Source organism: Cohnella sp. (genome assembly GCF_041640265.1).
In the GTDB taxonomy this organism is placed as follows: Bacteria; Bacillota; Bacilli; order Paenibacillales; family Paenibacillaceae; genus Cohnella.
In genome coordinates, this window is sequence record NZ_JBEQAP010000036.1 from 1 (window position 1) to 57,671 (window position 57,671).

42 protein-coding genes and 1 pseudogene (1 of these 43 running past the window's edge) are annotated in these 57,671 nt (G+C 46.5%); 37 read left to right on the forward strand and 6 right to left on the reverse strand.

Going from position 1 to position 57,671, the window contains the following annotated elements; all coding sequences use genetic code 11:
- Positions 1–193 precede the first annotated feature (193 nt).
- Positions 194–1,123: an ArsR/SmtB family transcription factor gene (locus tag ACESLK_RS21140; protein WP_373231693.1), complete on the reverse strand. Its 930-nt coding sequence runs from the start codon at positions 1,121–1,123 to the stop codon at positions 194–196.
- 354 nt (positions 1,124–1,477) lie between these two features.
- Between ACESLK_RS21140 and ACESLK_RS21145 the strand changes: the two genes are divergently transcribed.
- The 5 genes from ACESLK_RS21145 (at position 1,478) to ACESLK_RS21165 (ending at position 7,210) form a co-directional block, all read left to right on the forward strand.
- Positions 1,478–2,467 (forward strand): glycoside hydrolase family 43 protein, encoded by a 990-nt coding sequence (locus ACESLK_RS21145; RefSeq protein ID WP_373231694.1) that lies wholly within the window; start codon positions 1,478–1,480, stop codon positions 2,465–2,467.
- A gap of 98 nt (positions 2,468–2,565) precedes the next feature.
- The gene (locus tag ACESLK_RS21150; protein WP_373231695.1) at positions 2,566–3,951 is read left to right on the forward strand and encodes an ABC transporter substrate-binding protein; all 1,386 of its coding nucleotides are present in this window, start codon (positions 2,566–2,568) and stop codon (positions 3,949–3,951) included.
- Positions 3,952–4,047: 96 nt separating this feature from the next.
- Positions 4,048–4,935, forward strand: a complete 888-nt coding sequence (locus ACESLK_RS21155) for a carbohydrate ABC transporter permease (RefSeq protein WP_373231696.1) — start codon at positions 4,048–4,050, stop codon at positions 4,933–4,935.
- Between the two features lie 24 nt (positions 4,936–4,959).
- Positions 4,960–5,796, forward strand: coding sequence for a carbohydrate ABC transporter permease (locus ACESLK_RS21160; RefSeq protein ID WP_373231697.1), 837 nt, complete (start codon positions 4,960–4,962; stop codon positions 5,794–5,796).
- Between the two features lie 40 nt (positions 5,797–5,836).
- On the forward strand, positions 5,837–7,210 hold the full coding sequence (locus tag ACESLK_RS21165; RefSeq protein ID WP_373231735.1) for an arabinan endo-1,5-alpha-L-arabinosidase: 1,374 nt from the start codon (positions 5,837–5,839) through the stop codon (positions 7,208–7,210).
- A 68-nt stretch (positions 7,211–7,278) separates the two neighbouring features.
- Here the strand turns inward: ACESLK_RS21165 and ACESLK_RS21170 are convergent, their stop codons facing one another.
- The 3 genes from ACESLK_RS21170 to ACESLK_RS21180 all read right to left on the reverse strand — a co-directional run bounded on the left by ACESLK_RS21170 (position 7,279) and on the right by ACESLK_RS21180 (position 9,445).
- A complete protein-coding gene (locus ACESLK_RS21170; RefSeq protein ID WP_373231699.1) occupies positions 7,279–8,034 on the reverse strand; it encodes a winged helix-turn-helix transcriptional regulator in 756 nt (251 codons plus the stop codon).
- The gene (locus tag ACESLK_RS21175) at positions 8,004–8,408 is read right to left on the reverse strand and encodes a Fur family transcriptional regulator (protein WP_373231700.1); all 405 of its coding nucleotides are present in this window, start codon (positions 8,406–8,408) and stop codon (positions 8,004–8,006) included. Before ACESLK_RS21175 ends, ACESLK_RS21170 begins: the two co-directional genes overlap by 31 nt.
- A gap of 122 nt (positions 8,409–8,530) precedes the next feature.
- On the reverse strand, positions 8,531–9,445 hold the full coding sequence (locus tag ACESLK_RS21180) for an ArsR/SmtB family transcription factor (RefSeq protein WP_373231701.1): 915 nt from the start codon (positions 9,443–9,445) through the stop codon (positions 8,531–8,533).
- Between the two features lie 344 nt (positions 9,446–9,789).
- Between ACESLK_RS21180 and ACESLK_RS21185 the strand changes: the two genes are divergently transcribed.
- From ACESLK_RS21185 to ACESLK_RS21270, 18 genes and pseudogenes are all read left to right on the forward strand, one after another.
- Positions 9,790–11,118 carry an ABC transporter substrate-binding protein gene (locus ACESLK_RS21185; protein WP_373231702.1) on the forward strand — a complete coding sequence of 443 codons (1,329 nt, stop codon included), beginning with the start codon at positions 9,790–9,792 and terminating at the stop codon, positions 11,116–11,118.
- A 187-nt stretch (positions 11,119–11,305) separates the two neighbouring features.
- Positions 11,306–12,142: a carbohydrate ABC transporter permease gene (locus ACESLK_RS21190; protein WP_373231736.1), complete on the forward strand. Its 837-nt coding sequence runs from the start codon at positions 11,306–11,308 to the stop codon at positions 12,140–12,142.
- Positions 12,143–12,146: 4 nt separating this feature from the next.
- Entirely contained in the window at positions 12,147–12,992 is an 846-nt protein-coding gene (locus tag ACESLK_RS21195; RefSeq protein ID WP_373231703.1) for a carbohydrate ABC transporter permease, read from the forward strand.
- Between the two features lie 32 nt (positions 12,993–13,024).
- Positions 13,025–14,536, forward strand: coding sequence for an arabinosylfuranosidase ArfA (gene arfA, locus ACESLK_RS21200; protein WP_373231704.1), 1,512 nt, complete (start codon positions 13,025–13,027; stop codon positions 14,534–14,536).
- Positions 14,537–14,553: 17 nt separating this feature from the next.
- Positions 14,554–15,579 carry a glycoside hydrolase family 43 protein gene (locus tag ACESLK_RS21205; protein ID WP_373231737.1) on the forward strand — a complete coding sequence of 342 codons (1,026 nt, stop codon included), beginning with the start codon at positions 14,554–14,556 and terminating at the stop codon, positions 15,577–15,579.
- 156 nt (positions 15,580–15,735) lie between these two features.
- Entirely contained in the window at positions 15,736–17,409 is a 1,674-nt protein-coding gene (locus tag ACESLK_RS21210) for a glycoside hydrolase family 2 protein (protein WP_373231705.1), read from the forward strand.
- Between the two features lie 566 nt (positions 17,410–17,975).
- Complete coding sequence (locus ACESLK_RS21215; protein ID WP_373231706.1) at positions 17,976–19,085, forward strand: rhamnogalacturonan acetylesterase; 1,110 nt, start codon at positions 17,976–17,978, stop codon at positions 19,083–19,085.
- 68 nt (positions 19,086–19,153) lie between these two features.
- Positions 19,154–20,869: a sensor histidine kinase gene (locus ACESLK_RS21220; RefSeq protein WP_373231708.1), complete on the forward strand. Its 1,716-nt coding sequence runs from the start codon at positions 19,154–19,156 to the stop codon at positions 20,867–20,869.
- A gap of 3 nt (positions 20,870–20,872) precedes the next feature.
- Positions 20,873–22,426: a response regulator transcription factor gene (locus ACESLK_RS21225; RefSeq protein WP_373231709.1), complete on the forward strand. Its 1,554-nt coding sequence runs from the start codon at positions 20,873–20,875 to the stop codon at positions 22,424–22,426.
- 118 nt (positions 22,427–22,544) lie between these two features.
- Positions 22,545–23,900, forward strand: coding sequence for an ABC transporter substrate-binding protein (locus ACESLK_RS21230; protein ID WP_373231710.1), 1,356 nt, complete (start codon positions 22,545–22,547; stop codon positions 23,898–23,900).
- A 225-nt stretch (positions 23,901–24,125) separates the two neighbouring features.
- Entirely contained in the window at positions 24,126–25,025 is a 900-nt protein-coding gene (locus ACESLK_RS21235) for a carbohydrate ABC transporter permease (protein WP_373231711.1), read from the forward strand.
- A gap of 70 nt (positions 25,026–25,095) precedes the next feature.
- A complete protein-coding gene (locus ACESLK_RS21240) occupies positions 25,096–25,872 on the forward strand; it encodes a carbohydrate ABC transporter permease (protein WP_373231738.1) in 777 nt (258 codons plus the stop codon).
- Positions 25,873–25,901: 29 nt separating this feature from the next.
- Positions 25,902–26,933 carry a glycoside hydrolase family 88/105 protein gene (locus ACESLK_RS21245; RefSeq protein WP_373231712.1) on the forward strand — a complete coding sequence of 344 codons (1,032 nt, stop codon included), beginning with the start codon at positions 25,902–25,904 and terminating at the stop codon, positions 26,931–26,933.
- 65 nt (positions 26,934–26,998) lie between these two features.
- Positions 26,999–27,952 (forward strand): magnesium/cobalt transporter CorA, encoded by a 954-nt coding sequence (gene corA / locus ACESLK_RS21250; protein ID WP_373231713.1) that lies wholly within the window; start codon positions 26,999–27,001, stop codon positions 27,950–27,952.
- A gap of 172 nt (positions 27,953–28,124) precedes the next feature.
- Positions 28,125–29,540 (forward strand): allantoinase, encoded by a 1,416-nt coding sequence (locus ACESLK_RS21255; protein ID WP_373231714.1) that lies wholly within the window; start codon positions 28,125–28,127, stop codon positions 29,538–29,540.
- 201 nt (positions 29,541–29,741) lie between these two features.
- Positions 29,742–30,410 carry an HAD family hydrolase gene (locus ACESLK_RS21260; protein ID WP_373231715.1) on the forward strand — a complete coding sequence of 223 codons (669 nt, stop codon included), beginning with the start codon at positions 29,742–29,744 and terminating at the stop codon, positions 30,408–30,410.
- A 44-nt stretch (positions 30,411–30,454) separates the two neighbouring features.
- Entirely contained in the window at positions 30,455–31,108 is a 654-nt protein-coding gene (locus ACESLK_RS21265) for a LysE family translocator (protein WP_373231716.1), read from the forward strand.
- A 79-nt stretch (positions 31,109–31,187) separates the two neighbouring features.
- A pseudogene (locus ACESLK_RS21270) lies at positions 31,188–32,282 on the forward strand (substrate-binding domain-containing protein).
- 729 nt (positions 32,283–33,011) lie between these two features.
- Here ACESLK_RS21270 and ACESLK_RS21275 read toward each other — a convergent pair.
- Positions 33,012–33,938, reverse strand: coding sequence for a hypothetical protein (locus ACESLK_RS21275; protein WP_373231717.1), 927 nt, complete (start codon positions 33,936–33,938; stop codon positions 33,012–33,014).
- A gap of 179 nt (positions 33,939–34,117) precedes the next feature.
- Here ACESLK_RS21275 and ACESLK_RS21280 point away from each other — a divergent pair, with 179 nt between their 5' ends.
- From ACESLK_RS21280 to ACESLK_RS21335, 12 genes are all read left to right on the forward strand, one after another.
- On the forward strand, positions 34,118–35,149 hold the full coding sequence (locus ACESLK_RS21280) for a LacI family DNA-binding transcriptional regulator (protein ID WP_373231718.1): 1,032 nt from the start codon (positions 34,118–34,120) through the stop codon (positions 35,147–35,149).
- The gene (locus ACESLK_RS21285; protein WP_373231719.1) at positions 35,146–36,873 is read left to right on the forward strand and encodes a sensor histidine kinase; all 1,728 of its coding nucleotides are present in this window, start codon (positions 35,146–35,148) and stop codon (positions 36,871–36,873) included. Before ACESLK_RS21280 ends, ACESLK_RS21285 begins: the two co-directional genes overlap by 4 nt.
- Before the next feature lie 14 nt (positions 36,874–36,887).
- Positions 36,888–38,507: a response regulator transcription factor gene (locus ACESLK_RS21290; RefSeq protein WP_373231720.1), complete on the forward strand. Its 1,620-nt coding sequence runs from the start codon at positions 36,888–36,890 to the stop codon at positions 38,505–38,507.
- Positions 38,508–38,757: 250 nt separating this feature from the next.
- Positions 38,758–39,627 (forward strand): ABC transporter permease, encoded by an 870-nt coding sequence (locus ACESLK_RS21295; RefSeq protein ID WP_373231739.1) that lies wholly within the window; start codon positions 38,758–38,760, stop codon positions 39,625–39,627.
- Positions 39,628–39,643: 16 nt separating this feature from the next.
- Positions 39,644–40,531 carry a carbohydrate ABC transporter permease gene (locus ACESLK_RS21300; RefSeq protein WP_373231721.1) on the forward strand — a complete coding sequence of 296 codons (888 nt, stop codon included), beginning with the start codon at positions 39,644–39,646 and terminating at the stop codon, positions 40,529–40,531.
- A gap of 60 nt (positions 40,532–40,591) precedes the next feature.
- Positions 40,592–42,142: an ABC transporter substrate-binding protein gene (locus ACESLK_RS21305; protein WP_373231722.1), complete on the forward strand. Its 1,551-nt coding sequence runs from the start codon at positions 40,592–40,594 to the stop codon at positions 42,140–42,142.
- A 92-nt stretch (positions 42,143–42,234) separates the two neighbouring features.
- Positions 42,235–43,344 (forward strand): Gfo/Idh/MocA family protein, encoded by a 1,110-nt coding sequence (locus tag ACESLK_RS21310; protein ID WP_373231723.1) that lies wholly within the window; start codon positions 42,235–42,237, stop codon positions 43,342–43,344.
- 1 nt (position 43,345) lies between these two features.
- The gene (locus ACESLK_RS21315; protein WP_373231724.1) at positions 43,346–44,062 is read left to right on the forward strand and encodes a ThuA domain-containing protein; all 717 of its coding nucleotides are present in this window, start codon (positions 43,346–43,348) and stop codon (positions 44,060–44,062) included.
- Positions 44,063–44,374: 312 nt separating this feature from the next.
- On the forward strand, positions 44,375–45,295 hold the full coding sequence (locus ACESLK_RS21320) for a peptidylprolyl isomerase (protein ID WP_373231725.1): 921 nt from the start codon (positions 44,375–44,377) through the stop codon (positions 45,293–45,295).
- Positions 45,296–45,399: 104 nt separating this feature from the next.
- Positions 45,400–52,053 (forward strand): TIM-barrel domain-containing protein, encoded by a 6,654-nt coding sequence (locus ACESLK_RS21325; protein ID WP_373231726.1) that lies wholly within the window; start codon positions 45,400–45,402, stop codon positions 52,051–52,053.
- Positions 52,054–52,279: 226 nt separating this feature from the next.
- Complete coding sequence (locus ACESLK_RS21330) at positions 52,280–53,176, forward strand: alpha/beta hydrolase (protein ID WP_373231727.1); 897 nt, start codon at positions 52,280–52,282, stop codon at positions 53,174–53,176.
- Positions 53,177–53,332: 156 nt separating this feature from the next.
- Positions 53,333–54,109 carry a Cof-type HAD-IIB family hydrolase gene (locus tag ACESLK_RS21335; RefSeq protein WP_373231728.1) on the forward strand — a complete coding sequence of 259 codons (777 nt, stop codon included), beginning with the start codon at positions 53,333–53,335 and terminating at the stop codon, positions 54,107–54,109.
- A 173-nt stretch (positions 54,110–54,282) separates the two neighbouring features.
- Here the strand turns inward: ACESLK_RS21335 and ACESLK_RS21340 are convergent, their stop codons facing one another.
- A complete protein-coding gene (locus tag ACESLK_RS21340) occupies positions 54,283–55,419 on the reverse strand; it encodes a virulence factor (RefSeq protein WP_373231729.1) in 1,137 nt (378 codons plus the stop codon).
- A gap of 252 nt (positions 55,420–55,671) precedes the next feature.
- On the opposite strand from ACESLK_RS21340, the gene ACESLK_RS21345 reads away from it, so the two are divergent.
- On the forward strand, positions 55,672–56,625 hold the full coding sequence (locus ACESLK_RS21345) for an MBL fold metallo-hydrolase (RefSeq protein ID WP_373231730.1): 954 nt from the start codon (positions 55,672–55,674) through the stop codon (positions 56,623–56,625).
- 16 nt (positions 56,626–56,641) lie between these two features.
- A protein-coding gene (locus ACESLK_RS21350; RefSeq protein ID WP_373231731.1) for an ABC-F family ATP-binding cassette domain-containing protein crosses the window boundary here: on the forward strand, positions 56,642–57,671 show its 5' portion. Its footprint extends 596 nt past the window's final position; 1,030 of the gene's 1,626 nt are visible here — the first part of the coding sequence; its start codon is at positions 56,642–56,644; its stop codon lies beyond the right edge, outside the window.

Genomic DNA, 57,671 nt, shown 5'->3' on the forward strand with positions numbered 1-57,671 from the left:
CTAATGGTTTGAAGAGTTTAGTGGACAGATATAACTCACTACGGAATATTTCATGAACCGCCGTATACCGAACGGTACGTACGGTGGTGTGAGAGGTCGGGAGTTAATCACTCCCTCCTACTCGATTGCAAATAATCAGGGGGCGCCATTCAGACGCCCCCTTGATTTACGTCTAACGGCTCGTTCCCAACAGTTAGCTGTCTCCTCCGGTCGGTACGACTTTCTCGTAATACAAGCGAAACAGAATATCCTGCTTGTAGTTGCCAAATGCGCTTCCGAACAGCGTGATCCCGCCGACGTTGCGCGAGCCGTTCTCTACGGCGATCCGCAGCGTCCATTGTTTATCCCGTACGTTGACTTGGTCGAGCGTCACATCCGAGATGGGATTGCCGTCCATCCGGGTGCCATGGTTAGTTACCGTCAAATGCTTTAGCAAGCCGTACTGGTTAATGTCATCCGGCCACCAGGACGGATTGTATTTGCCCCGCTTGTCGCCGAAATCTCCGGGACTTGTCCAGGTGCCCAGCCGTATGTTGTTCAAGTAAAACGTAATGTCGGATGGCCAGTTGTTGTTGGTGAGCGGCGCTTCCGAACCGATCTCCATGGAGACGACGAGCTCCTTCGGATTCTCGGTCGAGAGCAGGAAGTTGGGGATTTTGTAGTCGATATACCCTTCGCTGAACCATAGGATTTTCGCTTGAAATCTCTCCGCGTCGAGGAAGGAGCGGGGATCGTCGACGATGCCGATGAATTTCTCGGCGGTCGCGAGGCCGCATGTCGGCTCGACCTCAAAATCGGTAAAGTGTCCGATCGAGATTTCGCTCTGGTGGTATTCCCGGATATGCTCCATTTTGTTCGGGAAAATGATTTCCGCTTGTTCCACCTGCAGCGAGCACATCTTCTGGACGCCTCCGCGGCTCGACTGCATCTCGGTGCGGATGATTCCGGCTTTATCCAGCTTTTTGATATGCATGGTCATGATGGCGCTGCTCAAGCCGACCGCCTCGGACAGTTCGCGGATATTCATCGGCTGCTTAGCCAACAGGTGGATGATCTTGTGACGGACGCTGCTGGCCAGTGCTTCATATACAGGTAACGATTTATCGGATATGTCGAGATTCAATGGATATCCTCCTGACCCGTTACGGGCCGCAATAGTGGATGTGTGCATGAATTAGATATATATATATTTTATATTTTTGTTAACAATTTCGCAAGGAAAGGATGAGACATAGGGAAGAAATGCGTATGATTCGCTCATAATTAATATAAACGTTAACGTAATAATAAATATATTTACGAATATGTTGACAATGTAACCGCTTTTATGATATCGTTAACATCAAGGTGAATATATTCATATAATTATTAATGTTTGAAGCGATCCGTACTCCAGCCGCGCGGGGGGGGAATGGTAGAATCTACTCGTTGCTTCAGGGCAAGAGAAAGTAGAAAATCAAGAATAGGAGCGTAAGGAATGAAGCAAATGAATGATCTCCGATGTGCTTATCAGAATCCTTTAGTCAGTCAGCGAGCCGATCCCTGGATCTACAAGCACACGGATGGAGCCTATTATTTTACGGGTTCCGTTCCCGAATACGATCGGATCGAAATCCGCAAATCTCCAACCCTGCAAGGTTTGGAAAATGAGGAGGCGGCCGTCGTCTGGAGGAAACGCTCGAATGGCGAGATGAGTTCCCATATCTGGGCGCCCGAGCTGCATCATATCGAGGGCAAGTGGTACATCTATTTCGCGGCGGCCCGAGGCGGCGCCGATGGAGAAGGGATTTTCGATCACCGGATGTACGTGCTCGAGTGCGAGTCCCCGGATCCCTTGAACGGAGTATGGAAGGAAAAAGGACAGATCAAGACCGAATGGGAGTCCTTCTCTCTTGATGCCACGACGTTCGAGCACCATGGCGTCCGGTATCTGGTTTGGGCACAGCGGGACTTCGCGATTAAAGGCAACTCGAACCTGTACATCGCGGAGATGGAGAATCCGTGGACCCTCAAGCTTCCCCAGGTCATGCTGACGAAGCCGGAATTGGATTGGGAAACGATTGGTTTCTGGGTGAACGAAGGCGCGGCGGTTGTTAAACGAAATGGCAAGGTCTTTATTTCGTATTCCGCAAGTGCCACGAACCACAATTATTGCATGGGTTTGATCTCAGCGCCCGATACGGCCGATCTGCTCGATCCGAATTCGTGGACCAAGTCGCCCGTTCCCGTCTTCGTCACGAGCGAAGAAACGGGGCAATACGGACCCGGCCACAATAGCTTCACCGTGTCCGAGGACGGTTCCGAGGATTTGATAGTCTATCATGCGCGGAACTACAAAGAAATCTTCGGCGATCCCCTGTACGATCCGAATCGCCACACCAGGGTGCAGTCGTTCGGCTGGTATGCTGACGGAACGCCTCATTTCGGGGTCCCGGTACCGGATGCCAGCGAAACGGACGGCGAATGAAAGGAATAGCTGGCCGAGCAAGGTCAGCCGTTTATACGGCAAAATGAATACGGTTTCAAAGCGTTAATTCGCTAAACATATATCTTGGAGGGGTTCATGTGAAGACTAAGAAAAGTTGGTTTGCACTCATCTCGCTTATCATTTCGGTAGTGCTTGTTCTCACCGGTTGCGGAGGCGACAGCAAGGAGCCGGCCGCCAGCGGCAGTGCGTCGGGCAGCACCGCGCCGAGTGGAGAAAAGAAAGAGATTACGTTCATGTTCCGAGGCGGTCCGGACGATCAGAAGGCTTACGAGGCGACCGTGAAGAAATTCGAAGCCGACCACCCGAACGTAAAGGTCAAGATCATCATGACGGCTGCCGACCAATACGCCACGAAGCTGAAAGCGTCCATTACCGGCAAAAACGTGCCGGACGTGTTCTTCTACGATCCGGGCGACCTGAAAGCTTACGTGAACGGCGGCGTGCTGCTTGACATCACCCAGTACACGGAGAACAATCCGAAAATCGACATCAGCAAAGTATGGAAGAAAGGCGTCGACCTTTACCGCTATGACGGCAAAGTCGCCGGACAAGGCAGCATCTACGGCATGCCTAAGGACCTCGGGCCTTTCGCGATGGGCTACAACAAAACGATGTTCGAAAAAGCGGGCATCCCGCTTCCGGACAAGGACAAGCCGTACACGTGGGACGAGTTCATCAACGTCAACAAACAGCTGACCCTGGACACGAACGGCGACGGCAAGCTTGACCAATGGGGCACGGGCCTGAACGTCAACTGGACGCTTCACGCCTTCGTCTGGAGCAATGGCGCGGACTTCCTCGACCCAACGCAGACGAAAGTGACGGTCGACGATCCGAAATTCGCGGAGGCGGTTCAACTCTTTGCAGACATGCAGAATGTACACAAAGTGACGCCTTCGATCTCCGAATCGCAAACGCTCGACACGTACCAGCGCTGGATGCAGGGCCAAATCGGCTTCTTCCCGGTCGGTCCTTGGGATCTGAGCACGTACCAGAAGCTTCCGTTCGACTTCGACCTGATCCCGTATCCGGCAGGCTCCACCGGCAAAACCGCAACGTGGCTCGGCTCGCTCGGCATCGGCGTATCCAAGAACACGAAGGCGCCGGATGAAGCAGCAGCGCTCGCGCTGTACCTGTCCGCTTCCGAGGAAGGCATGCAGATGCTGTCCGACGCGAAGGTGCAAATGCCGAACCTGACAGACATGGCAGAAAAATGGGCCGCCGACACGTCCTTCAAGCCGGCGAACAAAGCGGAATTCTTGGAGGTTACCAACGATTACGGCAGACCGATGCCGGCTACGCTGACCTACAACGCCGAGTGGTACAACCTATTCTTCACCGATATCCAACCGGTTCTCGACGGCAAAATCACCGCTATCGAGTACGTGAAACAAGAACAGCCAAAGATGCAGAAGCTGCTCGACAAAGCAATCGAACAAGAACAGAAGGCAGTTAACAAATAAGTTGATTAAGCTCGGCGAAATGATGTTAGTGGCTCCCGCGCCTTAAGCGCGGGAACTAACATCATTTTCGTTCCGGGATCTCCTCAGAGGTGAACCATGAAAACGAAATCGAGATTGTACCGGAAGGAAGCCTATTACGGATATTTGTTCATCCTACCGCCGGTTCTGGGCTTCCTTCTCTTCGCGTTGTTCCCGCTTGGTTATTCGATATACGGGTCCTTTACCGATTGGGATGGACTCGGCCAGATGAGCTTCATCGGGCTCGACAATTTCAAGGAAATGGTCGAGGACGAACTGTTCCACAAAGCGATGTACAACACGTTCTATATGATGCTGGGTATTCCGATCGGGCTGTTCCTCGCCATGCTCATCGCGCTTGGACTCAACCGGCGCATTGCCGGCACGACCGCTTTCCGTGTCGTCTATTACATTCCGGTCATCTCGTCCCTCGCGGCGGTCTGCATCCTGTGGCAGCTGGCTTATAACGGTGATTTCGGGCTGCTGAACCAAGCGCTGGAGCTGGTCGGGATCAACGGCCCCAATTGGCTGAACAACGTCTCCACCGTGAAGCCTGCCATCATCCTGTTGCTGATCTGGAAAGGACTCGGCTACACGATGCTCCTGTATTTGGCGGGACTGCAGAGCGTGCCGAGAGACTATTATGAAGCGGCCGATATCGACGGGGCCAACGCTTTTCGTAAATTTTGGAGCATCACGTGGCCGATGGTCAAACCGGTTACGTTCTTCATCGTCGTCACGGGCATTATTGGCGGCTCGCAGCTGTTCCCGGAAGTCGCCATCATGACGTCCACCGGCGGTCCCGAGTACAGCTCCGCGACGGTCGTGTTCTACGTGTGGCAGAAGGCGTTCGGCAATCTGCAGATGGGTTACGCCTCCGCGATGACGGTCGTGCTCGGCCTGTTTATTTTCATCGTGACGCTAGCCCAGTTCAAGCTCGACAGATCCTCCGAAATTCACGATTAGTACCGAAGAAAGGAGTCACCGACATTGTCTATCCGAAGAAAAACCGCGAACGTCGTCATATTCGTCCTGCTCTTGTTCGGCGCGTTGACGATGATCGCCCCACTGCTCTGGATGTTCACGACGTCCGTCAAGGACCGGATGGACGTCTTCGCACTGCCGCCGAAGTGGATCCCGAACCCGATGCACTTTGTGAAGTATGTGGAGATTTGGGAGAAGGGACCTCTGCTCAGCGGCATCAAGAACAGCTTCATCGTCGCCATTATCGTCACGGTCGGCGGCACTCTGACGTCAAGCCTGGCCGCATTCGCGTTCTCCAAGCTGCGGTTCCCGTTCAAGAACAAGATTTTCCTTGCCCTGATCGGTACACTTATGATCCCTTATCCTTCCATCATGATCCCGCAGTTCATGATGTTCTCGAAGATCGGCTGGGTCGATACGCTTCTGCCACTGATCATACCGGGCCTGTTCGGTAACGTCTTCATGATCTTCTTCCTGAGGCAATATTTGAACAGTGTTCCGAACGCCCTGATCGAAGCCGCTAAGATCGACGGCTCGTCCTACTTGGGCATCTATGCCCGTATCGTCATGCCTCTCATCAAGCCGGCCGTCGCGGCCCAGCTGATTCTATGGTTCATGGCGATATGGAACGATTATTTGGGGCCGGTCATTTACTTGAACTCCCCGGAGAAAATGACGCTCCAGCCCGTCATTGCCAACTTTAGCGCGACGTATGCGAGCCAGACGGATTATCCGCTTATCATGGCAGCTTCGGTCATCTCTCTCATTCCGATGCTTGTCGTCTTCCTTATCTTCCAGAGGCAGATTATCGAATCGGTGGCGATAACCGGGGTGAAAGGATAACGGCATGAGAAAAATCGGAATCGGATTAGGGGTTGCGGCGATGCTATTCAGCGGGTGCAGCGGAAGTCCATCGAAGACACCGGACATCGCATACCCATCCGCCCCGCCGGAGACGGCCATGTTCGACACGGCCCGGATCCACGACGAAACGGCATGGACGACGACGAACACCCACGATCCGGCGATCATCAAGACGGACGACGGGACGTACTACATCGTGTCGACGGACGTGAAGGTCGGCGGTCCGCCTGTTCCGGGCGTGATGGTGCGCAAGTCGGAGGATCTCATTCATTGGCAGTGGGTCGGCCGTGCTTTCGACGGCGTTCCCGCAGAAGCTTCCGCCTGGTCAGGCGGTCCCACGCTATGGGCGCCCGACGTGAAGAAGATCGGCGACAAGTATCATCTGTACTACTCTTCGTCAACGTTCGGTTCGAACCGCTCTTTCATCGGTCTTGCGACCAGCGATTCGATGGAAGGTCCCTGGAAGGACGAAGGAGAAGTGATCAAGACCGGCGAAGGAGACGGTCCGAACGCGATCGACGCGAATATCGCGAAGGACGAGGACGGTAAGCTTTGGTTCGTGTATGGCTCGTTCTTCGAGGGCATCCACATCCTGCCGCTCGATCCGGCAACCGGCAAGCCGGCGGAAGCCGGGTTTGGCAAGGTGATTGCGTCCCGGGATTCGAAGATCGAGGCCGGTGCCGTGGAAGGGCCTTATATTATCTATCAGCCAAAGCTGAAGAAGTATTTCCTGTTCGTGTCGTTCGATTCGCTCTCGTCCGATTACAACGTCCGGGTCGGTCGATCCGACTCGATTACCGGACCTTATCTCGACTATAACGGCAGAGACCTTGCCGATACGGCTTACGATCCTCAGTTCGACGTGGGCACGAAGATCTTGGGAGGCTACAAGTTCGACGAATCGGATGGGTGGGTCGCTCCCGGGCACAACTCGATCCTGCAGGACGGAGACAACGACTATATCGTGCATCATGCCCGCCCGAAGGCGGATTCGAATTGGATGTACCTGCACGTACGGAAGCTGCTCTGGACGGCGGACGGCTGGCCTGTCGTCTCGCCTGAGCGGTACGCGGGTGAGAAGACGCAGGCGATTCCGGAAGATGATCTCGCCGGCGAATGGCAGCGCATCGTTCACGAGCGGCTGATTGACGGCGTCGTAGAGTCGGAATCGCTTCGGCTGCTTCCGGACGGACGAATCGGTTCGGAGGACAGCAAGGATACTTGGACGTTCGACGGCGACCATACGTTGACGCTCCATTGGGACGGAGCGTTCAAGGAGACTGTACTCGTTCTGCCGTCGTGGGACTGGGAGCTGAACCGTGCGACGCTCGTCTTCACCGGGCTGGACGATCAAGGCCAGGCGGTGTGGGGGAAGAAGGTCTCTGCAACCTGAACAGAAATAAGGCAAGGTGTAGTGGAAAGCCCTCTCTTAGCTGAGAGGGCTTTGCTGCTTATCAAGTATCATTGGTCAGCAAGACGGTAGCCAGCACCCCGAACGGTTGCGATATAACGCGGCACTTTGGGGTCATCATCAAGCTTTCTGCGCAAGCTCCGTATATGAACATCGACAGCATTGCTCCCGCCGAAATATTGCTCGCCCCATACTGCCGTCATTAGCTCTTGTCTAGAAAGTACATTACCTTTGGCAGTAATGATCGCTTTAAGCAGATCAAACTCCGTTTTCGTCAAATCCACTCTAGTACCGTCATGGGTAACAATCATACGCCCCGGGTCAAGAGAAATTTTTTTGAAAGTTAACGTACGCAATTCGTCGGAAACGGCAGGATTTTTCAGAGCTAACAATTGGATTTTCGCGATGATTTGCTCGATGGGGCAAGGCCACTTAACCCATTCCTCTCCGTTCAAAGGTGCAGAGCTTTCATTGTGCATAAGAGCTAGAATACGCGATACCCCATCATTCGGCAGCTTATTCAAAGCTGGTTGAGCTTGGACTTCACCCGTCCGATCCATAATGATGATTGTCCCTTGAACCATGCTTAGAAGAGGATCATCGGCATGATGAAGCAACAACACGTCATAACATCTCTTGGCAAGCTCCGCAACCAGCGTACGAAGGGAAGCGGGACGGGGACTGACGATTAGAATCCGATTTGTAATTTCACAGTAGTCTCCATCGAAGGGTTCAATTGGCGTTGTTAGTGAATCTTGAATAACCAAAGTTTCGTTTAATGAGTGGACTTGTTCGTACTCAGGCATGTTTGGCACACTCCTTTAAACAAATACTGTTCCTCATGAATTTCATATCCTGTCTGTTTGGCTACGGAATGGAGCCAATCATCTGGAGCTTCGATGAATACCTCGTCCACTTTCCCGCAGGTCGTGCACACAATATGCTGGTGTTCCTCCGTCCGCGCGTCGTAACGACTAACATCCCCATCCAGCTTGAGCTCACGCAGCAAGCCTTCTTCCGTTAAATATCTAAGCGTATTGTAAACCGTGGCATAGGCGAAATGATGTCCTTCGGCTTTCAGTCTTTCAATTATATCGGCGGCTGTAGGATGATCGTGAGCTGCAGTCAAGAGATCGAAAATCGCTTTGCGCTGCACCGTCATCGTTCCTGCTTTTCTCAACGGGATCAGCTCCTATAATTTATACTTAGTTTAAGTTTAATGAATTTGCAAGGGGTTGTCAATATGAAGAAAAACCGCCTCTTTCAGCGATAAGGCTGTTAGAAGCGGTTGTGTGGTCCATACTATTGTAGATTGCGGTAGAGTACCCGGATAAGAATGTCCTGATTATAATTGCCGAAATGCTTGCCGAATACGGTTAAGCCTCTTTTGTTCATGGACTTGTCGTCAACCGCCAGCTTGAACCGAATATCGCTTTTGTAATCTAGACCAATCTGGGACAGCGTCACATCGGAGATTCGGCAGCCGTCGATGAAGCTTCCTTCCCCATTGATACGGATGAGCTTCAGCATCCCGTATTGATTCAGATGCGGCGGCCACCAATCGGGATTGAATACCCCCCTCTTATCACCGAAGTCACCAGGGCTAGTCCAGGAACCGAGTTCAAAGTCATTGACATAAAAGAAAATGTCCGAGGGCCAGTTATCCGCGAATCCGGGTGCTTCGGAGCCAAGCTCCAGAGAAAACTGAAGCTCCTGAAACTCTTGATTTGGCTTCAAGTAGTTCGGAATTCGATATTCAAGGAAACCTTCCGATAACCAGATCATTTCGGCATCTACCCGTTGAGGGTCGGCGAAATAGCGGGGATCATCAAAATCACCCACAATGCTGTCTTTAGTGGCAAGACCGCAGGTTGGTACCGCAAGGTAGTTGCTATAGTGGCCAGCCTTTAGCTCAACCTCGTAGAGATTACCGACTTCTTTGGAACGTAATTCTACCATGAGCTTCTCTTCGTTGAGATAACACATTTTTTGCAGACCGTGCTTGCCGACGACGGTATTGATTTCTATTAAGCCGCTCTCTTCGAGCTTCCTGATATGCATGGTAATCGCGCCATTCGTCAGATTCAGCTTGGTAGCCAAATCGTTCAGGTTAAGCGTCTGGTGTTCAGCAAGCAGCTCTATAATTTGAATTCGGATATCGGAGCTTAGCGCTTTGAAGATATTGAGACCGGACCGGAGTTCTTTAATATGAATCATTTCCGTTTGTCCTTTCCGCTTAGAGGGTTCCTTGTTTTGTATAGAATACCATAAAGCAAATATTTATTATATATAACACTAAAATAAAACAGCTATTTTCGTCAATAACCACAGAAATGAAGTGTAAGGTCTCGTTAAACGCCAATAATATTCACAATTTCAGCCAATTAATACCATTGTTTTCACTTGAAAAGTTTAGTATCTTTTAAATTAAATAAACAAGTAAACGCATTCAAAACCCTGTTGACAATTAAAATGGGAGCATATATCATAAAAACATAAATTGTTTTACATAAACCTAAAACAATTTACAAGAAAGTAAAATCATGATCGGGGGAAACAAAATGCGTAAGTCTTTGTTTACGGTTTTATCTCTTTTACTAACACTCATGTTAGCGCTTACGGCTTGCAGCGGAAATAACAATGAGCCTGCTGCGAGCAAGCCTGCTGCAAGCGAAGCGCCTAAAGGCAACAGCAAACCAACGAAAATCGTCTTCTGGACCTTCCAAGAGCTTCACCAGAAGTTCTATGAAGGAATGGCTGCGAAATGGAATGAGCAAAATCCGGATAAGCCGATTGAATTCGAAGGAACGACATTCCCTTACGATGATATGCATAACAAGCTGCTCGTAGCTCTGCAAACAGGTGTTGGCGCTCCCGATATGTCGGATATCGAAATCAGCAAATTCGCGAACTACTTGAAAGGACAGCCGCAGCTTGCTCCTCTCAATGACATTGTTGAGCCGGAATTGAACAACTTAGTGAAATCTCGTTTCGACATCTATGCGAAAGACGGCCAATACTATGGTGTCGATTATCATGTAGGAGCGGCTGTTATTTATTATAACAAAGAGCTCTTGGATAAAGCCGGCGTAAATGCGGATGACATTAAGACTTGGGCAGATTACAAAACGGCCGGTAAAAAAGTGCTTGATGCAACAGGCGTACCAATGACAACCCTTGAAACAACTGAACACTGGTCCTTATGGCCGTTGATCGCGCAGCAGGATGGCGATTTCTTGGGTGCAGACGGTGGTGTAACATTGGATAGCGATGTTAACATCAAGACAGTACAGTATTTGCAAGATCTTGTGAAAGAGAAGATTGCTGTCGGAACGCCGGGTGGCTTCCACCATTCCGAAGAATATTGGGCTTTCATGAACAAAGGCGGAGCTGCTTCTATCTGGATGCCAATGTGGTACATGGGCCGTTTCATAGACAACATGCCTGAGCTGAAGGGTAAAATTATCATCAAGCCGATGCCGGCTTGGACGGATGGCGGCGCTCGTTCAGCGGGTATGGGCGGTACAGGTACAGTGATTACACAGCAATCCAAAGTTCAAGAAATTGCGAAACAATTCCTTGCCTTCTCGAAACTGTCCAAAGAAGGAAATATTGAAATATGGAAACAGCTCGGTTTCGACCCTATCCGCTCTGAGGTATGGGAATTACCGGAACTGAATGAGCCAAACAAATTTACGGATTATTTTGGTGAAGGAATCTTTAAAATGCTGTCTGAAGTGAAGAGTGAAATCAAGCCGGTCAACATTGGCGAGAAGACACCTTCGATTATCGATGCGGTTAAACGTTCGGTTATGTTCAGAACGCTGAACGATTTGGAGGATCCTGCGAAGGTTCTGAAGGAAGTCGCTGAGGAAGTGCGCAAACAATAATGAAATAACGAACGGAATCACTAGTCCTGCCTATGAGCCGGGCTAGTGATTCTCTTCAAGAAGGGAGTCAGCCGTGGTGAAACAGCAACCGATCAACACCGCGTCCGTTAACACGTCCGTGAAATTGACTGCACCCCGAAGGACGAATTGGCTCTATTCCAAGAAAATCGCTCCTTATGTATTTGCAATGCCATTTATTATTACCTTTCTCGTTTTCTTCGCCTATCCGGTTTTATCAACCATTCAGATGAGCTTTCAGGAAGTGCTTCCTGGAGCAACCAAATATATTGGCTTCAAGAACTACGAGAATTTACTTAACTCTCATTATTATCGTGCGATTTCGAACAGCTTGATCTATACCGCGTTAACTCTAATTGTGCTGATCCCTTTACCTCTTATCTTCGCGGTACTGCTTAATTCAAAAATCATGCTCTTCAAAAACTTTTTCCGCTCGACCTTTTTTATTCCCGCTCTTGTATCGATCGTTGTGGCCGGAACGATCTTCCGGTTAATGCTTGGTCAAAGCGATACGGCTATCGTGAACGGAATCATCGGTATATTCGGTCTTGAACCTCAGAAATGGCTCGCTGATGCTCGTCTAGGAATGCTGGCTCTCGTTATGTTGGCGACCTGGCGTTGGATGGGTGTTAATATGATTTACTTCCTGTCAGGCTTGCAGAGCATTCCGAACGAGCTTTATGAAGCTGCTGAGATGGATGGAGCGACAGTGCGCCAGAAGTTCATAAGAATTACGTTGCCTCTATTGAAACCCGTATCTATTTATGTTCTGACTATCAGCGTATTTGGCGGTTTATCAATGTTTGTAGAAAGCTTCACGCTATGGAGCGGCAACCGTTCACCAAAGGACATGGGGATGACTATGGTCGGTTATATCTATCAGCAGGGCTTTGAACAAAATAACCTAGGTTATGGTTCCGCAATAGGACTTTCGTTATTGGCTTTTATGCTCCTATTGAATCTTATCCAATTGAAACTATTCGGGCTGTTCAGGAAGGAGGATTAACGAGGTGAAAGAAAAAACGAAAATCAACTCCTCTTCCATCCTGTTATTGCTGCTATTCGTCGTTATCGGGATTCTGATGCTTACCCCTTTCTATGCGATCGTCTTGGCGTCCTTTAAGCCTGCTAAACTCGCGATCAGTTCGGGACTAGGCTACAAAATCGATATGAATATAATGACGCTGGACAACTATACTTCTCTCTTCAGAGAATCGGCGGATACTTATTTCACTTGGTTCAAGAATAGTGTTGTCATTACACTGTTGGCAACAGTCTTGTCCCTCTTCTTATCTGCTTTTGTTGGATACGGTCTTGCGATGTACGATTTCCGGTTCAAGAATTTTATCTTCGTACTTATTCTACTCGTCATGATGGTGCCAATTGAGATTATTATGCTGCCTCTTTACAAGCTGATGATTAGTCTGAAAATGATCAATACACTGTGGGGGGTAATTATCCCGTTTGCCGTGGCTCCGCTTCCCACCTTCTTCTTCCGGCAATATGCCAGCGGGCTGCCGAAGGATTTCATGGATGCGGGTCGAATGGATGGCTGTACGGAATACGGGATGTTCTTCCGAATTTTTATGCCTTTGATGGTTCCTGCATTCGGAGCGATGGTTATCCTGATCGCGCTGGGCAACTGGAATAACTTCTTATGGCCGCTGCTCGTCTTGCGGACGAACGACATGCTTACGATCCCTATTGGATTAAGCACATTGCTAACGCCTTATGGAAACAACTATCAGATGCTGATCGCCGGCTCTGTCCTGGCTATTTTACCGATATTGGTCGTATTTTTATTTTTCCAAAGATACTTTATTTCAGGACTGACTGTTGGCGGGGTTAAAGGCTGACGGAAACTGACACAGAGAAAGAGGAGAGAAGCATGACATCAACTGTAAAAGCAAAAATGATCGTAGATAAAGAGTTTCAAATCTCGCGCATTGACGAAAGAATTTACGGTTCGTTTATTGAGCATCTTGGCAGAGCGGTCTATGGAGGTATCTATGAGCCCGGGCACCCGGAGGCGGATGAGTTCGGTTTCCGCAAAGACGTCATGGAGCTGGTCAGAGGTTTAAACGTTCCAATCGTGCGTTATCCAGGCGGCAATATGGTATCCGGATACAACTGGGAGGACGGTGTCGGTCCGCTCGCAGATCGTCCGCGTAAGCTGGAGCTAGCGTGGAGAACGATTGAACCCAACCACGTCGGTACGAACGAATTCGCTCAGTGGTGCGCTAAAGTAGGCTCTCAAGTTATGATGGCAGTTAATCTAGGAACCCGAGGGATTGATGAAGCACGTAATTTAATCGAATACTGCAATCATCCGGGTGGTTCTTACTATAGCGATCTGCGAATTTCTCACGGCTATAAGCAGCCGCATAAGATTAAAACCTGGTGCCTGGGCAACGAGATGGACGGTCCTTGGCAAATCGGTCACAAGACAATGGAAGAATACGGTCGAATCGCTCTGGAAACGGCCAAGGTGATGCGCTGGGTTGATCCGGATATAGAGCTAGTGGCCTGCGGAAGCTCGAATTCCAGCATGCCTACTTTCCCGCAATGGGAAGCGACGACGCTTGAGCATACTTATGAAGCCGTTGACTATATTTCCCTTCATCAATATTTCGGAAATCGTGACAACGACAGCGCCAATTACTTGGCCCTTTCCATGGAGATGGATCGTTTCATTAATACAATTATATCCGTATGTGATTATATTAAAGCGAAGAAGAGAAGCAAGAAAACGATGAATCTCTCCTTCGACGAGTGGAATGTATGGTATCATTCCAACGATGCAGACAAGCAAATCGATCCATGGACGATTGCTCCGCCGCAGCTGGAGGACGTATATAACTTCGAGGATGCTCTACTCGTCGGAACATTGCTCATCTCCTTCTTGAAGCGGTCGGACCGCGTTAAGATTGCCTGCCTCGCGCAGCTAGTTAACGTCATTGCACCGATTATGACCGACAATGGAGGAGCTGCCTGGAAACAAACCATCTATTATCCTTACATGCACGCATCTGTTTATGGACGAGGAATCGCGCTTAATCCGGTCGTTGTGTCGGACAAGTACGATAGTAAGGATTTTACGGATGTTCCTTACTTGGAATCGGCAGCCGTCTATAACGACGAAACCGATGAGGTTGTCGTATTCGCCGTCAATCGCAGTCTGGAGAGCGGGCTTGAGCTATCCTGCGATGTAAGAAGCTTTGCAGGATATCGAATTGTTGAACATATCGTTCTTGAGAATCCGAATCTTAAAGCGGTGAACACGGTAGGCGCGGAAACGGTGAAACCTCATAGCAACGGGAATGCGAAGCTCGATAATGGAATCATTAATGCCATGCTGCCTATGCAGTCATGGAATGTGATTCGGTTGCAGAAAGCGTAATGGTTAGGCATATTGTGATGAAAAAGGTGGCCTTCTACTTATTGTCGTCCGTCCTTCTTATTGGAGGGTGCTCTGGACAAACACCTAACGAGAGTACGACCACCGTCATTCATAAGGGATTCCGCAATCCGCTTGTCGAGCAGCGCGCCGATCCATGGGTTTACTTGCACACGGACGGTTATTATTACTTCACGGGCTCGGTGCCGGAGTATGACCGTATCGAGGTGCGACGTGCCAAAACTTTAAATGATCTGGCCGAGGTGAAAACGGTAGACGTGTGGCATAAACCTAATACAGGCCTGATGAGCAAACATATATGGGCACCAGAAATTCATTTCACGAATGAGAAGTGGTATATCTATTATGCTGCTGCGAGAGAAGATGCTCCTTTTGATCACCGGATTTACGTACTAGAGAACGAGTCGTCTAACCCGCTCGAAGGACAGTGGACCGAGAAAGGGCAGCTCCGAACGAACTGGGAATCCTTCTCTCTTGATGCTACGATCTTTGAACATAAGGATATATTGTATTTGGTTTGGGCGCAGAAAGACCCCGCTATCGAAGGAAATACCAATCTTTATATCGGAGAATTGAGCAATCCTTGGACACTTAAAGGAAAGCAAACGCTCATCACAAAGCCCGATCAAGCTTGGGAGCGAATCGGCTACATGGTTAATGAAGGAGCTGCGGTGCTGAAGCGCAACGGCCGAATATTTATTAGCTATTCCGGAAGCGCAACGGATGATAATTATGCAATGGGCTTGCTTACAGCGTCCGATTCGAGCGATCTTCTTGATCCGAAATCTTGGACAAAGTCGGAGTCTCCTGTGTTCTTCAGCAATCCGGATGCTTCTCAATACGGTCCGGGACACAACAGCTTTACGACGACGCCTGACGGCAAGCAGGATATATTGGTTTATCACGCGCGACCGTACAAGAACATCGAAGGAGATCCGTTATTCGATCCTAACCGTCATGCGAGAGCAAAGCTCTTCGAATGGAATGAAGACGGAACGCCGGATTTCGGCAAACCGGGTCAGTGAAGGAACAATAAATAGGTATGGCCATAGCCGTGTTAGACGATTAGGGTGAAAGTCCCCGTCTTTCGCGGCTTTTTCATGTAGAATGGTCAAATTGAATAAAAGGCATTAGTATAGGAATCGAAGCTTCAGATCGAAAGGTTCAGGAGGAAATCGCAAATGATTAGACTTTTTCAAACGAATGAGGTTCGGAAGGTAGAAGATTTAGAAGGTATGTGGGATTTTTGTGTTGATAACCATGAGAATAGTGATCGAGGGGAGAACTTTAGTCTGCCGGTACCTGGCTGTTGGGAGACGCATCCCAAGCTGAACAAATATCGGGGTGTCGGGGAGTACCGGAGAACAATCGTGTTGTCTGAGTCCGCGAATCTCCGGTTCGTATTTAAGGGAATAAGTCACACGACGCAAATTTATTTCGATGGGATCAAGATTGCGGAGCATTATAATGCTTACACTGCGTTCACGGCTATTGTTCGAAAGGCGGAAGCGGGCAGCCATGAACTGATCGTGAAAGTGGATAATTCCTTTCATCAAGATTCTTCCCTGCATATACCGAACGACTATTATACATATGGGGGTATTATTCGGCCTGTCGCTCTGGAGCATATAGCTGATACTTTCATAGAGAGAATTCAATTTACGCCCTTCCAAGTTGAAGGCCAATGGCATGCGGACATTCAGGTTGTCATTGATAATCTATCCGATTATGCTCAACAAGTCAGACTTGAGGGTGAGTTGTGCGGAGTTAAACTGCAGTTTGAGACGATCGAGGTTGGACCTGGGAGAAGTACGATTGCCACGGAACACCATTTCCCAAATGCGGAGGAGTGGGCGCTTGAGAATCCGCGGTTATATTTGCTGAAGGTCAAGTTGTTCGAACCGGGTAAGAATGAACCTGTTGACGATCTTATCGAACGAGTCGGATTTCGCACGATTACGACACATGATGCTCGGATTCAGTTGAACGATAGGGACATCGTATTGAAGGGGTTTAACCGTCATGAGGACCATCCGGCTGTTGGTGCGGCTTTCCCGCTATCGTTAATGGCGCATGATCTTGAGCTTATTATCGCTTCCGGCAGCAATTGCGTCCGAACGAGTCATTATCCGAATGATGAGCGTTTTTTGGATCTGTGCGATGAGAAAGGGATTGTGGTCTGGGAAGAAAACCATGCTAGGGGATTGAGTCTGGAGCAGATGCAGCATCCTTTATTCGCGCAGCAATGCGAGGACGTTAACCGTGAGATGGTGGAGCAGCATGCGAATCACCCTTCCATAATCATCTGGGGCGTGTTGAATGAATGCGCCAGCGATACGCTAGAAGGACGAGCGCATTACGAGAGACAGCTTAAGCAGATCCGAGCGATGGACGCGAGCCGTCCGCTTACCTTCGCAACGCATCATCGAGATAAAGAGCTGTGCCTCGATCTCGCCGATATTGTTTCCTATAACTTATATCCGGGATGGTACACTGATGAAGATCCAGGGGAGCTGTGTGATCAGGCTAGAGCCTGGGCGGATGCGGCGGGCGGAGCAGGAAAACCGATGATCCTAAGCGAATTCGGAGGAGACGGTTATTACGGGCATAGGGATGCTACTCGCGTACGGGGAACAGAAGAACGGCAAGCAGATATTATTGATGCAAATCTTAGCGCGTACATAAGCAAGTCTTATCTGTCGGGTATGCTGATCTGGCAATTCTGCGATTGCCGTGTAGCCGAAAGTACGGGATGGCTGCTCAGTCGCGCGGGCACTCAGAACAGTAAAGGTATCGTAGATCGATATCGCAGGCCGAAGCTGGCATACGCAGTCGTTCAGAAGCATTTTCTCTAGCTCGCTAACAGGGAAAATAGGTATAGTCAAAAGTCGAGCTGGTGAATGGACGAAGGTCCGTATCGTCTCGACTTTTTTGCTAACCAACTTAACTACTCCCCATGTACAAACTGTATTTTGTACTGTTGATTATAAGCTTTCTAAGGTTTTAGAGGGACGAAACTGTATAAAGTACAGTTATTTTTCGAGAGAACTGATGAAAAAGGATTTTATTGCCTAAACAACTGTAGTAAATGCAGGTCAGCATCCTGAAAAGGTGAACCTGTCAAAAACACCTGTAGTAAATGCAGGTCAGCACCCCCGAAGGGTGAAACACCCCAATCATCGCTAGGTTTTTACCTCAAAGGCAAAACTTTCGTAGGCGGCGTATCCAAACGCCTAGGCCGTGCGCCGACAATCAGCGAGCTTGCCGAAGAAATCGGCGTTACGCCCACTTATACCAACTTAGTGTTCGCAGAGTGATTGAAGATTACCTGTTTTTTGAACATTTCCCTCAGATATTCTGCTTAACTCGCTTCTATACTTGATTTATAGTAGAAAGGAAACCTTTCGCTAGGAGACCTGACATGGCTATGAATGAGTGGAAATTCGATTTTGGCTGCGGTGAAGCAGTGTCTGGGTATATGAAAGTAACGGCAAATACCAAATATGACATAGCAGTGGGCTTCGGCTTTATGGATATTACTCGGGTGACCGCTCGTGATCGGAAGGAACCGGGAGCATTGAAGCGCGATTTATGCATCCCGGCGGACACTTCCTTCCGAGTAGATGTGCCCGATGGCAATTATACGGTCTCCCTATTAATGGGAGACTGGATTCTGCCTGCGTGTACGACATTAAAGGCAAGCCCAGGCAGGTTGCTGCTGCGCAATCGCACTGTATCCGCGGGACAATTCATTCGGGAGACAGTTGCGGTATACGTTCAGGGCGGTCACATGAACTTAACCTTCTCCGGTTCTGCACCCAGAGTGAATGCGCTGGAGATTACTCCTGCTCCGCATGCGATCACATTGTTTCTGGCTGGAGATTCGACGGTTACAGATCAGCCGGAGGATGGTTTCCCTTATGCAGGCTGGGGGCAGATGTTACCGCAGCTTCTGAAGCATGACGTTGTGGTTGCCAATCATGCGGTATCCGGCCGCAGCTCTAAGAGCTTTATCGATGAAGGGCGATTAGACGTGATCTTGAACGAAATGAAGGCGAATGACTTCTTATTCATTCAGTTCGGCCACAACGACCAGAAGCCGGACGAAGAGCGCGCTACTGAACCATCGACCACCTACAAGAAATATCTTCAACAATACATCGACGGTGCTAGAAACAAAGGAGCGTTTCCGGTTCTAGTCACCTCGGTACAGCGCAGATATTTCGAGCCGAATGGGCAGCTTCAGAATACGCATGGACCCTATTTGGAAGCGGTTCGCGAGCTTTCGAGCGAGCAAACCGTTCCGCTGATCGATCTGGCGGAGATGAGTAAGTCCTTGTTCGAGGAGCTGGGTGCAGAAGAGGCGAAATCGATTTTCATGTGGGGAGCGCCGGGCGAATTTGCGCACTTTCCGGGCGGCATAGAGGACAACACGCATTTCCAGGAGCAAGGTGCGATACGTATCGCGGGATTGATCTCAAAAGGAATTCGCGAGGCTGCGATCTGGCCGCTTACGATGTTCCTCCGTTAGGGAAATAAATATTTCCTATGGAAAGGAAGACTTCCGGTATGCAAAAATGGGCAAATTCCTTTCGACATATGAAGATAAAAAATAAAATTTCGATATTATTCGCCCTTATTATTGCTGTGACTTTTACATTCACGTTACTTGTGCAGCAATATGCATTCTCTATCTATGACGAGCAGTTGTATGACAAGTCATCCCAAGTGCTCAATCTCTCTTCCGCGGCCATCGAGACGAAGCTAAGTCGAATTGAACAGATGTCTTACAATATTATCGCGGACGTTCAGCTTCAGAAACTTCTTCTTTCTATTAAGAATAACGAATCGGATTACGATCTGCATATCTTGCGCCAGCAAGTGATTGACCGGCTTCTCTCTTATGCGGGCTCGGAATCCTCCATTTATTCTATCCAGCTTATTGATTCTCGGGGTAAGGAGAATGGGGCAGGCAATTTAAAAGCAATCGATAGCCGAAAAAGGTCGCAAATGGAGGAGATTACAAACGCAGCGGGGGGAGAGAATCGCTGGATTTTCCCGGATGAGAAAGATTCGGCGCTTATATCCGCGCGTGAAATACGTTCCTTCAGCAACACGAACTTTGACCTTGAATTTCTGGGTACTTTGGTCATTCGGGTTAACATCGAGAAAATTGTGGAGGAGTTCTCTTCGGAGGAAGGGGAATTAATACTCTTCTCCGGCGAGGCAATCCTTTATCCTAAGGAGCCTTTGTTTAGTCCGGATGAGGTTCGGCTCTCTATTCAATCCACTAAGGGTTACTTCACTCAGAAGATTGCGGAGCATACGTACTTTATTTCCTATTCACGCTCTGGCAATACCGGATGGACATATCTGAATATTACTCCCTTTAATCAAATCTTTGAACGGGTTATTTTCATCAAAGAGCTTGTCGTTATTGTCTTCATCTTGATATTCGTCCTTGTTATTTTGCTCGGGATTCGTTTCTCAAGAAGCTTGACCCGCCCGATTGACAACTTGATTTCACGGATGAAAATGGCTGAGAAAGGGAATTTCGCCGGTGCTCATCTTCAGACCGCGGATGACTCCCCGATGTCGATGGATGAGATGGGGCTGCTGCATCGTACCTTCCGGTTAATGGTAGAGCGGATCAATACGCTTATTAGAGAGAATTATGCCAACCAACTATTAATCAAGGAAACGGAATTCAGGGCATTGCAGGCCCAAATCAATCCACATTTTCTGTATAACACGCTGGAGTCTATTAACTGGATCGCTAAGGTGAACAAGCAGACCCAAATCTCGAATATGGTAGAATCATTAGGCTTTTTACTCCGCAATTCGATCAATATGAAAGAAGAGATCCTAACCTTAGGGGAGGAAATTGAAGTCGTTAGAAGTTATGTCATGATACAAAAATATAGATTCGATGAAAGACTGGACTTCCGATTAGAAATTCCGGCCGGCTTGTCGAAGCGCAAGCTTCCGAAGTTAACGCTTCAGCCCTTGCTTGAGAATGCCATTCAATATGCACTTGAGCCAACGATTGGAACGAGTAAGATTGTTGTCCTGGCGAAGCTGACTGATGAAGGCTTCTTCATTACGGTTGAAGACGATGGGCCTGGTATGCCAATAGACATGATTGAAAAGCTGCGTAATGGAGAGTTGAAAGCCAAGGGTAAAGGGATTGGTCTCTTAAATATTGATGAGCGAATAAAACTAGCGTTCGGAGAGCAATATGGAATTCGCATAGACAGCGAACCAGGTCATGGCACCCGAGTTACCATTGCGTTGCCGCGGGAAGAGGAGGAGTAAACGATGTACAAGGTAATGCTGATCGATGACGAGAGAATCATTCTGGACGGCATTTCCCAGATGATCGACTGGGTTTCCTTAGGAACCGAACTTGTCGGAACAGCGCAAAATGGCGTGGAGGCTTACGATCGCATTAAGGAGCTGCTTCCAGATATCGTTGTTAGTGACATTCGGATGCCTGGGATGGATGGATTGGAGCTTGTGGCAGCTGCGCATGCGACCCATCCTCAGATCCGATTTGTCCTGTTGTCCGGCTTTGGTGAGTTCGATTATGCCAGCCGAGCGATGCAATACGGGGTTAAGCATTATTTGTTGAAGCCAACCAATGAGAATAAGATTGCCGAGGCGCTGTCCGAAATCGTGGAAGAGTTAGATCTTAATGATAAGCGTGAGCAATTCGTTCAGAGCATGAAGCAGGGCTTGCAGAAGGTGATGCCGCATGTCAAAGAGCAGGTGCTGAAGGAATTCGTCACTAACAAAACCTATGGCAGCAAGGATTGGGATTATTATCGCGGGTTATTCCAATTCGAATTCGAGCGTCCGGTCAGGCTGCTGCTCTTTCTGTTGGAGGGCGAGTTCGAATTCGAGCACTTATTCGCGGTCAAGAATATTGCCGAGGATTTGCTTGATGCCACTCTCCTCAGTACGACGATTGGCGATCATGTCCTTATTCTGATTGAAGATAAGCATGAATTGGCGGAGCTCTATCGCCGAATTTATGAGATAAGGGATACATTCCAGCATTATTACAAGCGTGATACGACGATTGCTCTAAGCGAGCCCGATCGAATTACGGGGGCGCGCAGCCTTTATCAAGAAACGCTGCAATGCTTGAATTACCGATTCTACCTGGGAGAAGGCGGATTGATTACTCGGAAGGATACCGAGACTCAAGATCAGGATACTGTCCAGGCTAAGTTCATCTTCGAGGAGGAACGGCTGACCATGCCTGTTCAATCGGGTCATCATGAGGAAGCGGAGCTTGCGCTGGCAGAGCTCATGCAAGAGCTTAAACGTGCTCAGCTGGACATCAATATGACCAAGTCTTATGTCATCCAACAGTTTGTTTCCCTCATTCGGCTGGGTGATACGCAGAAGATGAACAGGTATTACGGCCAAATGACCGAGCTCGCCGAGATGAACACCTTGCAAGCGATTCAATCGCTGCTCGAGGCGACCGTTCAAGAGCTTACGCAATATCATTATGAACGAAACGTCGTCAAGCACACCACCATCGTACGCAAGGTCATTGATATTGTAGAGGAACAGCTTGGGAATTCCGACTTGTCGCTTAATCTTGTTGCGCATGAGATGCTCTATATGAACGCGGACTACCTAGGTAAGCTTTTCAAGAAGGAAACCGGAGAGAAATTCTCCAACTATGTCATGAAGGCCCGAATCAAACAAGCGACGGAATTGATGTCGAGCGACTCCGATATTAAAATATTCGAGATGGCCGAAAGATTAGGGTTCGGCGACAATCCGCAATACTTCAGTCAGGTGTTCAAGAAGCAAATGGGCTGTACGCCGTCTGAATACATGAAGCAGACGGACTGACAACTCTGCTTTTTGAACAAACAGGACGGTTTTTTTAATTACGCTTTTACTCTATCCCGCTGATAATAGGAAATGTAAGCACTATCAATAACCAATTGTTCAGGGGAGGACAAGACAAATGAAAAAAGCATTATCAGCGCTTGTAATGCTCGCTTTGGTCATCAGCATCATCGGATGCGGCGCCAATAAAAACAACGGAGCGGCTAGCTCCGCTCCAGCAGCTTCTTCGCCGGCAAGTACGGCGGATGCATCGCCGTCAGCTTCTGCTGACGATAAGAAAGATCTGGTTACACTGCGTGTGGCTTGGTGGGGCGGTCAATCCCGTCATGACTATACGTTGAAGGTTATTGAGCTTTATGAATCTCTAAATCCGCATGTGACAATCGAGCCTGAATACGCTTCCTTCGATGATCACTGGAAAAAGCTTGCACCGAACGCAGCGGCAGGCAATCTGCCTGACGTCATCCAAATGGACATCTCCTACCTGTCGCAATACGGTGGCAGAGGACAGTTGGAAGACCTGACTCCATTCACCCAGAACGGAACTCTTAACGTTAGCGACATTAGCGAAGCTTCTATATCCGGCGGTAAGCTAGGTAACGAATTATTCGCAATGAACCTTGGCTCCAATGCTTTGCTGGCTGTAGTTGATAAAGTCATGCTGGAGAAAGCCGGCGGTACAATGCCATCCCAAGAATGGAAATGGGATGACCTATCAAAACTTGGACCTATCATGAAAGCTCAAGGTAAAATTCTGATGGGTGATCTTCGCCATGATGTATTCTTCCCGTTCTACTTGAGAGGCCAAAACCAGCATATGTACGCGGCAGATGGCACGAGTCTTGGTTATACAGACGACAAGCTATTTACTGACTTCTACACGACGTATAAGTCTTGGTACGACAATGGTTACCTCTTGTCCCTTGATAAGCTTGCTCAGAAAAAAGGTACACCGGAAGACGGCGAGCTCGAAATGGGCAATGCATTAAGTGCATGGGGTTGGTCGAACCAATATATTCTTTCTTCTAGCGTAGCGAAACGTCCGTTTGAAATCTTGCCGGTACCGGGCTGGAACGATAACAAAGCTTTGTTCTTGAAACCAAGTATGTATTTCTCCATCTCCAAAAGCTCGAAAGCAAAAGAAGAAGCGGCGAAATTCATCAGCTTCTGGGTTAACGATATTGAAGCGAACAAAATCATCATGGGTGAGCGCGGCGTTCCTGTATCCTCTAAAGTGAAGGAAGCGCTGAAGCCGAGCCTGACTCCGGATCAAGCGAAAGTATTCGACTATGTCGCTTGGGCTGAGGAGAACAGCAGCCAGATGGATCCTCCGAATCCAGTTGGAGCCGTTGAAGTTGACAAGCTTCTCAAGGATACGGTTGAGCAAATCCTTTACAACAAGACGACTATCGAAGCGGGCGCAGCTAAGTTCCGTGAAGAAGCGAACAAAATCCTTGCGAAAAACAAAAAGTAATGGATAAGCTCTAAGAGAATAACGCAAAAAGCGGTGGTGCAGGGATTTCCTGCACCACCGCTTTTTGGTTTGAGCGAAAATCAAAGAAGAGTATGTCGGCTAATTGAACAAAAAGACCGGATTTTTACCTTCAGATGTTCGATTGGGCGCTTCATAATAAAGGTATAAAGAAAGCTTAACGTTCATGCATACGCGAGAAGCGAATCCGCCCTAGGAGTTGAAACTATGAAGCTGCGCGATAACAACCATGTGGTTGGATACCTGTTCTCCGCCCCGTTCATACTGGGTTTTCTGGTGTTCATCGTATACCCGGTATTCTCATCCCTTTACTATTCCTTTACAGATTACAATCTGTTGGAAGCTCCGAATTGGGTCGGATTGGACAACTATAAAACGATATTTACAGACGACGATAAATATATGAAGTCTGTATCGGTTACCTTTAATTATGTTTTTGCCAGTGTGCCGTTAAGGCTTGCATTCGCACTTAGTGTGGCTATGCTGCTTAATAAAGCCATTTCGGGCATCGGACTGTACCGTTCGGCTTATTACCTTCCGTCGCTTATCGGCGGCAGCGTTGCCGTCTCGATTCTCTGGTCTCAAGTGTTCGGAGATAAGGGACTCGTCAATTCCGCGCTCGGTTTAGTTGGAGTGGAGGCGGATACGTCATGGATCGGTAATCCTTCCACGGCGATCTGGACGTTAATTGCTCTTTCTGTCTGGCAGTTCGGGTCTTCCATGCTCATCTTCTTGGCGGGTCTCAAGAATATTCCTAAGGATTATTACGAAGCGGCTAGTGTGGATGGGGCAAGCGCTGTACGCAAGTTTTTCAAAATCACGCTGCCTCTGCTCAGTCCGATCATCCTGTTTAACTTAATCATGCAGACGATATCTGCTTTTATGACCTTCACGCCGGCCTATATCATCTCTAGAGGTGAAGGCGGCCCGTTAGACAATACATTGCTTTATTCGCTTTATCTGTATAAGAGAGCATTCGAGTTCTACCAAATGGGATACGCATCGGCTATGGCATGGATCGCGCTTATCGTTATTGCAATCTTTACTCTTCTGATTTTCCAAACTTCGCGTTACTGGGTTCATTACGAATCGAAAGGAGAGAAGTAATATGGCGATCTCGAATAAAGCGTGGAAGTCGCTTTCCTATCATCTCCTGGTTGGCGGTTTGGCCTTTTGTATGTTTTACCCGATCCTCTGGCTAATTGTTAGCTCGCTTAAGCCTAATGATGAAATCTTTACGACAGCTTACAGTCTGATCCCCAGCAGGATCGAATGGAACAATTACGTGACGGGATGGGCGGGCTTCGCCGGCAATTCGTTCGGCACCTTCTTCAAGAATTCTTTCATTATCGTAATCTTTTCAACGATTGGAGCAGTCAGCAGCTCAGCGCTTGTTGCTTACGCATTCGCGCGGATTTCGTTCTTCGGCAAAGGCTTCTGGTTTGCATGTATGATGCTAACGTTGATGCTTCCTCGCGACGTAACGATTATTCCGCAATTTATTATGTTTTCGGAGCTTGGGTGGCTGCAGTCCTTCAAGCCGATTATCGTGCCTCAGTTTCTAGGAATTCCGTTCTTCATCTTCCTGATCATGCAATTCATCCGGACGATTCCGGCAGATCTTGATGAAGCGGCGAAGATTGACGGGTGTAATAAGTACGGCATTTTCTTCAAGATTATTCTGCCCCTTATCGTACCGGCACTTATGACCTCGGCGATCTTCTCGTTTTACTGGACATGGGAGGATTTTATTCACCCGCTGCTTTACTTGAACAAGCCGGATCTTTATCCTGTTTCCCTTGCGCTGAAGCTGTTCCTTGACGGCGAGTCGCTTAACAACTGGGGTGGAATGTTCGCGATGTCTACGTTGTCGCTTGTACCGGTATTCGTTATTTTCTTCCTCTTCCAGCGGTATATCGTTGAAGGGATAAGCACTAGCGGCTTGAAAGGGTAATTATCTATATGTTGGAAGGAGCAGACACCATGCCTGCATTGCAATTTGACGATAACCATATTAGAGAAGTGATAGATCGCGTAGTCGATCGCACGTTCCGGATGGACTTTAGCTGGGATTGGCCGGGTGGAGTCGCGTTCTACGGGGTATGTGAGGCATATGCGGCGACAGGTAAGGCGGAGTACCTGGATCAGTTGAAGGATTGGGTGGACGAAAATATGGCCGAAGGCCTGCCGAAGCTGTCGGTTAACGGTGTATCGATCGGTCATTCGCTCATAACGTTGTACGAAGCGACTAAGGACGAGCGTTATATCGAGACGGCCAAGGAAATGGCTGAATATCTAACGCATGAGGCTGTGCGTTTCGGAGATGGAATTTTCCAGCACACAGTCAATTCGGAAACGTATAATTTCCCTGAGCAGGCATGGGTAGATACGATGTTTATGGCCGGCTACTTCCTGCTTCGGATGGGTGTGCTTCTAAATCGGGAGGATTACTTCCAGGACGGTTTGCGCCAATATCATGGACATGAGAATGTGCTTCAGGATTCGAAAACGAATTTGTATTATCACGGTTGGGATAACATCGCGGGTAACCATATGTCCAGTATCCATTGGGCGCGCGGCAACTCCTGGGCAGCATTGACGATGGCGCGCGCGCTTGATATCGTGCCGGTAGATCTTCCGGCGTTCATGGTCATCGAAGGCTCCCTGCGTGATCAGCTTAGCGCGCTTGTGCGTTTGCAGGATGAATCCGGTCTCTGGCATACCATTACGGATGATCCGTCTTCGCCGCTGGAGACATCCGGGTCCGCGGGTATCGCCGCTGCTCTGTTGACGAAAGGCCGCTTGTATAACAAATATACACAACGGTCGATCGATGGTATTATTGCGCGGATCGCTGAGGATGGCACCGTAACCGGCGTTTCCGCAGGCACGGCTGTTATGAAGGATGCGGCAGGCTACAGGGGAGTTCCCGACAAACGCATCCAAGGCTGGGGTCAAGGCCTAACGCTAGCCTTCCTCGCGGATGTTCTGAACGTTAGAAAAAATCCATATTGATTGTTATGAGGCGTTTGCCATAGATAGCCATTTCGGAGCATAATAGAGGTCAGAGGTGATCAGGCTTGCTTCGAATAATGGCCATAACGGATAATCAGGAGCTATTAGAGGAGATTCCCCTTCAGAGTCTGATGGACAAACCCATTAAATGGTTCTGGGTGGATTTCGATTGTCCGACGGATGAGGAAATTCAGCTGCTGGACAGCTATTTTGATTTTCATCCGCTCGCGATTGAGGACTGCATGCATTTGCTCCAAAGACCGAAGGTGGATCACTACGATGAAACCCACTTCTTCGTCATTCATTCCCTCCATCCCGAAACCCTCAGAGCGGAGGAGATAGACTTTTTTCTAGGTCCGAGAGGTATCGTGACCTTCCATTTAACTTCCTCGCTGGAAGTGGATGAAGCTTGGAAGAGGATGCAAGACCCCGTGATCCGCAAGGGCAAGGATCATAACTATGTTGCTTACTTAGTCATGGATAAGCTTGTCGATAATTATTTTCCGACGTTATATCAAATCGAAGACCATCTGAACGACCTAGAGGTTGAAGGGGAATTAAACGTAGACCTCCAGTCGATGATGGAGCAGATTTATGATATTCGCGCGGACTTGCTTCGCCTGAGACGTACCGTCATTCCGATGCGGGATCTGCTATACCGGATCATTAGCTCGGACAAGATTTCCGGGGTTAAGGAGCAGCAAGCTTATTTTATAGATATCCATGATCATCTGCTGAAGCTCACAGAGATGATCGAGTCTAACCGCGAGATGACGGCCGACTTGCGGGATAGCTATGACTCGCTTCGCTCTAACCGGATGAATGCCATTATGAAGACTCTCACGGTGATCACAACCATATTCATGCCGCTCACCTTCATAGCAGGTGTTTATGGAATGAACTTTGTTAACATGCCGGAGTTAGAGTGGGGCTTCGGATACTTCGTTGTAATCGGAGTGATGCTGGCGCTCGGGATCGGGATGTTTTTGTGGTTCAAGCGTAAGGGTTGGTTTGATTAGTGACATAATTCTGACGCCAGAAGAGCATTAGGATATTTTTCTTTTTACTTGTTATATTAGATAACATTAAATTCTGTGAAAAACTTAATTATAAAGCCGATGGCCTTATTTATGTTATATAATATAACGTAAACAAGGCTTTTTCTGACTTTGTTTCAAGGAGGGCGGAATTATGCAAGAAAAAGTTAATTTGGACTTTCTCATTAAGGGTGGAACCGTCGTTCTTCCTGATCGAGTTACTGTAGCTGACATCGGAATCCAGAATGGAGTTATTGTGGAGATATCCCCTATGGTCAGCACACCTTCAAAAGAAATAATTGACGCTCAAGGTATATATGTGATGGCGGGTGTTATTGACTCGCATGTGCATATTAATGAGCCGGGACTTAGCGAATGGGAAGGCTTTCAGACCGGCTCGGCTGCGCTTGCTGCTGGCGGTTGCACGACTTATATGGATATGCCGCTTAACGGGCTCCCTCCGACCGTAACCGTAGAAGCGATGAATCTAAAGCTTAAGGCAGCAGAAGCTGCAGGCACTCACGTTGATTTCGCGTTATGGGGAGGGCTTGTGCCGAGTAATTTGGATGATCTAGAGTTATTGGCGGATGCGGGTGTTATTGGATTTAAAGCATTCATGTCGTCTCCAGGCGACACTGGAGAGGGCTGCTTCAAGGAAGTCGACGACGTCACATTATACGAGGGAATGAAGATTCTTGCCCTTAAAAATAAAGTGCTCGCCGTACATGCGGAAAGTGAAGAAATCATAGTTGCTTTGGGTGAAAGGCTTCAAGAGCACAAAGGGAGAAGAACCCCTAGAGATTTTCTGGAATCAAGACCTCTTGCGGCAGAGCTGGATGCAGTCCAACGGGTGCTGCTGTTCGCAGAACGGACTGAGTGTCCCCTCCATTTGGTGCATATTAGCAGCCCGCAAGCGGTTGATAGGATATGGGAAGCAAAGCGTAATGGGGTAGATGTAACGGTTGAAACCTGTCCTCATTATCTTATGTTCACGGATGAAGACGTTGTTAGAATAGGCGCATTAGCGAAATGCGCTCCTCCAATTCGCGGTCATAGAGAAAAGGAAGGGCTCTGGGAGCGATTAGCTGAGGGTAAAATCGATTGGATCGCTTCGGACCATTCTCCCTGCCCGCCTCATATGAAGCTGGGCTCGGAGGAGGATTATTTCGCGATATGGGGAGGAATTTCCGGTGCGCAGAGCACGCTGGAGTTAATGTTTGACGAAGGATTTCTTCAGCGGGGTATTTCCTTGCCTTTATTGTCTCGATTACTCTCGGAAGCGCCTGCTCGACGATTCGGGTTACTTCCGCGCAAAGGCAGACTTGCAGTGGGTGCGGATGCGGATTTGGTGCTTGTTAATCCCGATTCTCCTTATGTGCTTCAGCCGGAGGATTTGCTTTATCGGCATCCGCAAAGTGTATATACGGGACGAAGCTTCCGCTGCCGGGTGATTCTAACAATGAGCCGCGGGAAAATAGTCTATAAGCTGGAAGAGGGAGTCGGTGCTGTCAGGGGAGGGGAGTGGTTGCGTTCCAACCCGGCACAAATGCTGAAAAGGCGGATTTATTGACTGATTCGGGCCGTAACTGAGGTTCATTGTCAGTTAGGACAGATAAATGAAGGGAGCATTGCCAGTTCGATTCTATTTCGGAATCGACAGGCGATGCTCCCTTTTATTCGATTTCACTGCTTAATAAAGGACTTGGGTAATCCGGTTTTTTTCATGTAGAATGAATATGGAATATAGAAAGATAAGAATAAGGAGTGCTGGATGATGACAATTAAAGCAGTTGTGTTCGACTTTGATGGGACGCTGTTGGATACGGAAACCTGTGCTTATAAAGCCTTTTGCGTCATTTATAAGGAATATGGTCAAGAATTAGCCTTAGAAGCGTGGTCGCTTGGCATTGGCACGCATGGAGGCTTTGATCCTTATTCCGATTTAGAAAGGATGACGGGACGATCGCTTGATCGGGACAATATTAAGACGAGGTATGCGGCTTTGCATGACACGAATATTGAGAAAGTGACATTACTGCCAGGTGTATTGGAGCGATTGGAAGAAGCGAAGCGGCTAGATTTACGGATTGGTTTGGCTTCTAGCTCAGATCGGGCATGGATTGAGCAGCATCTGGAGCAGCAAGGCATCAGGCATTATTTCGAGGTTATTCGCAGTAAAGATGATGTAAAGCTGGTTAAGCCGGATCCTGCCTTGTACAGGCTCGCAGTTGAAGCGCTAGGCGTTCAGCCCCATGAAGCGTTCGCGATTGAGGATTCTATGAATGGTCTTCATGCGGCTAAGGCTGCCGGTCTTTTCTCATTAGTCGTCCCGAATCCGGTAACGTCCCATATGGATTTCTCTGCAGCCGATCTTATTGCGGGCAGCTTGGCGAAGCATACTTTTGCAGAAATTATTGACCGCTTGGAAAATAGAAAATAGAGGGCAATATGTCCAAGGGACATTAAAGCCGTTTTACTCGGAAGGTGATTATCGCAATGGAATGGGGTTCATGGATTGGGTTTCTCGGAGCATCCGTCGCGATCACGCTGATGCCGGGACCTGACATACTATTCGTCATTAGCCAGAGCATCGCGAGGTCTCGCAGGATGGGGGCGGCAGTTGCTTTTGGCTTATGCACAGGACTGCTTGCCCATATTACGGCGGCTGCGCTCGGCGTTTCTGCTGTTGTTTATGGAATTCCATACGCTTTCCAAGCGGTAAAGGTCATGGGGGCGCTTTATTTATTTTATCTAGCGTGGCTTTCTTGGAAATCCATTCGTTCGCAGCAAGGATCTGAAACGAAGCCAAAGCAGGAAGAAGGGGATGTTTCGTCAACTGCTTTTCTCCAGCTATATCGACGGGGTATTCTTATGAATATCCTAAACCCCAAGGTTTCTTTGTTTTTTCTAGCTTTTCTGCCGCAGTTCGTAGCTGAAGACAAGGGATCGGTCGCTTGGCAGATGCTGGGACTCGGAGGGGTATTTCTTCTGCAAGCTCTTGTTATTTTTAACATAATGGCTTTATTGGCTAACAGAATTGGCCGGAAGTTCCTGCAAGGAGAAGGAGCCCGTCGATGGACAGGCTGGTTCCAGGCGTTACTGTATGGGGCTTTGGGGCTTCAGTTGCTGTTTGTTTGATGATGTACGTACAAGTGCTTAGCTATGCTATAATTACGATAATGATTTTGAAAGCCGTTTGCTTGGAGGAGTCCCAATTATGAACGCCCAACCACCGAAATATTTGCAGCTCAAGGAAGAGGTTTTATCCTGGATTGCAGGAGGGCGTTTCCGTCCGGGGGATAAGCTGCCGTCCGAGAACGAGCTGGCGGAGCAATTCAACCTAAGTCGCCAAACCGTACGTCAATCGATCGGGGAGCTTGTGCAAGAGGGCTGGCTTTCCCGGGAGCAGGGCAAGGGTACATTCGTCAGCAGACTTTCTGCGGAGAAAAGAAGCGTCTCAGGTAATCGTACTGTCGGAATTATTACGACGTCGATATCCGATTATATTTTTCCGTCTATCGTTCGAGGTGTTGAATCGGCGCTTAGGGATAAGGGCTATCGATTACTGCTCTCCAGTACGGACAACCGTAAGGAGCGAGAACGGGAAAGCTTGGAGATGATGCTAAGTCACTCCGTTTGTGCATTAATCGTAGAGCCGACCAAGAGCGCCGAGGGCAATCCGAATTTCGATAATTACCTGGCCATAGAAGATCATGGTATTCCCTTGTTGATGATTAACGAGACTTATCCGGACCTGGTATGCCCAAGTGTTCGATTAGATGACGATGCCGGGGGTCTTCTGGCTGCGAACCATGTTCTCGAGCTCGGACATAAAAGGATTGCGGGTTTTTTCAAGACCGATGACCTACAAGGTGTCAGGCGCATGAAGGGCTATATTCGTGCTTGCCGAGAGCATCATCTTCCTGCGGATGGAGGAACGATAGTGCGGTACTCCACGGAGGACAAGGGGGAGCGTCCCCAAAGCATGCTCCGAGAGCTGCTGCAATCCGATAATCCGCCAACGGCTATTGTGTGCTATAACGACCAGTTAGCGGTATCGCTGCTGGATACAGTCAGAGAATAGGGCCTTCGCATACCGGAGGATCTCTCGATTATAGGATACGATGATTCTTTTCTTGCGACAGCAACGGAAATTAAGCTAACGACGATCGAGCATCCGAAGTCGGCTTTGGGTGAGAAGGCAGCGAACCTTATCATTTCACAGCTAGAGAATGGAACGGTTCCTCCTCAGAAAGAAACGCTCTATCCACCGAAGTTAATTATTCGCCAATCTACGATGCGACTTGGATAGCGGAAACTATCGACATACATGTACGTACAAGTTATAACGAAGCGTGAAGCAACTCTATTTCAGATATTAGTTTTATTTCTACCGCTAATTAACTCAAAAAAACGATTGAAGGAGCAACTAGTAGCAAAAGTACCTGTAATATGATCTATATATCCCTAAAAAGGCTGGGGGCATCAAATTAGAAGTAGATTTATTGCTATATCTTAGAAAATAGAAAAATGGAGTAAGATTAGCGGTTGATACACATCTAACTTATTAGATAACTCCGAAAACTTTGATTCTTAAGTAGAGTACAGTTAATCGCCGACCTCAATCGTTCGTAGTTGCCGCCGTTCAAGTGCAACAAACTCTCTGCGGCGCTTTGCGCTCGCAGGTTTGTTGGCACAAGGACGGCGAATCCGTTTTACTTAGTTAAATGCAGTTCATCGTTGTAAAATATGATTGTAACGAACTCATATCCAAACTGTCCATGGCTGGCGGACTTGCGGTTGGCACCTGGAAGGGTATGTTGTTTACTCTTGTGAGGCTGTTATGGAGGTACCGTTGCGGGCGTTCTTGCCCGCAACGATTATCGGTACACTCCAGGTAAATTTGTTTTTCTCGACGCTAGCTTGCTAAGCGAAACTAGCACGAGTTTCCCCGTTGTTGGGTACCTGTTCACCGAGCCATAGCAGTTCCGTTCCTGCTCTTTCTGAAAGTAGTGCATAAGTTTGAAGAGGATTCGATTGTTCAGAGCGGACTGGGAACTGCTCCTGCAAAGGAATAATACAGTTCTAAGCTGACTGTGCTTCCAGGCGCTGCAGGTGCAAATAGCAGGGTCTGAGGAATTACGCGTCCATTATAGCGTAGTCGAACCTCTGTATTGCCATAGATCGGGATTCCGGCAACATTACGAATGAAGCCAGCAGGCCCGAAGTTAACTAGGCTGGTCGAGGCTAATGCTTGGCGGATCGTAATGCCCGGATAAAACCGAATATGCCTCGTATAATTGACTCTAGGAAATGCCGCGCCGCCAACAATCCGAACGGTAATATATGCAGGTGGGAAAGGTGGGGATGGCGGATATGGCGGTGGGAAGGGTCCAGGTCCAGGTGGGTATGGTGGATATGGAGGATATGGTGGTGGGAATGGTGGTGGGAATGGTGGATATGGCGGATATGGCGGATATGGCGGTGGGAAGGGTCCAGGTCCAGGTGGGTATGGTGGATATGGCGGTGGGAAGGGTCCAGGTCCAGGCGGGTATGGTGGATATGGCGGCGGGAATGGCCCGGGACCACCTGGCCCAGGGAAACCTCCGGGACCGCCAGGACCACCTGGTCCAGGGAAGCCGCCGGGACCGCCAGGTCCACCTGGCCCGGGGAAGCCGCCAGGACCGCCAGGTCCACCACCTCCGAACAATCCTCCGAATAAGCCGCGGTCCTCAGTTTGCCCTTCAAGATGCGCCTCAGGAAACACCCACCACGGAATCGGACGAGTCGTGTAAGACGGTGTATTCTCGCTTTGATGTAAACGCAGAATATCGCCCTCGTTAGACTCCTTTTTATTTTTACCGGATGCTGGTTTTGATTGGATCTGACGAGAAGAGAGCTTGGCTTTCGAATTACTCGCTGATTTGCGCAGAAGCGACCGAGCTTCTCCCTGTCTTAATTTCGGCATTCATTATTCCTCCTTTGCCCATGGGCGGTTGACGATTAATGCAGGATATGCGCCCACCTTATTTCAGGTGCAACGAAGAAGAAACTCTATTTAAGAGAGGGAAATAAAAAACTCTTGAACTTTGTAAGTGCTTACAATTATAATGATGTTAAACGATTAACTAAAAAAGGTGTCATAATATGAGAAGACAAACGATCAAAGACGTCGCCAAGGAAGCTGGTGTATCAACAGCGGCCGTATCCTACGTTCTTAATGGTAAGGAAGGGAAAGTATCACCTAATACGCTAACTAAAATTAAAGATGCCATAATCAATTTAAATTATATTCCTAATTTTTCAGCAAGAAGCTTGGTGAACAAGAGGTCAAAACTGATTGGTGTTGTTATTCCCCAGACGGAAGAGCATAGCCAATTACTTCTTGAAAACCCTTTCTATAGCCAAATTGTTAGCGGTATAGAATCTGAGCTCAGGCGCAGGGGGTATCATCTTATCTTATCAGGGGTTAACAAAGGGGAAGGGTATCTGGACACTACCTTGCAGAGGAATTTAGACGGCGCTATCATCACAGGCATCTATTCTGAAACCTTTTATGAAGAGTTAAAAAAAATCAAAATCCCGATTGTATTAATTGACAGTTACATTCATGGCAGTAACTTCAGAAACATTGGCATTAATGATGAGCTTGGCGGATTCATGGCCACCAAGCATCTGATTGAGCAAGGGCACACCAATATTGCGTTGGTTTCCGGAACGATTAAGAAAGAAGGCGTTGTTGAAAAAAGATTTCTTGGTTATAAAAGCGCTTTTAAAGAGTCCGGTATATTCTATAATCCGGATTATGTGTTTGAGGATTCTGTAAGTTATGAATATGGCGTAACAGCAGGGAAAATAATCGCTCAGAAATATCCTGAAGTTACAGCCATATTTGCGACATCCGATATGATGGCTCTAGGTGTGATAACGGGATTACAAGAATTCGGTAAACAAGTCCCAGATGATGTTTCGTTGATCGGATTTGACGATATTCCCATTTCCAAAATTTTTATCCCTCAATTAACTACCATCCGTCAGGATATAAAAGCTAAAGGAATTAAAGCAGCACAATGTTTACTACAAACAATCCAGGGCACCGCTTCAGACGACGACTTTGATAAAATTATTTTACCGATTGAGCTTGTGGAGAGACAATCAGTAAAAAGGATAAAACTATGAAGGCATCTCTGCGATTAAAGCTCATAATTGGTTTTTGTGTCGTTACGATCCCCATGTTTATTTTTTTAATGTATAACAATTATTATGCGATGAAGGTTGTTCGTACACAAGTGGCGCAATCGAATAAAAACTTGTTATCTATGTATATGAACCAAATTGATAGTACATTTGAGGCTATTGATCATTACCTATACACATTTATACTAAAGGATTCCGATTTAGCAATCATTGGTCATACGAACCAGAATAATAATGAAGCTGTGATAGCCAGACAACGAATTTGGAATAAAATGAATGCGGATCTTACTAACCTTAAGAACGCTAATATGTTATTTGTGTACTCCATTGAACAACATGACTTATTAAACACATTGTTTATCAGTAATAGTAATGAGAGCTTGAGATTTGAAACGGTCAAAAGTGTGCTAAATAGATACTTGCAGGATAATGAAGACGTAGGATTTATGGATAATAGATGGAGACTGATTCACAGAGATGGCGAGATCGCGCTGATTCGATTGGTACAAACAGAATTTAACCAGGTCGTAGGAGCCTGGATTGATGTTAGCAATTTGATGATTCCGTTGAACTTTCTGGATCTTGGAAACGATGGTGAAGCATTCATTGTATCAGAGCAAGGTGTTCCCCTAACTGAATTATCTATTGAAGAGATGAACAAACCAGATTATAGAATAACGCTGCCCAATGAAGAAGATTTATTTAGCACATTATCAATGGATATTAATTATTTGCTTGTAGGTGCGAAGTCCCAATATGTAGATATCTATTTATCCATACTAATTCCTGAGAGTACACTTCTGCAAAAACTTCCTTATTTTCAGAGGCTGATATTTATTATCCCACTTATGGGATTTGTGATTTTGGTGTTTTATCTGATCTTCTTGCAGAACATTCTGTTGAAGCCGATGAAACAACTAATCACAGGAATGCGGCGAATTAAACAAGGAGAATTCGAAACTCGGCTTAATAATGATAAATCCAGAGAATTTATCATCATTAATGAAACGTTTAACGAAATGGCCAATCAAATTCAAGGTTTGAAAATTAACGTATATGAAGAGCAGATTCGAACTCAACAGGCAGAGCTCAAGCATTTGCAAGTGCAGATAAATCCACATTTTCTACTGAATTCCATAAACATTATTTTCTATCTAGCTGAGTTAAATAAGAATGATCTTATTAAGAAAATGTCAACACATCTCGCCAATTATTTCCGCTTTATTACACGAACCAATAAGTCTATCGTAATGGTTTCTGAGGAAATGAAGCATATTGAAAACTATTTGGAAATTCAACAGCTTCGTTTTCCACAACATATACGTTATAAGACCTATGTGGAACCTGGGTTAGAGGAAGCAGCGATTCTACCCCTTATTATTCAGCCTTTTGTGGAGAATGCAGTTCTACATGGTTTTCAAATGGGGGAAGAGGCATTTTGTATTTGCGTAAATGTTACTCGATCAAAGGAGCAGCCTGACAAACTTTATGAAGTGCAGATTAGTGATGATGGCCGTGGAATTGAGCCAGGCAAACTATTGGAGCTGCAGCAAGATAGCTGGCAATCGGATTCCGGTGATAACCACCTTGGGATTTGGAATGTGCGTCGTCGCTTAAAGCTGCATTATGGAGATACCTCTCAGCTTCAATTCGAGCCAGGGCATCCTAGAGGTATTATCATTCGACTGGTGATTCCAATTGGATAAAGGAGTTGAAAACGATGTATAAGCTGCTCATTGTAGATGATGAATGGTTTGCCGTTGAAGGTATTGAGAAGGGTATCGACTGGAGTAGTCTTGAATTTTCAGAAATTCATAAAGCTTACAATACTGAACAAGCCAAGGAGATTATAGCTCGTATACCGATTGATATCATCATCTGTGATATAGAAATGCCAGATGGTAATGGGATTGAGCTTATGGAATGGATCAAGGAACGTTTCCCTGCGATTGAAGCGATATTCTTAACCTGTCATGCAGATTTTAAATATGCTCAAAGGGCTATTCATCTTGGGAGCTTCGAGTATTTGCTAAAACCGGTTGAGGGTGAATTGTTAAGGCAAACAGCGAAGAGTGCCCTTGACAAATTAGTAGAGGATAGAAGAACGAAGCAATTAAACGAAGCATATTCGCAATACTTTGATTTATGGGAAGCGAAAAGACCAGTGCTCTACGAAAGATTCTGGCAGGATTTGTTCTGGCAGAGGATTATTCCGATGAAGAGTCATATCGAGAAGGCCATAGCTTCTTACATGTTGCCACTACCCATTAATAGCAAGGTATTACTTATTATGATTAGCATCGAGCAGTGGGGGAAGAAGCTTAATACACAAGACGAAGAAATCATGGAATATGCATTAAGGAATGCTGCAGCAGAGATGATCCTCGGTAAGCAGTCAGGGCAAGTACTGCAGGATCGGAATGGTGTGCATTTTGTCTTGTTATATTCAGATGAATCTCAGAAACCGGATGTGACTTTCGAGCAATTAAAGAAGAGCTGCAAGCTATATATTGAAGCATGCTCCAAGTATTTATTCTGTAGTATTTCCTGTTATATAGGTGACTGGGTTCCACTTAACACGGTATGGCAATCTTATAATTTACTCTTACAAATGGAACATAACAATGTGACCTTGTCCAAATTTGTATTTTTCTCTAATGAGCAGCCAAACGACATTGAAGCTCTGCAGCTGCCTGCCCTATTCGAATGGTCTGAGTTCATGGAGCTGGGGAAGTTGGATGAGTTAGATTTACTCGCTAACGATATGTTTGGTCAGTTGCGCAAGGAAGCTAAGGTTACCTCAGAAACGCTGGGTGCTCTATATCATTCCCTGCTTCAAACCATCTATTATGTGCTGCACAAACGGAGCATATCGGTACAAACGATCTTTGCCAATGGTGAAGCATTAGATCAGGCTATGGCAGTTAAATCCTTGGATCAGCTTCAGGAATGGACCAAACGAATGTTTCGTATGGTAACAGAGCATCTTGTAGCTGTTGAACGTGGGTCTACCGTTGTAGATAAAGTGAAAAATTATATCGCAGATCATATGTACGATGAGATTTCACGGGATGATCTTGCTAATTGCGTGCATATTAATTCCTCTTATCTATCGAGGCTGTTTAAGAAAGAAGTGGGTATTAGCCTTACTGACTTTATCGTTCAGGAACGGATGAGGACAGCAAGAGATTTACTTATACATTCAGATGAGATGGTCAGCAATATTGCCAAATCCTTTCATTATACAAATTTCTCTCATTTCTCGAAAATGTTCCGTAAGCATTATGGCATGAATCCGCAGGATTATCGCAAACAGTTTTATAAGTCTAAACAGAATTAACATATCAACTTAAAGTCGGAAGCTTATCCGGCTTTTTTTGTTATTCAAGCATGTCACTATATGTATAGAGAAAGTTATCTTACGAGTAGTCTGTATGTCAGATCACGGATATGATCTATATATAGGAATCAGATATTAGAAAAGGAGGATCGACTTGATACCTACACCGACCACAATAAATTCAAAACATATCGTTGTACGTAAGAAGACGCTTTGGGAAAAAGTGGTGAAATACAGAGCGCTATTGTTAATGATATTGCCAGGCTTTGTGTATATTTTCATTAATAATTACTTGCCGATGTTTGGTATTGTAATCGCTTTTAAGGACATCAATTATGCGGTAGGCATATGGGCTAGTGACTGGGTCGGGCTCAGCAATTTTGAATTTTTGTTCAGTACGGATGATGCATACATTATTACACGCAACACAGTGTTGTATAACTTAGTGTTTATCATTCTTAACACTACATTAGCCGTTGGGGTAGCCTTGCTGATAAATGAAATTAGACGTAAGTTCGTTGCCAGGATGTACCAAAGCATAATCATAATCCCATCTTTACTGTCATGGGTCATTGTTGGATATCTTTCTTATAGCTTCCTTAGTATCGAATATGGTTTTATTAATAAATTGATTCTTCAGCCACTCGGAGTCGATCCCATTTCTTGGTTTAGCCAGCCTAAGTTTTGGCCCTATATACTCGTAATTGTTAATACGTGGAAGAGTGTTGGCTTCGCTAGCGTAATTTACTTGGCGGCAATTATGGGAATAAACAGCGAGTATTACGAGGCAGCTACACTAGATGGAGCATCCAAGCTTCAACAAATGAAATCGATTACGATACCTTTAATTACACCCGTCATTGTGATCTTATTCATACTGGCAGTTGGCGGTATATTCCGTGCAGATTTCGGTTTGTTCTACCAGGTGACCTTGAATCAAGGTGCTATCTTGTCTACAACCAATGTCATAGATACTTATGTGTACCGTGCACTATTGCAAATGGGGAATGTTGGCATGGCAGCAGCAGCGGGTTTATACCAATCCATAATCGGTTTCTTCTTAGTTCTTGGAACTAATTATATCGTAAGAAAAGTTAATGATGATAATGCGCTATTCTAACTGAAAGGAACATACGATGAAAACTAATTCATTTAATATGCAGTGGCTCCTCCATTTTATATTCATTGTCGGCGTTGCACTAACTTTAATCCCTCTTCTTCTTGTATTGGTCATATCCTTTACAGACGAGAAAACGTTGACCTTGAATGGTTACTCTCTATGGCCGGATAAATTCAGTTTAGATGCTTATACTTTTTTATTTAACGACTCTAGCGTTATTCTGAACGCCTACTTGGTGACAATCATAGTAACTGTTATAGGTACTTCACTGAGTCTTCTATTATGTGCACTGTACGCTTATCCGCTATCCCGAAAGGACTTTCCATTTCGCACAGGGTTAACATTCTACGTCTTCTTCACAATGCTTTTTGGTGGGGGACTTGTACCTTGGTATCTGGTTTATACAAATGTAATAGGAATTAATGACTCATTGCTCGCATTAATTGTGCCCAATTTGCTCTTGAGTGGTTGGAATATCATCATCATGAGAACCTTCTTTACCAATACAATACCGCCTGAATTAATAGAATGTGCACAAATGGATGGCGCAGGTGAATTTCGAATCTTCTTTCAAATCATTCTACGATTATCTTTACCTGTCTTGGCCACTATTGGGTTGTTCACGACATTGGCGTATTGGAATGATTGGTGGAATAGCTTGATCTTTATATCTAATCGTGAGTTATACAGTCTTCAATATTTACTAAACAAAATTCTAATGGACATTAACGTCATCTTCAATACTCCGGGGAATTCAAATCAAACCAAATTACTAACATTGATCCCGCATGAAACAGTTCGCATGGCGATGGCAGTCCTTGGAATTGGCCCAATCATACTCGCTTACCCATTCTTCCAAAAATATATTGTACAAGGTTTAACGATTGGTGCTGTGAAAGGCTAACCCTAGAATGATTAATTCTAGTTAGCATATATATGAAAAATTTATTGGGAGGTTAACCGAATGAAGAAAGTGAGTCACAGCATCAAGATAATACTGCTTGTGTTTGTTATCGCTGCTTTGATAGTAGGGTGCAGCAATTCGAATGGCAATAATAACACTTCATCCCCTGCTGCTGAAACACCAAAAGGTGAAAATGCTTCACCAGCAACAGAACCAGAAGCTTCGGAGCTGAAGCCTTATGAGATAACTCTGGTTATGCCCGGAGCACCGCTTAAGGATCACGATCTTGTAATAGGAGAAATGAACAAAATATTAAAAGAAAAAATTAACGCTACGTTGAACCTTCATTATGTGGATTGGGGCGCATGGGGAGAAAAAACAAACTTAATGTTTGCATCTAGTGAACCATTTGACCTTATCTTCTCAGCAGGATGGTTCGGATATACGAATTCTGTTGGTAAAGGTAACTATATGGCCATTGACGATTTAGTTGAGAAATATGGTCAAGCTTTCTTGAGCACAATTGATCCTGAAATTGTAAACGCTGCAAAAGTAAACGGTAAATTATATGCTATGGTCGCTAGCAAAGAATTCGCCGCAGATAAGGGCCTTACATTGAACAAGGCGTTGGTAGAAAAATATAACTTTGATCTTTCTGCCATTAAGGAATTGGCAGATATGGAGCCGTTGTTCAAAACGATTAAAGAAAACGAGCCTGACGTGACTCCATTCTTAACTACAGGTGGAGGAGCACCATCAGCCAGCATCTTAGACTATGGATATTATGATATTCTAGGCGACGGACCTGGAGAGTTGCTCCGCACTGGCGATGGGCTTACAGTCATTAATAAAATTGAAGATCCTAAATACATGGAATACGCAAAGTTAATGCGCAAATGGTATCTTGCCGGTTATGTTAATAAAGATGCTGCAACTGTAGGGGATACTGGTCCTGCATTTAGAGCAGGTAAAGCCTTTGCACAGACAAACTCTTACAAACCAGGTTGGGTTCTTGAGAATGAGAAAAGTATGGGCATGGGATTGGAAGTTGTACAGATCGCTACACCATTCACATCGACAACAGATGCAACAAGTGCGTTAATCGCATTCTCTCGTACTTCTAAAGATCCAGAAAGAGCTATGATGTTCATGAATTTGTTATACTCTGATCCAAAGCTTCTAAATCTACTTATTAATGGTATCGAAGGTACACATTATGTGGTAAAAGAAGGAAATATTATCGATTTTGCGCCAGGACTTGATGCCGCTACATCTGGATACCCAGTAACAATGAATTGGATGATTGGGAATTTGCCGATGACTCATGTATGGGCAAGCGAGGATCCTAACAAATGGCAATCTTATATCGATTACAACAATAGCGCAGAAAAATCAAGAGCACTAGGGTTTGCTTTTAATACGGAGCCAGTGAAGAATGAGATTGCTGCAGCTAGTAACGTCGAGAAAGAATTTAAATTCGTCATTGTAACGGGGTCGGTAGATCCCGAGGAATATATTCCTAAGTACCTTGAAAAGCTCAAAGCAGCAGGTATGGATAAGATCATTGCTGAGAAACAGAAGCAATTGGATGAATGGGCGAAGACTAGATAAGAGTTAACCTTATCCGTTTAACACCTCCCTTTACCTTTTCCTACAAGGGTAGAGGGAGATTTTTATATCAAAGACTAGAGGGTGAATGAGAGATGACAGAAATTAGGATAGGGATTATTGGTTTAGGTGGAATGTCGTATTCGCATATGGAGCATATTGATAAATTAAAAGACGTACGAATTATAGCCGTTTCCGATACTAATGCGGAAGCAATAGAACGAGCGGCCAATAGGTATAACATTCCAAAGGTAAAGCAATATTCAGATTATACTGATCTGATTAAAGACCCTGAGGTGGATGCGGTATTATCTATTACTCCGAATGACGTCCATTATGAGATCGTGAAATGCTGTTTGCTTCACAAAAAACCATTTATGACAGAGAAGCCATTTACCCGGACCTTTCAAGAAGCGTATGAGCTCAATCAATTATTCGATGCTGAGGCTAATCAAATGCCTTCAATGGTTGGATATTCCTATCGTTATATTGCATCCTTCCGTTATGCGCGTGATTTAATTCGTCAAGGAAAGCTTGGACCCATTCGTCATGTATTTGTGCAATATCTACAATCCTGGGGTCTGCCCATGTATGAGACACCGATGAACTGGCGTTACAGCCACGAAATTAGCGGCACAGGTGTGCTGGCGGATCTGGGAACTCATATGGTAGATGCTGCTCGATATCTAATTGGTGAGTTTGAGGAAGTATCAGCCATGCTGAAAAATTTAGTGCCGCAACGTCGCGACCCAAATTCGAATAATATGATTCCTGTAGATATCGATGACTTTAGCGGATTTCTAGCCCTATTAGAAAACGATGTCGCAGGGGTATTCCAAACCTCTCGGAACGCTTATGGATCGGGTAATCAGCTGGAGGTTACGATCTATGGCGAGAAGGGTACCCTATCGGTCAGTTGTGAGAATCCGGAGCAATTAACCTGGATACATCCGAATCCAGAACAAGACAATCCCTCGAATAGTGTGAAAGAGCTACAGAAGGTACCTTATGAATACGTAATCGGTCAGATGCAAGATTTCTTCGATATGCTTCGCGGTAATGGACGTGATGGCCTTCCAACCTTGAAGGATGGATATGCCAATCAGGAAGTATTAGAAGCGATCTTCCAGGCTGCGCAAGCGAAGCGAACGATAGAGCTTGCAGATTTTCGCAACAAACATTTATACGCACAAGGAGCCAACTAACATGACTCAAGTGACCGTATGGAATGAGAACCGTCATGAAAAGACGAACCCGAAAGCAGCGGAAATTTACCCAAATGGGATACATCAAGCCATAGCCAGCAATCTAGGGGAATATGAATTTTCTATCCGCACCGCAACCTTGGATGAATCAGAGCATGGTCTTACTCCGGATGTGTTGGCGAATACGGATGTCCTTATTTGGTGGGGGCATATGGCACACGATGAAGTAGCAGATAAGATTGTTGAACGCGTTCATGCGAGAGTTCTAGAAGGTATGGGTTTAATCGTATTACATTCAGCTCACTATTCGAAGATATTCAGGAAGCTGATGGGCACAACGTGTGGCTTAAAGTGGAGAGAAGCTGATGAGAAGGAGCGTCTGTGGGTTGTTAATCCAGCTCATCCAATCACAGCGGGAATTGGCGAATACATTGAACTTCCAGAAGAAGAAATGTACGGCGAGCACTTTGATATTCCTGCTCCTGAAGAGCTGATATTCCTTAGCTGGTTCGCAGGTGGCGAAGCATTCCGCAGCGGATGTACATTCACACGAGGTCAAGGTAAAATCTTCTACTTCCGTCCTGGACATGAAACCTATCCAACCTATCATAATAAGGAAATCATCCGAGTCATCGCCAATGCGGTTAAATGGGCATCACAACCCAAAGGCACTAAGCCGACACACGTTAATGTCCCAGTTCCATTAGAAAAGCTATAAACGGAAAGAACTGCAACATGCTGCAAGCTTACTGGTACATTGCAAAAATGCGAATATAGAAATGTGAGATTGTCATATTAAGACTCAAGAATGTCATATAACAAGTAGTCGATATCTAGGATTTCAAATATAGTTTACGTATTATCTTATCCAGATGGGGGGCGTAATCATATCTAGCAAAGGTTAAACGTTTTAATATCAAGGGGGAAGAATATGATGTCAATAAGAAAGACTGGTCTAAAATCCAGGCTAATTTTGTTGTCTACAATCATGCTTTTTGTTCTTGTTTTAAGTAGTTGCTCTGAGGGAGAAATGACGGTCACGCCTCAAACGAACACGTCGACACCCGTGCATAAATCAGACCCTGAGGTTGTGGCAACTTACAATGACGGGGAAGTAACTACTAGTGAGTTGCAGAAATTTATCGATACATTGGTTTTTATGAACACAAGTCAAGCGCCTAACAAAGATGTGCCAGAATTCAGAGAATTTATTCTGAAGCAATTAGTCATGACCAAAATTATAAACGAACGCGCATCGGATCAGAGCAAGAGCGGTGCAGAAGTGAAAGTGAAGCAGCAAATGGATCCGATTATGCTGATGGATGAGCAAGACAGGGAGGAAATGACCAAACGTTTAAAAGCTATCAATTTGGACCTTACAGATATTGAACAGTACTTTCGACTGACATTTACAACCGTAGAAGAGATGTCTAGCAAGGTGACGGACCAGCAGGTTAGAGACGAATATGACACAATGATAGAGGCTGACGCTAGTATTTTTGCAACCGCTTCCATTTCTCATATCTTAATAGGATTGAAGGATCCTAGTGATCCGACTGGACAAAAGGCTTTACGCACAGAAGAGGAGGCTTTGCAAAGAGTGCAGGAGGTTCAGGAGAAGCTAGACAATGGTGATGACTTTGCCTTGCTGGCCAAGGAATATTCGGATGATTCGGGTTCTAAGGATCGAGGGGGAACGTATGAAGATGTGGACGTTGCCCAATTTGTCCCAGAGTTTGCGAAGGCAGCATTGGAGCTCCCGCTCAATACGATCAGCGATCCTATTGCCACCGAGTATGGGTATCATATTATGAAGGTTGCATCGAGATCAGAGAAAACGTTTGACGATGTAAAATCAAGCATTCGCAGTAAGCTGGCCAATGATTTAATTAATGAATTTATGCTCAAGGAGTACCCTTCCTATAATTACAAATCTAATTTGCCAACGTAGGAGGTGATTTCAATGTGAAAAATGTGAAATAGAACACATCATACTGAAGGGAAGATGATTGAAAAAAGTTGAAAATATTCGAAAATTTGAAGGGGGAAGATGTCATGTTAAGGAGAATTTTTAATAAGAAGTTTTTTAACAGTTTTGTAGTCGTTCTCTTATTATCGAGTATGGTCATGACAAATGCATTTGCTATTGATGGTACCCATCATAAACCTTATGGTGATTACGATCTCTATTCCATACAGAGTACCGAAAGGTTCCCAAGGGACCCAATTGCGGGGGATACGGTCTATCTTAATGTGACTACATGGCCTGTTGAATCTGGACAAGCTACCTGGATTACCTGGACGAAGAACGGGGTTGCTCAGAGCGATATTGGCGGCTCGTGGTCATATAACAGCGGTAACAACACCTATTGGTCGATCAATATGGGGAGCTTCGCCAAGGGTGATGTCATCACTTATACGGTCCATGCCAATAAGGATGGTACGAATGAAAAGACGAGCGGACCGTTTACATTTACTGCAACTGGGTGGGAATCGATTAGCAGCATAAGCAGTTATACAGATTCGTCCAATCATGTTGTGTTAACAGCTGCGGCTAATACGGGTACGTTCACACCCAAGATCAATCTTGCCTTTACGGCAGATGACGTGCTCAGGGTTCAACTTTCACCCAAAGGCACCTCTACAATGGCAACGGGATTAAGCAATTATTCTTTCACAGATCACACCACTTATTACACGTTAGTTACCTCTAAACTAAGTGTGAGAGTTGACAAAAATCCTTATAAGATGAGTGTTTATAAGGCAGATGGAACGACGCTGATTGCAGAAGAGTATGACTCAACTGTCAATCGGAATATGGCCTGGTTAACAGATGGCAACAATCTGATTACCAAGGTGGAGGATCATTTCGACACACCAACCACAGAGGAGTTCTATGGTTTTGGAGAGCATTACAATGACATGTCCAAGCGGGGACAGATTGTAGACACCTATGTTTACAATCAATACAAAGATCAGAATGATAGAACCTATCTATCTATTCCCTTCTTCCTTAATACGAAGGGCTATGGAATTTTTCTGAATTCAACGTACTATTCACAATTCCGTTTGGCAACCGATTTAACAGATATGTACAGCTTTACAGCTGACACAGGCGGGGCTTCCACCTCTATGCTTGATTATTATTTCATCTATGGTGATGACCTCAAAGATGTTAATACAAACTATGCGGCAATTACGGGCTTGCCGACAATGCTGCCCAAGTGGGCTTTTGGATTGTGGATGTCAGCCAATGAATGGGATCGGGAGTCAGAGGTTACATCCAATGTCTCAAGTGCAGCCAGTAACAACATTCCAACGACTGCGATTGTTCTTGAACAATGGAGCGATGAGGAAACGTTCTATATATGGAATGACGCCAGTTATACACCGGTAACAGGAAGCGCGGCGTTAAATTATAGCGATTTCACGTTCCCTTCAACTGGCAAATGGCCTAATCCTGCCGGAATGGTAAGTGATTTGCATGCGGATGGGATTAAGGTTCTGCTGTGGCAAATTCCAGTTGAAAAGTATTTGTCCTATTCGCACACGCAGAAGGATAACGATGAATCTTATATGATCTCACAGGGGTACGCTGTGGGTGATGGAGCAGGCGGACAATATCGATTGCCTCCAGGGTGGTTTGGTGATGGCTTATTAGTCGATTTCACCAGTTCGGCCGCAACCAATTGGTGGATGTCCAAGCGAGCCTATCTATTCGATAGCGTTGGCATTGACGGCTTTAAAACGGATGGGGGAGAAATGGTTTTCGGAAAAGAGCTTACCTTCTCCAATGGTAAAAAAGGCGACGAAATGCGAAATCAGTATCCGAATGATTATGTGCAAGCCTATAATGACTATTCGCATACTAAAAAAGCAGATTCGGTATCCTTTAGCAGATCCGGAACTACAGGTGCACAACGCAATCAAATTTACTGGGCAGGCGATCAAGCCTCCACCTTCTCTGCATTCCGGGATGCGGTAAGAGCTGGACTCACTTCGAACATGTCTGGCGTTCCATTCTGGAGCTGGGATTTGGCTGGCTTCTCAGGTAACTTCCCGACTGCAGAGCTGTATAAGAGGTCAACAGAAATGGCCGCCTTCTCTCCGATCATGCAATTTCATTCGGAGGCTAACAACCCGTCAACTAGTGAAGAAAGAACCCCTTGGAATGTCCAGACTAGAACGGGCGACAATACGATCATCAGTCATTTTGCCAAATACACGAATACCAGGATGAACTTATTGCCCTATCTGTTTAGTGAAGCCAAGAAAACTAGCGATACGGGTATACCGATGATGCGATCAATGGTGTTGGAATATCCTAACGATACGAACACCTATCATCTGGACGCTCAATATATGTTCGGTGATAATCTATTAGTAGCCCCGATTGTTAATGAAGGCGAGACAAATAAGAGCATTTATTTGCCTGAAGGGGATTGGATTGACTTCTGGTGGGGGGTTGTGAAACCTGGAAGTCAGACGATATCTTATTATGCAGGCGTAGATGATCTTCCCGTCTATGTGAAATCGGGAAGTATTATACCGATGAACTTGAACGCCGATTATGCTCTGGGCGGAACGATTGGTAACAGCATGACCAGTTATAACAACCTGACATTCCGAGTATATCCGTCAGGAACAACCTCGTATGCCTGGAATGATGATATTGGCGGCAGCGTAAAAACAATCACATCAACAGAGGAATATAATTTAAGTAAAGAAACAGTCTCTTTACCGGCAACGACTACTACTGCTACATTACAGGTGTTTACAACAGAACCTTCCTCTGTAACAGCGGATGGGGTAACTTTAACCAAGTACAATAGCCTTGCTAATTTAATAAGTAATGCAACAGGCTGGTATTACGATCCTTCACAGAAATTCGCATATGTGAAGGTAGGATCTAGTGCATCTGCAAGGTCAATTGTATTAAATGGGGTTCATAAAGTTGCCTATGAGGATGCCCTTGGTGATGTGATAGGTACTTCCGTTTCGGGTGATACACTTACTTTAACGGTTGATAACGGTACAGCAACGGGTGACGACACCCTTATCGTAACAGCGCTTGAGAGCGGTTTGCTTAAAGTGGATTACCGTCCAAGCGGTATAGCTGCCAGCGCACAAACGCCGATGATTGATCCGAATAAGACCTGGAGCGCAGCAGGTTCGACGATCAATACTGCTAGTGACCCAATTACCATTACAACAGCAGATATGAAAGTTGAAATTTCTAAAGTGCCCGCACGGTTAACCATTAAAAAGGCAGACAATACGACTTTGTTCTGGGAACCTAATTCGGGTGGTACGTTTAGTGATGGCGTTAAATTCAAACATGACACGGGACATAATATGTACGGAATCCGAAGCTTTGATGCCAATGAAAGCGGCGGGGATATTCTTCGCAATAATTCTACCCATCCCGCCCACGCCGGACAACAAGGAGATGCTGGAGGTCCATTTATATGGTCGACTTCCGGTTATGGTCTGCTCGTTGACAGTGATGGCGGATATCCAGTAACAGATGATGCCGCAGGTAATATGGAGTTTTACTATGGGGCTACACCTACGGAAGGACGCCGCTTTACGAAAGACAATGTGGAATACTATATTATGGTAGGGGATCCCGAAGAGATTATGACTGCCGCATCCAATGTGACAGGCAAGGCTCCATTGATGCCCAAATGGTCACTTGGATTCATGAATTTCGAATGGGGTATTAATGAGACAGAAATGACCAATATGGTGGACACATATCGTGCCAAGAATATACCTATTGATGCGTATGCAATTGACTACGATTGGAAGAAATACGGTGAAACCAATTATGGTGAATTCGCCTGGAATACGACGAATTTCCCGGGCGCATCCTCGACGTCACTAAAAACAACAATGGATGGCAAGGGAATCAAAATGATTGGTATCACCAAACCGAGAATCGTGACCTTGGATGCTAACAACAACAGAACCAGCCAATATTATGATGCCGAAGCAGGCGGATATTGGTATCCGGGTCATAACGAATACACCGATTACTTTATTCCGGTAAAGGTTCGAAGCATCGATCCTTACAATGCTAGTCAGCGATCCTGGTTCTGGAGTCATTCGGAAGATGCCTTTGATAAAGGCATAGTCGGCTGGTGGAATGATGAAACAGACAAGGTTACAACAGATACGGCCTCTTACTGGTTTGGCAATTTTTCAACAACCTATGCATCGCAGGCCATGTATGATGGACAAAGAACCTATACGAATGACAGCACTCGGGTATGGCAGGCCTCTAGAACATTCTACCCAGGTGCGCAGAGATATGCCACAACTCTGTGGTCGGGAGATATCGGTATTCAGTTCGTTCAAGGCGAGGAAATCGACTGGGCTACCGGAATGCAGGAACAACGCGCCAACATGCTCTCGGCAATTAATATGGGTCAGAACAAATGGGGGATGGATGCAGGCGGATTTAACGGGTATTATGGCACCATCAAAAACCCAAGCCCGGAATTGTATGCCCGCTGGTTGCAATTCAGTGCTTTAACTCCTGTATTCAGAGTTCACGGTAACCTCAATCAACAACGTCAACCGTGGTATTATGGATCATCAGCGGAAGAAGCTACGAAAGCTGCGATTCAATTCAGATATTCATTACTGCCTTATATGTATTCCTATGAAAGGACTGCCAGTGAGAATGGTCTCGGTCTTGTAAAACCGCTTATATTTGACAATCCAACCGATGCTAATGTTGCGAACTCTATCGACTCTTGGATGTTTGGAGATTGGATGTTAGCATCGCCTGTCGTAGAGAGAGGACAAACTTCCAAGAGCATCTACCTGCCTGCTGGAACATGGACAGATTATTTCAGAGGCAATACGTATACAGGCGGTCAAACCATTAATTACCCGTTGAATTCGGAATCATGGACCGATATGCCAGTATTCATTAAGAAAGGGGCGATTATCCCATCGCAAAAAGTGGTCGATTATATCGGACAAAGCTCGATCACTTCGGTTAATGTGGATGTATTCCCTGATACAACGGAGTCCAGCTTCACCTACTATGATGATGATGGCTCTTCGTACAATTATGAGAGTGGCACGTATTTCAAACAGGTGATGACAGCACAGGATAATGGAGTCAGTGGTATAAGCTTCGACATTGCCGCTAAATCAGGAACGTATACCCCAGCGGTTACGAGCTATCTTGTAGAAATTCACGGCAAGGCCGGCACAGCCGCAACCATGAATGGAGTAGCGCTTACCTCCTATGCTGACCTGAACGCTTTGAAGGCAGCTACTGGAGAAGGCTGGACCACGGGTAAAGATCTTTATGGCGATGTAACTTATGTAAAAGCTGCTGCTGCAAGTGCAAGTGCCAAGAGTATAGTCGTTACAGGCACTGCAACGCCTTCGGCAACAGCGGCGGCTTTTGAAGCCGAGGATGGATCGCTTTCTGGAGCAACAACAGCAACTAAGGCTACTATTAACACGAACCATACAGGCTATACGGGTACTGGTTTTGTCGATGGAATGAATAACGCGGATGCTGCAGCTACCATTTATGCGGATGTGAGGACAGACGGCGACTACAGCGTTGGCTTACGTTATGCTAATGCGACTGGTTCGACCAAAACCATGAGCATATTCGTAAATGGAGCTCGCGTGAAGCAAACGAGTCTGGCAACACTGGCAAATTGGGACACATGGGCTACACAAAGTGAAACCTTGCCGCTTAAAGCAGGGCGAAATACGATTACGTACAAATACTATAGCGGTGCCGGGGATTCAGGGAATGTGAATCTGGATAATATCACCGTGGCATTGAGCCCTACAATTGCTAAGTATGAAGCGGAAAGCGAAAAGCTGTCAGGCGGGGCTGCCACTGACAAAGACCACTGGTATTACACCGGAGCGGCTTTTGTAGATGGAATGACCGCTGTCGGGGCACAGACTAAATTCACGGTTTATGCACCATCTGCCGGAACTTACTCGGTTGCTCTGAGATATGCGAATGGAAATTCGGCAACCAAGGTATTGAGCACTTATGTGAATGGCTCCAAAATAGGCACTGTAAACTACACAAGCCCTGGCGCCAATTGGAATGTATGGCAGGATAACGTACAGACCTTAACATTAACGGCCGGGTTAAATACAATTGCCTATCATTATGACTCGGGAGATAGCGGGAATATTAATCTGGATCGTATTCTGGTAGCTGCAACGACACCAGGAACGCCAACATCAGAAATGAATTTGCTTGACAATGCCGGATTTGATCGAGATACCAGCTTCAATTCCAATTGGGCGGAGTGGCATCCAACCGGGCAAAGCTTGGCATATGGTATTGATAGTGGTTCAAAGACCTACCCTCCAGAATCTCCATGGACAGAAGAAAGGAGAGCATACTTCTATCTCTCAGGAGCATATCAACAAAGCATTCACCAAGTTGTCAGCGTTCCTACGAACAATGCCAACTACAAATTTGAGGCTTGGGTTAGATATGCGAATACGACAGCAACTACAGCTAGAGCGGAAATTTCCAACTACGGCGGCACAACACAGTACTATAATATTTCCAAGGATGGAGTTTGGAAATATATTAGTATTAGTAATATCTTTGTTTCTAACGGACAGATTGATGTTGGCTTCTACGTGGATTCTCCTGGAGGAACAACGCTTCATATCGATGATGTTAGAATAACAAAAGAATAAACAAGCTTTCATTAATGAATAGAACAGGAGATATCCAAGTTACTTTTGGATATCTCCTGTTCCGTTTGAGTCACTGAACCAAAAAGTCGATCCCCTGAGAGGTAGCCTGTTCATTCGGTGACTACACCACCATCTACGACAAATCACTCTCTCTTACTCGATTATTACCAACTATAAGGGTAATATAGAGCTTACAAGAACAGTGCGAGTTGGAGGTAATGTTAGCATGTCTTTTATCGGATGGATGGTTGGCGGTGTCGGTGCGGTGACCGGAAGCGCAGCTGCGGCTTTGTACGGATTAACGATCAAAGCACAGCGGCCCCGATTGCTTCCGAATGAAACCGAACCTCCAGTTCCCTTCGAGACTGTCGATTGGAAGAGCGACGGACAAACAGTAAGAGGTTGGTTTCTAACGCAGCCCTCAGGCAGTGACGCCTCGTCTATTGTTCCAGTTATAATTATCGCTCATGGTTGGGGGTCTAATCGTTCACGCGTGCTCCGGTATGCATTGCCTTTGTATGATGAGGGATATTCGATTTTAATGTACGACGCCCGCAGCCATGGGGACAGCGAATATTACAAGACCCCTAATGGCCTGCAATTCCGTAACGATTTGCTTGCAGCCTTCGAATGGCTCCGCAAACGTCCGGATGTTGATATGGCACGCATCGGTGTGCTGGGCCACTCGCTAGGTGCATTCGGGGCAGTGCTCGCCATGGAAGAGAAGGCTCCAATTGCCGCGCTAGTCACGGATTCGATGCCGGTGCAGTTCGCGACCATGATCGGGGCCGAGCTGAAACGAAGGAAGCTTCCGCAGTTTCCGCTTGCTCAATTGCTTCCGCGCATGATGGTTTGGCGCAGTCGAATTCCCAGCTCGATGATAAAACGAGCGAATCCCGTCAAGATATTGGAGACCAACTCTCGGAATCTTCGAGTTCCTGTCCTGCTTGTCCACTCCCGCAGAGACGGATACATCCCGCCAACTGAGCTTAACCATGTATTATCCCGAACTCCAGATTTGCCTCATCTATTCGTAGATTCCGAAGGTCACAGTGCATCTGATCGCGATCCAGCCTTCTGGCCTGCAGTGAAATCCTTTTTCCGAGCTCAACTATTGAAGTGAAAAAAAAAGGGGGCTTGCGGCAACGAGCCGCAAGCCTCAAAGTATATATTATTGAAAAGGGGGGTCATGTATGTATTGTAACCCCTTTACATGAAGGGAAGATGAAAGCTATATTACGGTTTCATTACAAAGAGTAGATGAATAGGAGACACAAGAATGTCATACAAAATTGTTTTTTTTGATATCGACGGAACGCTGATAAATGAAGATAAGGAGGTTCCGCCAAATACGATAGAGGCTATTCACGCTTTGAAATCAAACGGCATTGAGCCCGTTATCGCAACAGGCAGAGCCCCCTATTTCATAAAGCCGCTGGCCGAGAAACTGGAAATTGAATCATTCGTCTGCTTGAATGGAGCATATGCCGTTTATCGCGGAGAACCATTGTACAGACGGGTGTTATCAAAGAAAAGGTTAGAATCTTTGGTTGCAGTAGCGAAAAGACACAAACACTCGCTAGTTTTTGAGGGCGAGCATTCCTATTTTTCAGATACAATCGAGCATCCTTTCGTACATTCGTCCGTTGCATCTTTGAAAGTAGAACTTCCGGGATATGATCCCGAGTTTTGGAAAACTAACGATGTGTTTCAAGTGTTCCTTCATTGTGAGAGCCATGAGGAGCATTTATATCAAGAGCTTGTTTCCGAATTGAAATTAATCCGATGGCATCCATACGCTATGGATGTGCTGCCGGCAGGGGGCTCAAAGGCTCAAGGAATCGAAGCGATGCTTGATCTGCTTGGAATATTGCCCGCCGAATCGGTGGCTTTCGGTGATGGGTTGAACGATAAAGAGATGTTGGCATTTGTCGGTCTAGGAATCGCTATGGGCAATTCTCATAAGGATTTGCTTCCGTATGCCGATTACGTAACCAGTCACGTAGACGAGGGCGGTATTCGAAACGGGTTGGTGAAAGCAGGGCTGATATCGTAAATTATGATCAAAAAAAGGAGGCTTGCGGCAACGAGCCGCAAGCCTCAAAGTATATAAAAAAGGGGGGTCATGTATGTATTGTAACCCCCTAACATGAAGAGAAGATGAAAGCTATATTACGGTTGCGTTACAACTGAGCAATCCGCTAGATAGCCTTTTATTTTGCTCTTTTTTTAATTCTCTTGCTCCCGCATGCGGGTCATCTGCTGCCAGACGGATCCAGCAGCCTCTTCACCGCGTTCAATGCGGGCAACGGCCATCTCCGCTTGAAGCTTTACCTCGAATTCAGGCTCGCTGCCCGCTATCGTCCGCAGAGCCTCTAATGCAGAGTCATCTCCAGCCTCATAGAGAAATCTAGCGGCACGCCAACGAACAAGCTTGTTGGAATCCGTTAACGCGTCGATCATTGGCCCAATTGCCGCTGGATCACCGAGATCGGATAACGTGTCGCCCGCAGTCCGGCGTACCGATCCGGAAGAATCCTTAAGCGCTTTGAATAGATAAGGCAACGATGCTGGCGTTCTCAGATCCCCAAGATAGACTACGGCCAGCCTTCTCACGGACATCTGGCTGTCACTCAACGCCTTCGCAATTACGAACAAATCGTCCGCTCCTGGCTTCAACCTCTGCAGTGCCGCATATCGCTCCTGCCAAACGTCGGATTCCAGAGCCTGCATGACCACTTCTCCAGTTAATGGAGCGGGAGGCGCGGGAGGAGCAGCTTCAGGACCTGCCGCCTGAGCCTGAGCGATCAAGTCTTGCAGCCGCGATTCGGGATATGCGGCTTCCAGCTCTCGCTGAATCTCGTCCAACACCTCTTGAGGCTCGCCATAACGCACCCCTAACTCCTCAAGCTTGCGTTCTCTTATCATCGTAGAACCCGCCGCTTCGGAAACGGCATGCGTAAATCGCGCAGGCAAGGCAGCCCGATGTTCCTGCCCGCCGCTTCGCACGCGAATTTGCATCGGGATGCCACGGAATACCTGCACCCGGACATGCGCTTCACCGAAACCGTCCGCTTCCGGACCGGAAGATGAGGCTGCCCCCTCGCCGGCTTGCCCGAAGGCTTCTCTCACACCGTCTAGAATGGCGGCCCAGTCTGCGTTTCCTTTGCGATCGATTGCCAGGAAATCGGATGTATGAAATACCCCTTTAACTCCCGGAACCTCGAGTAGTTTGGCGATAAGCGGAGGTGTTGCAGCTTCAGCCCCTCTGCCGTAATTAAGGCGAACTCCGGGATCTAAGCGAACATCGACGTTCAGCTTCATTGTATTAGGACTTGGGGTAGGCTCAATGGATAATAACTTCATAGAAAACCCCTCACTTTCTGTTCTTTATTCCACAATACCGCAATCGTCCTCTTTTTGCCAAAAATCATGGTGAAGTTGTGTAAAATAGTTCTATATGATGGGGATATCGTCAAGAGAGCGGATTATGATGCTGCTAAGGGGGGTAACTTTAAGTAATAACTCACTTATAAATGAGCACTTTTTCTTAATGACCTTGGTACATCTCGGCGTTTCCTGCTATAGTATACATAAGTACATCATCGGAGGGATTTCATGCTAAGAAGACGCTTCGGCAACTTGGATTCCGTCGGTGCGGGCAAAGCATCGAAGGATCAATTCGACCGGTGGCGCGAGGATCGGTTACGTAAGCTGCGCAAAGAGGGTTACAATGATTGCGTACCTAATGTGGCTCCTGATCTTCGATTTCTGCAGCATAACCGTAGCGAGCCATCAATCACGTGGATCGGACATTCCACTTTTCTCATTCAGATGGCAGGCCTCAACATTGTCACAGACCCGGTATGGGCACGAAGGATGGCATTCCAGAAACGGCTGGCACCGCCCGGACTAGAATTATCGGACATGCCGTCGGTTGATGTTGTACTTATTTCCCATTCCCACTATGATCACTTGCACGTCGCATCTCTGCGTAAGCTAAGAGGACCTAAGAAGATGATCGTACCGGCTGGATTACGGAAAAAACTGATCACGCGCGGCTTTCTGCAATCGAAAGAGCTGCATTGGTGGGAGGATACTTCGTTCCACGGCGTTAAGTTTACCTTCGTTCCTGCCCAGCATTGGACACGTCGTAATCCCTGGGATATGAATACTTCCCATTGGGGCGGCTGGGTGCTGCAGATCGATCACGGTCCGACGATCTATTTCGCAGGAGATAGCGGCTATTTCCGCGGTTTTAGCGAGATCGGGCGCAAATTTGATATCGATATTGCCCTGCTGCCGATTGGAGCCTATGATCCTGAATGGTTCATGGCTTCTCAGCATGTCAGTCCGGAAGAAGCACTGCAAGCATTCTTGGACGTGAAAGCGAAATATTTCGTTCCCATGCATTACGGTGCATTCAAGCTTTCGGACGATACTCCGGCTGAAGCTTTGGCACGCCTTGAGGCGGCTCGAATTAAGCAAGGCATTACTCATGAGAAGCTTATTTTGCTGCAGCATGGAGAAACTATGCGTTTTGAAAAAAATAATTTAGAAAATCCCAAGTAAAGGATGGATCAGACTCATGATTACCGTATCAGGCGTAAGCCTGCGTTTTGGCAAACGCCCCCTGTTCGAAGATGTTAATATTAAGTTTACACCCGGCAACTGTTATGGCTTAATTGGTGCCAACGGAGCTGGGAAATCTACTTTCCTGAAGATCATGTCGGGGGAAGTAGAATCTAGCTCGGGCGACGTATTCATTACCCCTGGTGAGCGTCTTGCGGTTCTTAAGCAGAACCATTTCGAATACGATGAATTCAATGTGCTGGAAACCGTTATCATGGGTCATGATCGGCTTTATAAGGTCATGAAGGAGAAGGATGCCATCTATATGAAAGCAGACTTCTCAGATGAGGACGGCATGCGTGCGGGAGAGCTGGAAGCAGAATTCGCTGAGATGAACGGCTGGGAAGCCGAGAGTGAAGCTGCTGGCATGCTTAACGGCCTAGGTATCACGACTGAGCTGCATGAAAAGAAGATGGCTGAGCTCGACGGGAACGAGAAGGTTCGCGTATTGCTCGCACAAGCATTGTTCGGTAACCCGAATATTTTACTGCTCGATGAGCCTACCAACCACTTGGATCTTGTGTCCATTAACTGGCTGGAGAATTTCTTGGCAGGTTATCAAGGTACCGTTGTCGTCGTATCCCATGACCGTCACTTCTTGAACCAAGTATGTACGCATATCGCGGATATCGATTTCGGAAAGATTCAAATGTACGTCGGTAACTATGATTTCTGGTATGAATCTAGCCAATTGGCTATGAAGCTTATGCGGGATCAGAACAAGAAGAAGGAAGACAAGATTAAGGAATTGCAGGAGTTCGTTCAGCGGTTTTCCGCGAATAAATCTAAAGCTAAGCAGGCAACAAGCCGTAAGAAATCACTCGACAAAATTACGCTTGATGATATCCGGCCTTCTAACCGTAAATATCCTTTCATCAACTTTAAGCCGGAGCGTGAAGTCGGTAAGCAGGTTGTTACCGTTGATAACCTTACAGCCTCTGTTGATGGAGAGAAGGTTTTGAATGGCGTCAATTTTGTGGTAAACA

What these genes read in the sequence shown, in the direction of transcription:
- ACESLK_RS21300 (WP_373231721.1), top strand. Translation starts at nt 39,644, where the DNA reads ATGAAAACTAATTCATTTAATATGCAGTGGCTCCTCCATTTTATATTC.
- ACESLK_RS21155 (WP_373231696.1), top strand. Translation starts at nt 4,048, where the DNA reads ATGAAAACGAAATCGAGATTGTACCGGAAGGAAGCCTATTACGGATAT.
- ACESLK_RS21185 (WP_373231702.1), top strand. Translation starts at nt 9,790, where the DNA reads ATGCGTAAGTCTTTGTTTACGGTTTTATCTCTTTTACTAACACTCATG.
- ACESLK_RS21170 (WP_373231699.1), bottom strand. Translation starts at nt 8,034, where the DNA reads ATGCCTGAGTACGAACAAGTCCACTCATTAAACGAAACTTTGGTTATT.
- ACESLK_RS21210 (WP_373231705.1), top strand. Translation starts at nt 15,736, where the DNA reads ATGATTAGACTTTTTCAAACGAATGAGGTTCGGAAGGTAGAAGATTTA.
- ACESLK_RS21225 (WP_373231709.1), top strand. Translation starts at nt 20,873, where the DNA reads ATGTACAAGGTAATGCTGATCGATGACGAGAGAATCATTCTGGACGGC.
- ACESLK_RS21335 (WP_373231728.1), top strand. Translation starts at nt 53,333, where the DNA reads ATGTCATACAAAATTGTTTTTTTTGATATCGACGGAACGCTGATAAAT.
- ACESLK_RS21295 (WP_373231739.1), top strand. Translation starts at nt 38,758, where the DNA reads ATGATATTGCCAGGCTTTGTGTATATTTTCATTAATAATTACTTGCCG.
- ACESLK_RS21260 (WP_373231715.1), top strand. Translation starts at nt 29,742, where the DNA reads ATGATGACAATTAAAGCAGTTGTGTTCGACTTTGATGGGACGCTGTTG.
- ACESLK_RS21310 (WP_373231723.1), top strand. Translation starts at nt 42,235, where the DNA reads ATGACAGAAATTAGGATAGGGATTATTGGTTTAGGTGGAATGTCGTAT.
- arfA (WP_373231704.1), top strand. Translation starts at nt 13,025, where the DNA reads ATGACATCAACTGTAAAAGCAAAAATGATCGTAGATAAAGAGTTTCAA.
- ACESLK_RS21190 (WP_373231736.1), top strand. Translation starts at nt 11,306, where the DNA reads ATGCCATTTATTATTACCTTTCTCGTTTTCTTCGCCTATCCGGTTTTA.
- ACESLK_RS21340 (WP_373231729.1), bottom strand. Translation starts at nt 55,419, where the DNA reads ATGAAGTTATTATCCATTGAGCCTACCCCAAGTCCTAATACAATGAAG.
- ACESLK_RS21290 (WP_373231720.1), top strand. Translation starts at nt 36,888, where the DNA reads ATGTATAAGCTGCTCATTGTAGATGATGAATGGTTTGCCGTTGAAGGT.
- ACESLK_RS21255 (WP_373231714.1), top strand. Translation starts at nt 28,125, where the DNA reads ATGCAAGAAAAAGTTAATTTGGACTTTCTCATTAAGGGTGGAACCGTC.
- ACESLK_RS21345 (WP_373231730.1), top strand. Translation starts at nt 55,672, where the DNA reads ATGCTAAGAAGACGCTTCGGCAACTTGGATTCCGTCGGTGCGGGCAAA.
- ACESLK_RS21245 (WP_373231712.1), top strand. Translation starts at nt 25,902, where the DNA reads ATGCCTGCATTGCAATTTGACGATAACCATATTAGAGAAGTGATAGAT.
- ACESLK_RS21145 (WP_373231694.1), top strand. Translation starts at nt 1,478, where the DNA reads ATGAAGCAAATGAATGATCTCCGATGTGCTTATCAGAATCCTTTAGTC.
- ACESLK_RS21230 (WP_373231710.1), top strand. Translation starts at nt 22,545, where the DNA reads ATGAAAAAAGCATTATCAGCGCTTGTAATGCTCGCTTTGGTCATCAGC.
- ACESLK_RS21215 (WP_373231706.1), top strand. Translation starts at nt 17,976, where the DNA reads ATGGCTATGAATGAGTGGAAATTCGATTTTGGCTGCGGTGAAGCAGTG.
- ACESLK_RS21220 (WP_373231708.1), top strand. Translation starts at nt 19,154, where the DNA reads ATGAAGATAAAAAATAAAATTTCGATATTATTCGCCCTTATTATTGCT.
- ACESLK_RS21285 (WP_373231719.1), top strand. Translation starts at nt 35,146, where the DNA reads ATGAAGGCATCTCTGCGATTAAAGCTCATAATTGGTTTTTGTGTCGTT.
- ACESLK_RS21205 (WP_373231737.1), top strand. Translation starts at nt 14,554, where the DNA reads ATGAAAAAGGTGGCCTTCTACTTATTGTCGTCCGTCCTTCTTATTGGA.
- ACESLK_RS21320 (WP_373231725.1), top strand. Translation starts at nt 44,375, where the DNA reads ATGACGGTCACGCCTCAAACGAACACGTCGACACCCGTGCATAAATCA.
- ACESLK_RS21180 (WP_373231701.1), bottom strand. Translation starts at nt 9,445, where the DNA reads ATGATTCATATTAAAGAACTCCGGTCCGGTCTCAATATCTTCAAAGCG.
- ACESLK_RS21315 (WP_373231724.1), top strand. Translation starts at nt 43,346, where the DNA reads ATGACTCAAGTGACCGTATGGAATGAGAACCGTCATGAAAAGACGAAC.
- ACESLK_RS21305 (WP_373231722.1), top strand. Translation starts at nt 40,592, where the DNA reads ATGAAGAAAGTGAGTCACAGCATCAAGATAATACTGCTTGTGTTTGTT.
- ACESLK_RS21165 (WP_373231735.1), top strand. Translation starts at nt 5,837, where the DNA reads ATGCTATTCAGCGGGTGCAGCGGAAGTCCATCGAAGACACCGGACATC.
- ACESLK_RS21240 (WP_373231738.1), top strand. Translation starts at nt 25,096, where the DNA reads ATGTTTTACCCGATCCTCTGGCTAATTGTTAGCTCGCTTAAGCCTAAT.
- ACESLK_RS21330 (WP_373231727.1), top strand. Translation starts at nt 52,280, where the DNA reads ATGTCTTTTATCGGATGGATGGTTGGCGGTGTCGGTGCGGTGACCGGA.
- ACESLK_RS21280 (WP_373231718.1), top strand. Translation starts at nt 34,118, where the DNA reads ATGAGAAGACAAACGATCAAAGACGTCGCCAAGGAAGCTGGTGTATCA.
- ACESLK_RS21235 (WP_373231711.1), top strand. Translation starts at nt 24,126, where the DNA reads ATGAAGCTGCGCGATAACAACCATGTGGTTGGATACCTGTTCTCCGCC.
- ACESLK_RS21275 (WP_373231717.1), bottom strand. Translation starts at nt 33,938, where the DNA reads ATGCCGAAATTAAGACAGGGAGAAGCTCGGTCGCTTCTGCGCAAATCA.
- ACESLK_RS21325 (WP_373231726.1), top strand. Translation starts at nt 45,400, where the DNA reads ATGTTAAGGAGAATTTTTAATAAGAAGTTTTTTAACAGTTTTGTAGTC.